Annotated in this window: 54 protein-coding genes (2 of these 54 only partly in view); 24 read left to right on the top strand and 30 right to left on the bottom strand. The window is 59.9% G+C overall.

Annotation, left to right across the window (positions count from 1 at the left end; genetic code table 11):
• The 6 genes from LQ231_RS02100 to trxA all read left to right on the top strand — a co-directional run.
• On the top strand, positions 1–2,220 hold the 3' portion of the coding sequence (locus LQ231_RS02100; RefSeq protein ID WP_230170102.1) for an ATP-binding protein. The gene continues 324 nt to the left of window position 1, outside the view; 2,220 of the gene's 2,544 nt are visible here — the last part of the coding sequence; its start codon lies off the left edge, out of view; it ends in the stop codon at positions 2,218–2,220.
• A complete protein-coding gene (gene tsaE, locus LQ231_RS02095; RefSeq protein WP_230170101.1) occupies positions 2,217–3,746 on the top strand; it encodes a tRNA (adenosine(37)-N6)-threonylcarbamoyltransferase complex ATPase subunit type 1 TsaE in 1,530 nt (509 codons plus the stop codon). Before LQ231_RS02100 ends, tsaE begins: the two co-directional genes overlap by 4 nt.
• A 5-nt stretch (positions 3,747–3,751) precedes the next feature.
• The gene (locus tag LQ231_RS02090; RefSeq protein ID WP_230170100.1) at positions 3,752–4,483 is read left to right on the top strand and encodes a nucleotidyltransferase family protein; all 732 of its coding nucleotides are present in this window, start codon (positions 3,752–3,754) and stop codon (positions 4,481–4,483) included.
• 2 nt (positions 4,484–4,485) lie between these two features.
• Positions 4,486–7,677: a double-strand break repair protein AddB gene (addB, locus tag LQ231_RS02085; protein WP_230170099.1), complete on the top strand. Its 3,192-nt coding sequence runs from the start codon at positions 4,486–4,488 to the stop codon at positions 7,675–7,677.
• Complete coding sequence (gene addA, locus LQ231_RS02080) at positions 7,670–11,245, top strand: double-strand break repair helicase AddA (RefSeq protein WP_230170098.1); 3,576 nt, start codon at positions 7,670–7,672, stop codon at positions 11,243–11,245. The genes addB and addA overlap by 8 nt, the downstream gene beginning before the upstream one ends.
• A gap of 73 nt (positions 11,246–11,318) precedes the next feature.
• On the top strand, positions 11,319–11,639 hold the full coding sequence (trxA, locus tag LQ231_RS02075; protein ID WP_113143756.1) for a thioredoxin: 321 nt from the start codon (positions 11,319–11,321) through the stop codon (positions 11,637–11,639).
• 51 nt (positions 11,640–11,690) lie between these two features.
• On the opposite strand, the gene LQ231_RS02070 is transcribed toward trxA, so the two are convergent.
• From LQ231_RS02070 to LQ231_RS02035, 8 genes are all read right to left on the bottom strand, one after another.
• Positions 11,691–13,031: a folylpolyglutamate synthase/dihydrofolate synthase family protein gene (locus LQ231_RS02070; RefSeq protein WP_230170097.1), complete on the bottom strand. Its 1,341-nt coding sequence runs from the start codon at positions 13,029–13,031 to the stop codon at positions 11,691–11,693.
• 37 nt (positions 13,032–13,068) lie between these two features.
• Positions 13,069–13,974 carry an acetyl-CoA carboxylase, carboxyltransferase subunit beta gene (accD, locus tag LQ231_RS02065; RefSeq protein ID WP_113143754.1) on the bottom strand — a complete coding sequence of 302 codons (906 nt, stop codon included), beginning with the start codon at positions 13,972–13,974 and terminating at the stop codon, positions 13,069–13,071.
• Between the two features lie 38 nt (positions 13,975–14,012).
• Positions 14,013–14,852 carry a tryptophan synthase subunit alpha gene (gene trpA / locus LQ231_RS02060; protein ID WP_113143753.1) on the bottom strand — a complete coding sequence of 280 codons (840 nt, stop codon included), beginning with the start codon at positions 14,850–14,852 and terminating at the stop codon, positions 14,013–14,015.
• A 2-nt stretch (positions 14,853–14,854) separates the two neighbouring features.
• Positions 14,855–16,075 (bottom strand): tryptophan synthase subunit beta, encoded by a 1,221-nt coding sequence (gene trpB, locus LQ231_RS02055; protein ID WP_230170096.1) that lies wholly within the window; start codon positions 16,073–16,075, stop codon positions 14,855–14,857.
• Positions 16,072–16,746 (bottom strand): phosphoribosylanthranilate isomerase, encoded by a 675-nt coding sequence (locus tag LQ231_RS02050; protein WP_230170095.1) that lies wholly within the window; start codon positions 16,744–16,746, stop codon positions 16,072–16,074. The genes trpB and LQ231_RS02050 overlap by 4 nt, the downstream gene beginning before the upstream one ends.
• Before the next feature lie 72 nt (positions 16,747–16,818).
• Positions 16,819–17,577 (bottom strand): SprT family zinc-dependent metalloprotease, encoded by a 759-nt coding sequence (locus LQ231_RS02045; protein WP_230170094.1) that lies wholly within the window; start codon positions 17,575–17,577, stop codon positions 16,819–16,821.
• 92 nt (positions 17,578–17,669) lie between these two features.
• Entirely contained in the window at positions 17,670–18,104 is a 435-nt protein-coding gene (locus LQ231_RS02040) for a DUF2852 domain-containing protein (protein WP_230173220.1), read from the bottom strand.
• 147 nt (positions 18,105–18,251) lie between these two features.
• Positions 18,252–19,532 carry a polyhydroxyalkanoate depolymerase gene (locus LQ231_RS02035; RefSeq protein WP_230170093.1) on the bottom strand — a complete coding sequence of 427 codons (1,281 nt, stop codon included), beginning with the start codon at positions 19,530–19,532 and terminating at the stop codon, positions 18,252–18,254.
• 300 nt (positions 19,533–19,832) lie between these two features.
• On the opposite strand from LQ231_RS02035, the gene LQ231_RS02030 reads away from it, so the two are divergent.
• Positions 19,833–20,423 carry a nitroreductase family protein gene (locus tag LQ231_RS02030; RefSeq protein WP_113143748.1) on the top strand — a complete coding sequence of 197 codons (591 nt, stop codon included), beginning with the start codon at positions 19,833–19,835 and terminating at the stop codon, positions 20,421–20,423.
• A gap of 126 nt (positions 20,424–20,549) precedes the next feature.
• Here the strand turns inward: LQ231_RS02030 and gyrB are convergent, their stop codons facing one another.
• The 5 genes from gyrB to LQ231_RS02005 all read right to left on the bottom strand — a co-directional run bounded on the left by gyrB (position 20,550) and on the right by LQ231_RS02005 (position 25,866).
• On the bottom strand, positions 20,550–22,985 hold the full coding sequence (gyrB, locus tag LQ231_RS02025) for a DNA topoisomerase (ATP-hydrolyzing) subunit B (RefSeq protein WP_113143747.1): 2,436 nt from the start codon (positions 22,983–22,985) through the stop codon (positions 20,550–20,552).
• A 141-nt stretch (positions 22,986–23,126) separates the two neighbouring features.
• Positions 23,127–23,492 (bottom strand): helix-turn-helix transcriptional regulator, encoded by a 366-nt coding sequence (locus LQ231_RS02020; protein ID WP_230170092.1) that lies wholly within the window; start codon positions 23,490–23,492, stop codon positions 23,127–23,129.
• A complete protein-coding gene (locus tag LQ231_RS02015; protein ID WP_113143745.1) occupies positions 23,489–24,055 on the bottom strand; it encodes a Smr/MutS family protein in 567 nt (188 codons plus the stop codon). Before LQ231_RS02015 ends, LQ231_RS02020 begins: the two co-directional genes overlap by 4 nt.
• The gene (locus tag LQ231_RS02010; RefSeq protein WP_230170091.1) at positions 24,056–25,174 is read right to left on the bottom strand and encodes a murein transglycosylase A; all 1,119 of its coding nucleotides are present in this window, start codon (positions 25,172–25,174) and stop codon (positions 24,056–24,058) included.
• Positions 25,171–25,866, bottom strand: a complete 696-nt coding sequence (locus LQ231_RS02005; protein ID WP_230170090.1) for a Tim44/TimA family putative adaptor protein — start codon at positions 25,864–25,866, stop codon at positions 25,171–25,173. Before LQ231_RS02005 ends, LQ231_RS02010 begins: the two co-directional genes overlap by 4 nt.
• Before the next feature lie 140 nt (positions 25,867–26,006).
• Between LQ231_RS02005 and LQ231_RS02000 the strand changes: the two genes are divergently transcribed.
• Positions 26,007–26,498, top strand: coding sequence for an FxsA family protein (locus tag LQ231_RS02000; protein WP_230170089.1), 492 nt, complete (start codon positions 26,007–26,009; stop codon positions 26,496–26,498).
• Between the two features lie 88 nt (positions 26,499–26,586).
• A complete protein-coding gene (secB, locus tag LQ231_RS01995; RefSeq protein ID WP_113143741.1) occupies positions 26,587–27,063 on the top strand; it encodes a protein-export chaperone SecB in 477 nt (158 codons plus the stop codon).
• Positions 27,064–27,113: 50 nt separating this feature from the next.
• On the opposite strand, the gene dnaQ is transcribed toward secB, so the two are convergent.
• The 5 genes from dnaQ to LQ231_RS01970 are packed head-to-tail and all read right to left on the bottom strand — an operon-like array spanning position 27,114 to position 30,716.
• Positions 27,114–27,815 (bottom strand): DNA polymerase III subunit epsilon, encoded by a 702-nt coding sequence (gene dnaQ / locus LQ231_RS01990; protein WP_230170088.1) that lies wholly within the window; start codon positions 27,813–27,815, stop codon positions 27,114–27,116.
• Between the two features lie 2 nt (positions 27,816–27,817).
• A complete protein-coding gene (gene coaE / locus LQ231_RS01985) occupies positions 27,818–28,417 on the bottom strand; it encodes a dephospho-CoA kinase (protein WP_230170087.1) in 600 nt (199 codons plus the stop codon).
• Positions 28,414–29,271, bottom strand: a complete 858-nt coding sequence (locus LQ231_RS01980; RefSeq protein WP_230170086.1) for a shikimate dehydrogenase — start codon at positions 29,269–29,271, stop codon at positions 28,414–28,416. Before LQ231_RS01980 ends, coaE begins: the two co-directional genes overlap by 4 nt.
• Positions 29,264–29,863 (bottom strand): Maf family protein, encoded by a 600-nt coding sequence (locus tag LQ231_RS01975; protein WP_230170085.1) that lies wholly within the window; start codon positions 29,861–29,863, stop codon positions 29,264–29,266. Before LQ231_RS01975 ends, LQ231_RS01980 begins: the two co-directional genes overlap by 8 nt.
• Positions 29,864–29,894: 31 nt before the next feature.
• Entirely contained in the window at positions 29,895–30,716 is an 822-nt protein-coding gene (locus LQ231_RS01970) for a pyruvate, water dikinase regulatory protein (protein ID WP_230170084.1), read from the bottom strand.
• A 404-nt stretch (positions 30,717–31,120) separates the two neighbouring features.
• Here LQ231_RS01970 and hemE point away from each other — a divergent pair, with 404 nt between their 5' ends.
• The 8 genes from hemE (at position 31,121) to LQ231_RS01930 (ending at position 39,799) form a co-directional block, all read left to right on the top strand.
• Positions 31,121–32,152 (top strand): uroporphyrinogen decarboxylase, encoded by a 1,032-nt coding sequence (gene hemE / locus LQ231_RS01965; protein WP_230170083.1) that lies wholly within the window; start codon positions 31,121–31,123, stop codon positions 32,150–32,152.
• 4 nt (positions 32,153–32,156) lie between these two features.
• Entirely contained in the window at positions 32,157–32,693 is a 537-nt protein-coding gene (gene hemJ / locus LQ231_RS01960; protein ID WP_230170082.1) for a protoporphyrinogen oxidase HemJ, read from the top strand.
• Positions 32,694–32,888: 195 nt separating this feature from the next.
• A complete protein-coding gene (gene rho / locus LQ231_RS01955) occupies positions 32,889–34,154 on the top strand; it encodes a transcription termination factor Rho (protein ID WP_007605643.1) in 1,266 nt (421 codons plus the stop codon).
• 54 nt (positions 34,155–34,208) lie between these two features.
• Entirely contained in the window at positions 34,209–35,537 is a 1,329-nt protein-coding gene (gene mnmE / locus LQ231_RS01950) for a tRNA uridine-5-carboxymethylaminomethyl(34) synthesis GTPase MnmE (RefSeq protein WP_230170081.1), read from the top strand.
• A gap of 40 nt (positions 35,538–35,577) precedes the next feature.
• On the top strand, positions 35,578–37,449 hold the full coding sequence (gene mnmG / locus LQ231_RS01945; RefSeq protein WP_230170080.1) for a tRNA uridine-5-carboxymethylaminomethyl(34) synthesis enzyme MnmG: 1,872 nt from the start codon (positions 35,578–35,580) through the stop codon (positions 37,447–37,449).
• Between the two features lie 14 nt (positions 37,450–37,463).
• A complete protein-coding gene (rsmG, locus tag LQ231_RS01940; RefSeq protein WP_230170079.1) occupies positions 37,464–38,084 on the top strand; it encodes a 16S rRNA (guanine(527)-N(7))-methyltransferase RsmG in 621 nt (206 codons plus the stop codon).
• Positions 38,085–38,099: 15 nt separating this feature from the next.
• Positions 38,100–38,894, top strand: a complete 795-nt coding sequence (locus LQ231_RS01935; protein WP_113143731.1) for a ParA family protein — start codon at positions 38,100–38,102, stop codon at positions 38,892–38,894.
• Positions 38,895–38,917: 23 nt separating this feature from the next.
• Positions 38,918–39,799: a ParB/RepB/Spo0J family partition protein gene (locus LQ231_RS01930; protein WP_230170076.1), complete on the top strand. Its 882-nt coding sequence runs from the start codon at positions 38,918–38,920 to the stop codon at positions 39,797–39,799.
• Here the strand turns inward: LQ231_RS01930 and holA are convergent.
• Genes holA through leuS form a run of 3 tightly spaced genes read right to left on the bottom strand, consistent with a single transcriptional unit; the run spans position 39,796 to position 43,980 of the window.
• Positions 39,796–40,842 (bottom strand): DNA polymerase III subunit delta, encoded by a 1,047-nt coding sequence (gene holA / locus LQ231_RS01925; protein WP_230170074.1) that lies wholly within the window; start codon positions 40,840–40,842, stop codon positions 39,796–39,798. The genes LQ231_RS01930 and holA overlap by 4 nt on opposite strands.
• An 8-nt stretch (positions 40,843–40,850) precedes the next feature.
• A complete protein-coding gene (locus LQ231_RS01920) occupies positions 40,851–41,369 on the bottom strand; it encodes a hypothetical protein (protein ID WP_230170072.1) in 519 nt (172 codons plus the stop codon).
• A complete protein-coding gene (leuS, locus tag LQ231_RS01915; RefSeq protein ID WP_230170071.1) occupies positions 41,359–43,980 on the bottom strand; it encodes a leucine--tRNA ligase in 2,622 nt (873 codons plus the stop codon). The genes LQ231_RS01920 and leuS overlap by 11 nt, the downstream gene beginning before the upstream one ends.
• A 191-nt stretch (positions 43,981–44,171) precedes the next feature.
• Between leuS and LQ231_RS01910 the strand changes: the two genes are divergently transcribed.
• Together LQ231_RS01910 and LQ231_RS01905 are read left to right on the top strand one after the other, a co-directional pair.
• Positions 44,172–44,831: a YggS family pyridoxal phosphate-dependent enzyme gene (locus LQ231_RS01910; protein WP_230170070.1), complete on the top strand. Its 660-nt coding sequence runs from the start codon at positions 44,172–44,174 to the stop codon at positions 44,829–44,831.
• Positions 44,832–44,915: 84 nt separating this feature from the next.
• Entirely contained in the window at positions 44,916–45,359 is a 444-nt protein-coding gene (locus tag LQ231_RS01905) for a metallopeptidase family protein (protein WP_113143725.1), read from the top strand.
• 86 nt (positions 45,360–45,445) lie between these two features.
• Here the strand turns inward: LQ231_RS01905 and LQ231_RS01900 are convergent, their stop codons facing one another.
• Entirely contained in the window at positions 45,446–45,652 is a 207-nt protein-coding gene (locus LQ231_RS01900) for a DUF1737 domain-containing protein (RefSeq protein ID WP_113143724.1), read from the bottom strand.
• Positions 45,649–46,572, bottom strand: coding sequence for a CoA ester lyase (locus LQ231_RS01895; RefSeq protein ID WP_230170069.1), 924 nt, complete (start codon positions 46,570–46,572; stop codon positions 45,649–45,651). The genes LQ231_RS01900 and LQ231_RS01895 overlap by 4 nt, the downstream gene beginning before the upstream one ends.
• Before the next feature lie 111 nt (positions 46,573–46,683).
• On the opposite strand from LQ231_RS01895, the gene LQ231_RS01890 reads away from it, so the two are divergent.
• Both LQ231_RS01890 and leuD read left to right on the top strand, forming a co-directional pair.
• The gene (locus tag LQ231_RS01890) at positions 46,684–46,914 is read left to right on the top strand and encodes a hypothetical protein (protein WP_113143722.1); all 231 of its coding nucleotides are present in this window, start codon (positions 46,684–46,686) and stop codon (positions 46,912–46,914) included.
• Between the two features lie 236 nt (positions 46,915–47,150).
• Entirely contained in the window at positions 47,151–47,756 is a 606-nt protein-coding gene (gene leuD / locus LQ231_RS01885) for a 3-isopropylmalate dehydratase small subunit (protein ID WP_230170068.1), read from the top strand.
• A 146-nt stretch (positions 47,757–47,902) separates the two neighbouring features.
• Here the strand turns inward: leuD and LQ231_RS01880 are convergent, their stop codons facing one another.
• Entirely contained in the window at positions 47,903–48,448 is a 546-nt protein-coding gene (locus LQ231_RS01880) for a chloramphenicol phosphotransferase CPT family protein (protein WP_230170067.1), read from the bottom strand.
• 28 nt (positions 48,449–48,476) lie between these two features.
• Positions 48,477–49,409 (bottom strand): pyridoxal-phosphate dependent enzyme, encoded by a 933-nt coding sequence (locus LQ231_RS01875; protein WP_230173218.1) that lies wholly within the window; start codon positions 49,407–49,409, stop codon positions 48,477–48,479.
• Positions 49,410–49,604: 195 nt separating this feature from the next.
• On the opposite strand from LQ231_RS01875, the gene leuB reads away from it, so the two are divergent.
• Together leuB and LQ231_RS01865 are read left to right on the top strand one after the other, a co-directional pair.
• Positions 49,605–50,717, top strand: coding sequence for a 3-isopropylmalate dehydrogenase (leuB, locus tag LQ231_RS01870; protein ID WP_230170066.1), 1,113 nt, complete (start codon positions 49,605–49,607; stop codon positions 50,715–50,717).
• Positions 50,718–51,092: 375 nt separating this feature from the next.
• Positions 51,093–51,965, top strand: a complete 873-nt coding sequence (locus LQ231_RS01865) for an RNA polymerase factor sigma-32 (RefSeq protein WP_230170065.1) — start codon at positions 51,093–51,095, stop codon at positions 51,963–51,965.
• Positions 51,966–52,151: 186 nt separating this feature from the next.
• Here LQ231_RS01865 and LQ231_RS01860 read toward each other — a convergent pair whose 3' ends face one another.
• Both LQ231_RS01860 and LQ231_RS01855 read right to left on the bottom strand, forming a co-directional pair.
• Entirely contained in the window at positions 52,152–52,889 is a 738-nt protein-coding gene (locus LQ231_RS01860) for a CPBP family intramembrane glutamic endopeptidase (protein WP_230170064.1), read from the bottom strand.
• Between the two features lie 92 nt (positions 52,890–52,981).
• Positions 52,982–53,380, bottom strand: coding sequence for a PPC domain-containing protein (locus LQ231_RS01855; RefSeq protein WP_230170063.1), 399 nt, complete (start codon positions 53,378–53,380; stop codon positions 52,982–52,984).
• Between the two features lie 222 nt (positions 53,381–53,602).
• On the opposite strand from LQ231_RS01855, the gene LQ231_RS01850 reads away from it, so the two are divergent.
• A complete protein-coding gene (locus tag LQ231_RS01850; RefSeq protein WP_356634676.1) occupies positions 53,603–54,283 on the top strand; it encodes a permease in 681 nt (226 codons plus the stop codon).
• Positions 54,284–54,482: 199 nt separating this feature from the next.
• On the opposite strand, the gene LQ231_RS01845 is transcribed toward LQ231_RS01850, so the two are convergent.
• The 3 genes from LQ231_RS01845 to thiP form a co-directional block, all read right to left on the bottom strand.
• Positions 54,483–55,931, bottom strand: a complete 1,449-nt coding sequence (locus tag LQ231_RS01845) for a M48 family metalloprotease (RefSeq protein WP_230170062.1) — start codon at positions 55,929–55,931, stop codon at positions 54,483–54,485.
• A 343-nt stretch (positions 55,932–56,274) separates the two neighbouring features.
• The gene (locus tag LQ231_RS01840) at positions 56,275–57,027 is read right to left on the bottom strand and encodes an ATP-binding cassette domain-containing protein (RefSeq protein ID WP_230173214.1); all 753 of its coding nucleotides are present in this window, start codon (positions 57,025–57,027) and stop codon (positions 56,275–56,277) included.
• Positions 57,027–57,671: the 3' portion of a thiamine/thiamine pyrophosphate ABC transporter permease gene (thiP, locus tag LQ231_RS01835; RefSeq protein WP_230170061.1), read on the bottom strand. Its footprint extends 990 nt past the window's final position; only the last 645 of its 1,635 coding nucleotides appear in the window; its start codon lies beyond the right edge, outside the window; it ends in the stop codon at positions 57,027–57,029. Before thiP ends, LQ231_RS01840 begins: the two co-directional genes overlap by 1 nt.

The raw sequence follows: 57,671 nt of genomic DNA, 5'->3' as shown, positions 1-57,671 counted from the left end.
AATCAGCAGAAGATCTCCGGCTATCATGCAGTGATCGCCGACAACAGTCGGCGGATCGTGATGTGGGACGGGCAGAACGGCAAGGCCGAATTTCTCGGCCAGCTACCGGCCGATACCGGTGCTCCACAATCGGACAACGAATTCCTGGCCCTGGGACGCTGGCTGAAGCCAAGTTCGGCGAGCGAACTCGAAAAGGCGATCGAAGAACTGCGCTCAAATGCAAAAACCTTCGACTTGGTAATCGAGACGCTCCGCGGCGAAGTCATCGAGGTTCAGGGCCGCCTGTCTGGTGGCAGGGCCTTTGCGCATTTTGTCGCTCTCAACAATCTGCGCGCAGAGCTGGCAGAACTGAAGATCGAGCGCAATCGGCTGCGCAGCTCCATCGCAACGTTTGAATCCCTGCTCGACTCGATCGAGCAGCCTGTCTGGCAGCGTGACGCCGACGGCCGCCTGACCTGGGTCAACCAAGCCTATTGCGAAGCCGTCGAAGCCAGCTCCCCCGACCAGGCAATCAAGGAAGGACGTGAAGTCCTCAGCAGCCTGACACGCGAGAAGATCAAGGCTAGCGCCACACCGGAATCACCTTATCACGACACCGTCTCGACAGCGGTTCGTGGTGCGCGGACTTTCTTCGACGTGGTGGATATTCGCGGACCCAGCGGTTCTTGCGGCATGGCGATCGATGTTTCCGGTGCCGAAGCGTTGCGCGAGGAACTGGCGCGAACATTGAAAAGCCATGCAGAAACTCTCGACCATCTCGCAACGCCCGTTGCGATCTTCGACGGCGAGCGCCGGCTACAGTTTTACAATCAGGCCTTTGTTGCGCTCTGGGCACTGGAACCGAAATTCCTCGAATCGAAACCCGACAATGCCGAAATTCTAGACCGTTTGCGCTCGGCCAACAAATTGCCGGAGCAGTTGAGCTGGAAGGCGTGGAAGGAAAATACGCTTTCCGTCTATCGATCGCTGGAGACCCAGACCGATCTCTGGCATTTGCCGAATGGTCAGACCCTGCGCGTCATCGTTTCAACGCATCCGCAAGGCGGCGCGACCTGGGTTTTCGAGAACCTGACCGAGCAGGTCGACCTCGAGACACGCTACAACACCCTGCTCCAGGTCCAGGGCGAAACCATCGATCACCTCTCTGAAGGTGTTGCCGTGTTCGGTCCGGATGGCCGGATCCAGCTGTCCAACCCCGCGTTCCGTGCGCTCTGGGGCGTGTCCGACGCCGAGACCGCTGTCGGCACACATATCCGCGCGATCGAGGCGACTTGCGCGCCCTCCTATGATCGGCCCGACGGCTGGAAAGCCTTTGGCAAGATCATCACCAGCTTCGAAGACGAACGCCCCTCCAGTCAGGGTACATTGGAGCTCTATTCCGGACTTGTGCTCGACTATGCGGTCACGCCACTTCCGAATGCCCAGACCATGCTGACCTTCGTCAACATGACCGACAGTGTTCGCGCCGAGCGGGCTCTGAAGGAGAAGAACGAAGCGCTACGCAAGGCAGACGAACTGAAGAACGATTTCGTTCAGCACGTCTCCTACGAGCTGCGTTCGCCCCTGACCAATATCATCGGCTTTACCGATCTGCTCAAGACACCGACGATCGGGCCGCTCAACGAGCGACAGGCCGAGTATGTCGACCATATCTCGACCTCGTCCTCCGTCCTTTTGACCATCGTCAACGACATTCTCGACCTGGCGACGGTCGATGCCGGCATCATGCAGCTCGACTATTCCGAGATCGATCTGAACGATCTTCTCGACGATGTCTCGATGCAGATGACCGATCGACTACAGGAAGGCGGCGTGACTTTGGAGATTGCTGCGGCCAGCCAGCTTGGCTACGTGATCGCGGACCGGCAGCGTCTCAAGCAGATCCTGATCAAGCTGCTGACAAACGCCGTGAATTTTGCCCCCGAGGGCTCGGTTGTCGCGATGAAATGCTGGCGCGAAGACACTGATTTCGTCTTCTCGGTGACCGACAAGGGCTGCGGCATGAGCGAAGAGATGCTGTCGACGGTGTTCGATCGTTTCTCGACCCATGGCAAGGGTGGAAAGCGCAGCGGACCGGGTCTCGGCCTGTCCATCGTGCAGAGCTTTGTCAATCTGCACAGCGGCAAGGTTTCGATCGACAGCGCTCCCGGCCTTGGCACGACCGTGCATTGCCGCATCCCATCCGCCAGCGTGCCGCAAGCCATCGCCGCCGCAGAATGAGCGAACGCCTGCCCCCGATCATCCTGGACCTGCCGGACGAAGCGGCAACGAAGCGGCTGGGCGAGGATCTGGCGCTGGTGGTGCAGGCGGGCGACTGCCTGGCCCTGCACGGGGATCTGGGCGCCGGAAAATCGACACTCAGTCGGGCGCTGCTTCGGGCCATGGCCGATGATCCCGAAATGGAAGTGCCAAGTCCGACCTTTACGCTGGTGCAGAGCTACGATCTTCGGCTACCGGTCGCGCATTTCGATCTCTACCGGCTGTCAGATCCGAGCGAACTCGACGAACTTGGCTTCGACGAAGCGATTGCGACCGGGATCTGCCTGGTGGAATGGCCGGGCAAGGCCGGCGGGGCCTTGCCGAAATCGACCGTCGATATCCACTTTGGCTTCACGGCCGAAGGCGGCCGTCACCTGACGATATCCGGACCGGAGGCGAAGCTTGCCAGGATCCGGCGGGTCTTGCAGATCCGCCATTTTCTCGACGAAAACGGCTACGGGAATGCCGGGCGCCGACATCTAATGGGCGACGCGTCGACACGGTCCTATGAATACATCTATCCGGTTGGTGAACACGCACGGCTCGTGCTGATGGACGCGCCAAAGCGCCCCAACGGGCCTGTCATTCGCGACGGCAAGCGTTATTCGCAGATCGCCCATATCGCGGAGGATGTCTATCCATTCGTCGCGATCGATCAGGCGCTGCGCGAGCGCGGCTTTTCGGCACCGGCCATTCTGGCCAGCGACTGCGAAGCCGGCTTATTGTTGCTCGAGGACCTCGGCAGCGAGGGTATTCTGGACGAGGCCGGCCGACCGATCGCGGACCGTTACCGCGCCAGCGTCGTCTGCCTTGCTGCCATCCATGGCACGTCTTTCGAACGGGACATCGCACTTGCCGATGGCCTGACCCATCAGATCCCGGATTTTGACCGCACCGCGATGAAGATGGAAGTCGAATTGCTGATCGACTGGCATCTGCCGTGGAAACGCAATGGTCTCGCCGTCAGCGACGACGAGCGTCGGCGTTATCTCGGCATCTGGGATGACCTGATCGATCAGCTTGCAGACAGCGAAACCTCGCTGGTGCTGCGCGATTTCCATTCACCGAACATCATCTGGCGAGGCAACAAGACCGGTCATGACCGGATCGGCATCATCGACTTCCAGGATGCGATGATCGGGCCATCGGCCTATGATCTCGCGTCGATCGTCCAGGATGCACGGGTGACGGTCGACCGGCCGCTGGCTAACCAGTTGATGGCGGACTATCTCGTGCTGCGACGGCTGTCGCTCTCTTTCGATGAAGCGCTTTTCCAGAAAAGCTGGGCGATCATGGCAGCCCAACGTGCCTGCAAGCTGTGTGGGTTGTGGGTTCGGTTGAAAGAGCGCGACGGAAAAGACGGCTATATGAAGCACATGCCACGCACGCTGCGGCATCTGGCGGTCGCTTTCGAACATCCAGCACTCGCCCCCTTGCGCGACTGGTGTATTGAAGCTGGAATCGAACTTCCCGAATCAGCGGCGTAGGCAAAATGAAAATCACCCAAGCGATGGTGCTCGCGGCCGGCCTCGGCACGCGGATGCGGCCGATCACCGACGCCACGCCGAAGCCGCTGGTCAAGATCAGCGGAAAGCCGATGATCGACTATGTTCTTGAAGCCCTTGTCGAGGCCGGTGCCGAGACCGTGGTTGTCAACGTGCATCATCATGCCGACCAGATGGAAGCCCATCTTGCGGCCTACGCGGGTGTAGAGATCAAGATTTCGGACGAGCGCGACCGCCTGATGGATTCGGGCGGTGGCCTGGCCAAGGGATTGAAACAGCTTGGCCCCTCGCCCGCTTTCGTGATGAACGCTGATCTGTTCTGGATCGGCGAGCCGAAGGACCAGGCCTCCAATCTGCGACTGTTGGCGGAAATGTTCGATCCGGAAACCATGGATATCGCCATGCTGTGCGCCGACCCCGAACGGACCACAGGTCATAATGGCAAGATTGACTTTTCGTTGGCTGCAGACGGAAGATTGGCCCGATACAAAGTCGGCGATGCAAATCCTGTCATCTACGCCGGCGCGCTGATCCTGATGCCCGATTTCCTCGCCGACGCGCCTTCCGAACCATTCAATCTCAATATCTATTTCGATCGGGCTATTGCGGCCGGACGTCTGCATGGCCTGAAGCTCGACGGCGAATGGTTGACCGTCGGCACGCCGGAGGCGATAGGCGAGGCGGAAGCGACCATCCAGCGCATCAGCAGAAGCACATAGCCATGGCGAGCGGCCGCACACCACGCGTCTTCACCATTCCGGCAGGCCTGCCTTTTCTGCGGATGCTGACACGCGCATTGATCGCAGGCGATCTTGTCGAAGAATATCGCTACGATCCGACCGACCCGCTGTCTCTCTCGAGGGTGACCATCCTTGTGCCGACCCGGCGCGCGGCGCGCGTCCTGCGTTCGGAATTCGTCGATCTGCTCGGTGGCCGCTCGGCGATCCTGCCGCAAATCAGGACCTTGGGTGAAACCGAGGACGACAGCGGTTTCTTCGACACCGACGCGCCCTCGGCACTCGATCTCGCGCCTCCGGTCAGCGGAACGGTAATGCTGCTCGAACTCGCCAGGCTGATCCTCGCCTGGCGAAACCAGTTGCCGGAGATCGTACGGTCTATCCACGCCGATACGCCGCTGGTCGCACCAGCAAGTCCGGCCGATGCCGTCTGGCTGGCGCGCGCGCTGACGGAACTGATCGAAGCGGCAGAGACCGAAGGCAGCGACTGGAAAGGCCTGTCCAACCTGAAGGCCGAAAACTTTGCCTCCTGGTGGCAGTTAACGCTGGAATTCATGAAGATCGCTACGGCATTCTGGCCGGCGCGGCTCGAGGAGCTGATGCGCTCTTCACCTGCCCGCCACCGCGATGCCGTCCTGCGCGCTGAGGCCGACCGAATGCGTCGCCAGGGATCGGAGGGACCGATCATCGTTGCCGGCTCGACGGGCTCCATACCGGCCGCGGCCGAACTGATCGCAGCGATTGCCGCGCTCGATCATGGCGTCGTCGTTCTGCCCGGGCTCGACACCAGCATGCCGGACGCGGACTGGGCCAAACTCGACGATCGTTCGGTTCTCGATGCACCGTCCAATCCGGCCGTGCGCGGCCATCCGCAATACGGTCTCGCCCATCTGATAAAACACATCGGTGTCGGCCGCGACGAGGTCCAAGTCCTGGCAGCACCCGATCCCGACTTGCGCGATCGGGCCGAAATCCTGTCGCGCGCCATGGCGCCGGCCGAGGCAACCGATGGCTGGAAGGCGTGGCGCGACGGTTTTGCCACGGATCGCCTCGTCGCTGCATTTCGCGATGTCGCGCTGATCGAAGCGGCCAATGAGCGCGAGGAGGCGACTGCCATCGCGATCGCGCTTCGACTGGGTCTGGAACAGCCCGGGTCCGACAGCGAAAGTCGCGTCGCCCTGATCACGCCGGATCGCGCATTGGCGCGACGCGTAATGGCAGAACTCGCCCGCTTCGGCATACAGGCTGACGATTCGGCCGGTACACCACTGACCGGTACGCAACAGGCCATGCTGACCCAGGTGCTGGTCGAGGCCTGCCTGAGGCCTGGCGACCCGGTGGCGATCGTCTCGCTGCTCAAACACCCGCTTGCGCGCTTCGGCTTCGATGCCGAGACCGCGCGTATGGCTGCGGATGCGCTCGAAACGGTCGCGCTGCGCGGTGGCATCAGGTCGCTGGACCTGGCTGAAATGGAGCCGCTGTTCGAGCAGGGATTGGCCGCCCATCTCAACGATCGACACGCGCCGCAATGGCGTCAATCGCTGTCCGATGAGGCCATCGACCTCGCGCGGGAGCTGGCGCGGCGCGTGACGGCTGCGGTGGAGCCTCTGGTTGGCGTGCTGGTCCGCACGCCGGATGGGCGCGTGCTGTCGAACAGGCTGGTACTTGGCGATTGGGCGGAACGCACCGGCCGGGTGATCGAGGCCGTCTGTGTCGATGAGCGCGGTGACCTTGCCGGCATCTGGGGCGAAGAAGCAGGCGATACGCTGGCCGAGCTTCTCACTCAGGTCATCGCGACCGAAGGGCGCATCGAGGCCGACGGCCCGCAATGGATCGATATCCTTGCGGCATTGATGGCCGGACAGGCCGTCAAGCCAAAGGCAATGCGCCATCCGCGGGTGTTCATCTTCGGCACACTGGAAGCGCGGCTGCAGACTGTCGACATGATGGTGATCGGCGGAATGAACGAGGGCAGCTGGCCAGGACAGACCACCAACAATCCCTTCCTGTCGCGTGTGATGAAAACCGAAGTGGGCCTTGAGCCCCCGGAGCGCCAGATCGGCCAGGTCGCGCATGATTTCGAAATGGCCTGTGGCACGCGGCAGCTGGTCTTTTCCCGATCACTGCGCCAGGGTTCCGCACCCACGGTCGCTTCACGCTGGCTGCAGCGCCTGCTGGCGCTGGGTGGATCCGATTTCGAGAAAGACCTGAAGCGCCGAGGCGAGCTCTATCGTCGTTATGTCGATCTGCTCGATCATGGCGACAACCAGGCGCCGGCGCAGAGACCGGCACCCAGACCGCGGGCAGACCTACAGCCACGTTCCTTCACCTTCAGCGAGGTCGGCCGCTTCCGGCGTGACCCCTATGCGATCTACGCGAAACGCATTCTCCGGCTCGATGCCGTCGATCCGTTCAACGAGGATCCGGGTGCAGCCGAGCGCGGCACGCTCTATCACGGGATCGTCGACCGCTTCATCAGGGAGGGACACGATCCGGCACGCAAGGATGCTCTTGATATTCTCTATCGGATCACCGACGAGGAATTCCTCAAGGAAGGCCTGCCCCTGCATATCGACATCGTCTGGCGGCAGCGGTTCTATGGCGTGGCGCAATCGTTTCTCAAATGGGAAAGAGAACGCCGACCGGAAATCCGCAAAACCCTGACAGAGGTGCGCGGCAATGTCGTGTTGAAACCGATCGACATCACCATCCGCGGGATCGCCGACCGCATCGACATCAAGGGCGGCGGCCATGCCGATATCATCGACTACAAGACCGGCCTCAATCCAAGCACTGCCCAGGCCCGCAGCCTGCTGGATCCGCAGCTGGCGCTGGAAGCCGCCGCACTGATGGAAGGCGCTTTCGGTCCAGCCGGACAGCTGAAGCCGGAGAACCTGATCTATGTGCGCCTGAGGCCTGGAGAGCGCTTCGGCGCGGACCAGGTCAACAACGAGTTGTCCGGCCGCGGCGACAATCGCAAATCGGCAGCCGAACTGGCCGTTCAGGCGGTCGAGGAACTCGGCAAATTCGTCCAGTCGCTGCAATCTGGTGATCGCGGATTTGTCTCGCGTCTGATCCCGGCGGAACAGACAAAATACGGCGGCGAATACGATCATCTGGCACGCGTCGCCGAATGGTCGACGGCCGACAGCGAAGAGGCGAGTTCCGATGACTGACGCCCCTCTCCCAACGGCAAGCCACGCCTCCAATCTGCCGACCAGCGATGATCCGGGCGCCTGGATCGACTGGACGACCGTGGAGCAATCGCGCGCCTCGCATCCCGGCCAGTCCGCCTGGGTTTCGGCCAATGCGGGCTCGGGCAAGACACATGTACTCACTCAGCGCGTCATTCGGCTGCTGCTGGCCGGTGCCCGCCCCTCCTCCATCCTGTGTCTCACCTATACAAAGGCCGCCGCCTCCGAAATGTCGAACCGTGTCTTCGATCGGCTTGCCGAATGGGCAACGCTCGATGATGCGGAGCTTTCCAAACGTGTGACTGCCATCGAGCAACGCGTTCCGGATCGCACGACGCTTGCAACCGCACGCCAGCTCTTTGCCAAGGCACTTGAGACGCCGGGCGGCCTGAAAATCCAGACAATCCATGCCTTTTGCGAGGCGTTGCTGCATCAGTTTCCGCTCGAAGCCAACGTTGCGGGTCATTTCAGCGTTCTTGATGATCGGGCAGCCGTCACCGTGCTTGCCGAAGCGCGGCGCTCGCTCCTGACCGCAACATCGACAGAAAACGACGCGGATCTGGCCGAGGCCTTCTCCCAGGTGCTGAGCATCGCGGATGAAAGTGGATTGGAATTGTTGATCGGCGATATCGTCGCCAATCGCCATGCCATCCGCCAGTTCCGCCGACAGGCTGCCCGCAAGGGCGGTCTCGACGCGGCATTGCGGCTTCGCTTCGGGATTGAGACCGATGAGACCGAGGCATCGCGCGCAGAGGCCTATTGGCCGCTTGCCGGCCTTGCTGGCTCGGTTTTTGCCCAATACATTCAGCTGGCGCTCGAAAAGGGTGGCGAAAAAGTTCGCGCCGTTGCCGAAGCACTTGAACATGCGCTTCGCGAGGATGATCCCCTGGAGCGGGCAAAGCTGCTCGACGGCGCCTTTCTGACGCAGGCGGAAGCGCCCAAGGCAGACAGCTCGCTGATTGCCGCTGCCATGAGCAAACTGGCGCCGGAGTTGCGCGACGCGGTGATCGCTGCCCGCGAACATGTGGTATCCGCCCGCGACCGGCTGCGGATCTTTCGCATGTACGAGGCGACGAAGGCAGCCCTGACACTCGCGGTCCGGTTGGACGAAGACTACGAAGAGCTGAAAAAGCGCCGGTCGCAGCTCGACTTCGAGGATCTGATCGCCCGTAGCGCGGAATTGCTGATGCGTGCCGATGTCGGCGCCTGGGTACATTACAAGCTCGACCAGGGCATCGACCATATCCTGGTGGACGAGGCCCAGGATACGAGCCCGGTTCAATGGTCGGTTATCCGGTCGCTTCGCGAGGACTTCTTTTCGGGTGCGAGCGCCCGACCCGGCGTGCGTACCTTCTTTGCCGTGGGCGACGAAAAACAGTCGATCTATTCGTTCCAGGGCGCCCGTCCGGAACAGTTTTCCGTCGAGGCAAAACAGACCCAACAGGCTGTCGACAATGGCGGACAAACCTTCAACACCATCCGCCTGCCGCTGTCCTTCCGCTCGACTTCCGCCGTCTTGTCGGCGGTCGACCAGGTGTTTTCGATCGACGCCAATCTGCGTGGCCTGAGTGCTGCCGGCGATGCCGTCGTGCATATGTCGAGCCGCAGCGGCCATCCGGGCGAGGTCGATCTCTGGGAGATGATTGCCGCAGAAAAACAGGAGAAGAACGAGGATTGGACCGCCCCCTTCGACTCCACGCCGGAAAGCGCGCCGTCGGCCATTCTTGCGCGACGCATTGCGCATGCGATCAGCGAATTGGTGGGCAAACAGACAATCATCGAAAAGGGTGCGGAGCGGTTGATCCAACCCGGCGATATCCTGGTCCTGGTGCGCAAGCGTGACAGTTTCGTCAATGCACTGACCCGATCGCTGAAGCGCCCCTACAGCATTCCGGTGGCCGGTGCCGACCGCCTGAAGCTGACCAGCCATATTGCCGTGCAGGACATGCTGGCACTCGGCCGGTTTCTGTTGCTGCCGGCTGACGATCTATCGCTTGCCGCCATCCTGAAAAGCCCGCTGTTCAATCATAGCGAAGAGCAGCTTCTCGACCTTGCGGCGGAGCGTCTGGAGAAGCAGAGCCTTTGGGCCCGACTGACGGATCTGGCGGCGCTGGACGGATCGCCATGGGCGGAAAGCACGCGGAAACTGGACCGTTTTCTCGAGCTTTCGCGCATACACTCGGTGCACGACTTCTATGCCAGGGTCTTGGGCCTCTATGGCGGGCGACGGGTCTATCTCGGACGACTCGGCACCGAGGTCAGCGACATTCTCGATGAATTCCTGACCTTCGCTTTGTCCTTCGAAACCGCCGGGCTGCCCGGTCTGCAGTCCTTCATTTCGACGCTGGAGATGGAAGCGCCGGTGGTGAAGCGCGAGCAGGACAAGGAGCGCAACGAAGTCCGGATCATGACCGTTCATGCCTCGAAAGGTCTCGAGGCGCCGGTGGTCTTTCTGGTCGATGGAGGATCGAAGGCTTTCAATTCGAACCATCTTGCCAAGCTCCGGCTGCTGGAGGCAAACGAGGATCAGCCTCCAGTGCCGATCTGGTTTCCGACGAAGGGGCTCGGCAACTCGCTGACGGATGCTGACACTCAGGTGCGCAAGAGCCAGACCGAGGAGGAATATCGCCGGCTTCTCTATGTTGCGATGACGCGGGCCGCCGACCGCCTGATTATCTGCGGTTATCGGGGTGTCCAGGATCCCGGCGATATCTGGCACAAGATGATTGCCGATGCGCTTGCCATTGACGAAAGCCGCTGCAGCAGCGCGCAATTTCGTGGTCCCGACGGCGATTGGTCCGGGCTGCAATGGCGCCTGCCGCTGTCACAGAAGATTTTTCCGCTCTCTGCGGAAACAGCGGCAGCCGAGACGGAAATGGATCTGCCGGTGGCGCTTTCGCGACCACTGCCGCCGCCCGTGCATCTGCCGCGTCCGCTGAGCCCATCGGGTGCAGGCAGTATCGTGATCGATGACACGGATGACATGCTCACCGCCTCAGCACTGTTTTCCGATGAAAAGAAGGCCGATCTCTCGCTGCAGCGCGGCCGATTGGTCCATCGCATGCTTCAGACGCTTCCCGCCATCCCGCCTTCGGAACGGTTGCAGGCGGCGCAGAGCTATGCCGATCGCGCGGCTCGCTTTTGGCCTCGGCACGACCGGGAGAGCTTGGTCGAGACTGTCATGTCCGTGCTCGACATGCCGAGCCTCGGGCCCCTGTTTTCAAGCGATAGCCAACCTGAAGTGTCCGTCATGGGTACTCTCGTGCTGAAAGGCGAACAGCGCGCCGTCTCCGGCCGCATCGACCGCATGACCGTGCTCGACGAGCGGGTTCTGCTGGTCGACTACAAGACCAATCGCAACCCGCCGCGCCATGTGATGGATGTGCCGCTCTCGCATCGCGCGCAGCTGGCGATCTACCGGGAGATCCTCAAGCCGCTTTACCCGACGAAGCCGATCGAATGCCTGTTGATCTACACCGAAACGGGGACAGTGCTGGACCTTCCGGAAGACGTGATGCGCGCCTCTCTTGCCGACCTCGAAACATCATGAGATACCGCATATTGAAATTACCGCGTCGCGGCATCACATATCTAGTCAATTCGATATCTATAAGGAGAGCCCGATGGCTACTGTAAAAGTCGATAAGTCCAATTTCCAGGCCGAGGTTCTCGATGCATCCGAGCCGGTTGTCGTTGATTTCTGGGCTGAATGGTGCGGCCCGTGCAAGATGATTGCGCCGAGCCTGGAGGAAATCTCCAACGAACTCGCCGGCAAGGTGAAGATCGTCAAGCTGAACATCGATGAAAACCCGGAACTGGCTGCCCAGTTCGGCGTTCGCTCGATCCCGACCCTTGCCGTCTTCAAGGGTGGCGAAGTTGCCGACATCAAGGTAGGTGCTGCACCGAAGACGGCCCTGTCGAGCTGGATCTCCAGCGCCGCGTGAGGCGAGGACCGATCTTGGACAACTCAAAAGCCCGGAATTTCCGGGCTTTTTTCATGTCGGAATGGTGCCGTTCTGGGCCAGAACATTGCCGGCAAGATAGAGCGATCCGCCAATCATGATGCGTGGCGGTGGTCCGCCCGCGGTTTTTTCGGCAATGGCATTGAGTGCCTCTTCCAGCGATCCTGCCGGCACAGCGGTCAACCCTGCATCCGCTGCCGATTGCGCCAATGCCACGGGGTCGAGACCGACGTCCGAACCCTCGATCGGCACCGTGTATACCGCATGGGCGATACCGGTGAATGCGCGGAAATAGCCGATCGGATCCTTGGTGTTGATCATGCCGACAACCAGATGCAGCGGACGCGCCTTGCGCTCTTCCATCGCAGCCATGGCTTCGGCGATCACTTCGCCGGCACCCGGATTGTGGCCACCGTCGAGCCAGATCTCGGCACCCGCCGGTGCACGATCGACCAGGTGCCCTTCGGTCAGTCGCTGTAGACGCCCGGGCCATTCGACAGACAGCATGGCCTTCTCGGCAATCACCTCGGTGACGGCAAAACCCGCCGCCTTCACCGCGCGAATGGCTGTGGCAGCATTGCCAAGCTGGTGGCGACCAGGAAGCCGCGGCAGCGGCAGGTCCATCAGGCCAAACTCATCCTGGTAGACCATACGGCCGAATTCCTCATAGGCGAGAAAATCCTGGCTGAAGACGGAAAGCGGACAGCCCAGTCGTTCGGCTGTGCCGATCAGCACGTCACGAGCACCATCGAATTCCTGGTGGCCAATGACCACCGGAATACCACGCTTCATGATCCCGGCCTTTTCGGCGGCAATCAGCTCGACCCGATCGCCGAGATAGGCCTGGTGATCGAGAGAAATCGGCTGGACGATCGAGGCTGCTGGCTTTTCGACGACATTGGTGGCATCGAAGCGGCCACCGAGACCGACTTCGATGACGGCAACGTCGGCGGGTTGCTCGGAAAACAGGATGAAGGTCACCGCGGTCAGGATTTCGAAGACGGTGATCGACTGGCCGCCATTGGCGTCGGCAACCCGCCGCAGTGCATCGGCAAACAGCGCGTCATCGACGATCTGTCCACGACCGCCCTTCACACCGATGCGATAGCGTTCGTGCCAGCGGACGAGGTGCGGCGATGTGTGGACATGGACCGACAGGCCCTGGGCTTCGAGCAATGCCCGGCAAAAGGCCGTCGCCGAGCCTTTACCGTTGGTGCCGGCCACATGAATGACCGGCGGCAAACGCCTTTCGGGATTGCCTAGAAGATCGAGCAGGCGGCGAATGCGGTCGAGGGAGAGATCGTAACCCTTGGGGTGCAGCCCCATGAGCTTTTCAATCTCGGCATCGGCCAGGCTCAAGGTAGGCACTGTCATCACGGTCGTTCCATTGCCATCGGCCAAATACGAAGTGTCAGGCCGATGCCTTTGTCGGGATTGCGATAGCGCCGTTCGAAACCTGATCATTGGCAGGACGCTTGGTCATGATCTTCAGTACGCGGGCCAGAAGGTCCGGAATTTCGTGGCGCTTGACGACCATGTCGACCATGCCGTGCTCCAACAGGTATTCAGAGGTCTGGAAACCTTCCGGCAGCTTTTCGCGGATGGTCTGCTCGATGACGCGCTTGCCGGCAAAGCAGATTTCGGCGCCCGGCTCGGCAATGTGCAGATCGCCGAGCATGGCGTAGGATGCGGTCACGCCGCCCGTGGTCGGATTGGTCAGGACGACGATGTAGGGCAGACCGGCTTCCTTCAGCATGTCCACGGCGACCGTCGTGCGCGGCAGCTGCATCAGCGACAGGATGCCTTCCTGCATGCGCGCGCCCCCGGAAGCGGGGAACATGACCAGCGGGCACTTTTCCTTGATGGCGCGTTCGAAGGCCTTGACGATCGCCTCGCCGGCCGCAATGCCGAGCGAACCGCCCATGAAATTGAACTCATGAACCACGGCGACAAGTTTCAGGCCGCGAACGGTGCCGACACCGGCCAGGATCGTATCCTCCTGCTCGGTCTTGAGGCGGCTGTCCTTCAGGCGGTCGGTATATTTCTTCGAATCGCGGAATTTCAGCGGGTCCTGCGCCACCTTTGGCTGCTGCAGGGCTTCATACTGGCCGTTGTCGAAAAGATCGATCAGGCGCGCCTTGGCCGGCATCTTCATGTGGTAGCCGGAGGCGGGAATTACCCATTTGTTCTCTTCGAGGTCCTTGTGGAAGACCATCTCGCCCGTCTCGGGGCACTTGATCCAGAGATTTTCCGGGACTTCCCGGCGGCCGAGCATGGAATTGATGCGCGGGCGCACGTAGTTGGTGATCCAGTTCACGCGGTATACTCCTGACTTTTACAGCCTTTATCGGAAAATTATTCGGCAGCAGCAAGGCGTGCACTGCGCACACCGCTGGCAAGGCCGCGAACCAGGGTGACAACGGCCTGAACCGTATCCGCCGTGGCTTTCCCGTCAGCTGTCAGATTGTTGGCGACCTGATTGACGATGGCAGTGCCGACGACAACGCCGTCTGCGCTGGTCCCGATCAGGCGGGCATGTTCTGCGGTCTTGACGCCGAAGCCGACGCAAATCGGTAGATCCGTGTGTGACTTGATGCGCTGAACGGCGCTGGCGACACGGGAAGGATCAAGCATCGAGGATCCTGTGATACCGTTCATCGACACGTAGTAGACAAAGCCGGACGTGTTCTGCAGCACGGTCGGCAAACGCTTGTCATCCGTTGTCGGCGTGGCCAGACGAATGAAATTGATGTCTCGGCGACGGGCGGGAATGCACAATTCGTCGTCCATTTCCGGCGGCAGATCGACAACGATCAGGCCGTCGATACCAACGTCGATCGCAACATCGAGAAAATGCTCGACGCCGAAGACATAGATCGGATTGTAGTAGCCCATCAACACGATCGGCGTTGTCTGGTCGGTCTTGCGGAACTCGCGTGCCAGTTCCAGCGTCTTCAGAAGCGTCTGACCTGACTTCAGCGCGCGCTGTCCGGCCATCTGGATCGCCGGGCCGTCGGCCATCGGATCGGAGAACGGCATGCCAAGCTCGATCACGTCGGCACCGGCTTCCGGCAGCGCCTTCATGATCGCGAGCGATGTATCATAGTCCGGATCGCCGGCCATGAAATAGGTCACCAGGGCGGGACGGCCTTCGGCCTTCAGGTCGGCGAAGCGTTTGTCCATACGTGCAGTCATGTTCAGAGCCCCATCCCGAGAATCTTGCCGACAGTGAAGATGTCCTTGTCGCCGCGACCGCAGAGATTCATGACAATGATCTGGTCCTTGTCCATCGTCGGCGCGCGTTTGATGACTTCGGCGAGCGCGTGGCTCGGCTCGAGCGCCGGAATGATGCCTTCGGTGCGCGTCAGCATCTGGAATGCGGCGAGCGCCTCGTCGTCCTTGATCGGAACATATTCGACGCGGCCCATGTCCTTCAGCCAGGAATGCTCGGGCCCAATGCCGGGATAGTCGAGGCCAGCCGAGATCGAGTGACCTTCCTTGATCTGGCCATCGCCATCCTGCAGCAGGTAGGTGCGGTTGCCATGCAGGACGCCCGGCGAACCAGCCGTCAGTGAGGCGCAATGCTCTTCGCCCTCGAGCCCCTTGCCACCGGCTTCGACGCCGACAATGCGGACACTTTCGTCGTCCAGGAACGGATGGAACAGGCCGATCGCGTTCGAACCACCACCGACGGCCGCGATCAGCATGTCGGGAAGACGGCCTTCGGCCGCCATCATCTGTTCGCGGGTCTCGCGGCCGATGACCGACTGGAAGTCGCGGACCATTTCCGGATAGGGATGCGGGCCGGCGGCCGTACCGATCATGTAGTATGTGTCATCGACATTGGTGACCCAGTCACGCAGCGCCTCGTTCATCGCATCTTTCAGCGTGCCGTGCCCGGCCGTCACCGGCTTTACTTCGGCACCGAGCAGCTTCATGCGGAAAACGTTCGGCGCCTGACGCTCGACATCGGTCGCGCCCATGTAAACGACGCAAGGAATGCCGAAACGGGCAGCAACCGTCGCCGACGCCACGCCGTGCTGGCCGGCGCCCGTCTCGGCAATGATGCGCGTCTTGCCCATGCGCTTAGCGAGCAGGATCTGGCCGAGGCAGTTGTTGATCTTGTGCGAGCCGGTATGGTTGAGCTCGTCGCGCTTGAAGTAGATCTTCGCGCCGCCAAGCTCTTCCGTCAGGCGTTCGGCAAAATACAGCGGGCTCGGCCGGCCGGTGTAGTGGGTGTTCAGATGCGCCAGTTCCGCCTGGAATTCGGGATCGGTCTTTGCCTTTTCCCACTCGGCCTGAAGGTCGAGGATCAGTGGCATCAGGGTTTCCGCCACAAAGCGGCCGCCGAAGATGCCGAAACGGCCGTCTTCGTCAGGGCCTTCCCGGAAGGAATTGGGTTTGGGTGTTTCGCTCACTTGACACTCCCTGATACCGGTGCGCGGCGCGAAGCCTCAGCGACCGCCGTAAAAAAATCGTCCATCATCTGCAGATCCTTGATCCCTGGAGCGCTTTCGACACCAGAGGAGATATCAATCCCCCGGGCGCCGGTTTCGCTGAGGGCGTCTGCTATGTTGTCTTTGTTGAGCCCACCGGAAAGCATGTAATTCACGCTTTCGTCAAGCGAGCGCAGCAAGCTCCAATCGAATGTCACGCCATTTCCACCTGGGAGATCCGAGCCGATGGGCGGTTTCGCATCGAACAGGAAACGGTCCGCTATGCCTATATAGGGCTCAATGCGCCTCAGATCATCGGGCTCACGGATCGAAAATGCCTTCATGATCGGCAAACCGGTCATCGCCTTGACCGTCAAAAGCCGCTCCGGGCTTTCATGTCCATGAAATTGCAGGATATCCGGACGCAGCAGCGCGATGATCTCATCCAGATCGTCGGCATCGGCATCCACCGTTACCGCTACGATCTTGGTACGGCCGCGAACGCGATCCGCCAGCATGCCGGCGATGTCGGGTTCGATGTTGCGGGGGCTCTTTGCGAAGAAAATGAAGCCGATATGGGTCGCCCCGCGCTCAACAGCGCGATCGACAGCCTCCGGCGTCTTCAATCCGCAGATCTTGATATCGGGTCTCATGGCAGCGAAGTCGCACGAAATCACAAAAGAGTCGAGCCAAATTGCGACCTATGCTGAACGGTGGAAGCCTGATCAGCCGAAGTCGATCGCATGAAGCGCGGAGCCATGGCGCTTCAACCACGCCTTGGATTCATCCATATGCGGGCAAAGCTGCTTGCAGAGCGACCAGAAGGCCGGACCGTGGTTCATTTCGCGCAGGTGAGCCACCTCATGGGCGGCGAGATAATCGATCACCGGCGGTGGCGCCATGACGATCCGCCAGGAAAAACTCAGTTTGCCATCCCAGGAGCACGATCCCCACCGACTGCGGGTATCCTTCAGGCTGAGGCTTCTGAAAGGCTTGCCGACAGACCGAGCGTGCTGCTCGGCCAACCGCTCGAGATCTCGCCGCGCTTCCTTCTTGAGGAAATCGGCAACCCGCCGCGGCAAATGATCTTCCAGCCCGCTGACACTGAGTATGTGTCCGATTTCGCTGTCGATCGATTGCGTCAATCCGCGCACCTGGCCGGTATGGACGATACGGTGTTTGATGCCGCGCAGCGTAATCTCGCCGCCATCTTCGATCGCGCTTCCACCGGTCTGGCGCGCCAGCCTTGTGCTGATCCAGCCCTGATGCCGATCGAGAAAATCCTGGATGTCGTGCTCCTTGAGACTATGGGGAATGGTCATCTTCAAGGCGCGGCCACCCGGTTCGATGCGCAGCGTGATCCGCGTTGCACGGGTGTTTTTGCGAATGGTCAACGGCAGCTCTCGACCATTGACGGCCAGGATCCTGTCCAGCGCCGGGCTGGGCTTGTGTATTGCAGCGGGCTTTTTGAACAGGGAGAACATCGTTGTCTTTTAGCCGATTCGGGCGGGAAAATGACGCATAAAAAGGCCGGCATCAAGGACGCCGGCCTCGTTTTGGTCGCGTATGCACGCCGTCAGTTGCCGGAATTGCCCATTGGTGCAATCCCCTGATCGGCAGATTTCACCTGTTGGCGATCACGCATGAAGCGATCGAATTCTTCCTGGTCCTTGGCGCGACGCAGTTCACGCCCATAAGCGTCGAACTCTGCGCGCATTTCGTCGAGCCTGCGACGCTCTTCATCAAGCCGATCGAGCTCCGCCTTGCGCCAATCGTCGAAGGCGACATTGCCGGTGGCCGAAGTCGAACCCTGATAGCGGCTCGAACGGCACCAGGCAAACGCGTCGTCCGCCTTGCGGTTGGCTTCACGCTTGAAAGTCTGGAACTTGTCGCCAAACATAATGTAGGCAAGCATGGCAAGGCCGAGCGGCCAGAACACCATGAATCCAAGGACCATCAGGACGACGGTCGCCGGAGTCCAATCCGGTCGAAGCAATGCTGACTGGTTCATCATCGATTACCCTCGTTTCATCGGGGGCAGGATGCCATCCGATGATTTCGATGTGGGAAACGCGCGGCATGCGTTCAAGTGAAAAACGGATCCAGATGGAGAACCATCTGAATCCGCTTATATAAATTCAACATTGTCGCTTTCGACTTAGCCGGCTTTTCCACCCTTGATGACACGCTTGACGGGCGTCGCCTTCACGCCCTTGGTGTGTTTCGTGGCAAACGCAATGATGCGCGGCGCGATTTCCTTGCGGAAGCGCGAACCGTTGAACACGCCGTAGTGACCGACATCCGGCTGCATGTAGTGCATACGCATCGCGTCCGGAATGCTGCTGCAGATCGTCTGCGCCGCCTGGGTCTGGCCGACGCCGGAGATATCGTCGTTCTCGCCCTCGACGGTCAGAAGCGCCACATTGCGGATCGCCTTGGTGTCGACCGGCTTGCCACGATGCAGCATTTCACCCTTGGGGAGCGAATGCTTGATGAAGACGGTGTCGACAGTCTGGAGATAGAACTCCGCGGTGAGATCCATCACAGCCAGATATTCGTCGTAGAAATCGCGATGCTTCTCGGCAGAGTCGCCGTCGTTCTTGACCAGATGGCCGTAGAACTCCTTGTGCGCGATCATATGGCGATCGAGGTTCATCGACATGAAACCCGAGAGCTGCAGGAAGCCGGGATAGACAGACCGCATGACACCGGGCTGCGGCCACGGAACCTGCATGATGACGTTGTCGCGGAACCATTCGATGGGCTTGTTCTGAGCAAGCTGGTTGACGGCCGTCGGATTGATGCGCGTGTCAATCGGTCCACCCATCAGCGTCATCGAAGCCGGTGCGCAAGTGTCGCCATTGGCTTCCATCACCGCCACAGCGGCCAGAACTGGCACCGAGGGCTGACAGACCGCGACCACATTGGTGTCTGGACCAAGGTGGTGGAGAATCTCGATCACGTAGTCGATGTAGTCATCGAGGTCGAAATCACCATCGGTCACCGGCACCATACGGGCATCGATCCAATCGGTGATATAGACATCGGCGCTCGGCAGCAGTGCCTCGACCGTACCGCGCAGCAACGTGGCATAGTGACCGGACATCGGCGCAACGATTAGAATGCGAGGACCCTTTTCGGTCCCGGCCGGAAGATGGCGCTTGAAATGGATGAGATCGCAGAATGGCTTGCGCCACGTCACTTCCTCTTCGACCGTGACGGCTTCTCCATTGACCGGTGTCGTCGGCAGCCCGAAGGCCGGTTTGCCGTATCGGCGCGTGACGCGCTCAAACACCTCGAAGCCGGCGGAAAAGCTTCGCCCGACGACGGTGTGAGACCATGGGTTAAGAGGATTTTTCCAGGCCAGGTTCATCGCATCCGCCGTCGCGCGAAATGGCGCCATGACAGCATGGTTGAGTTCATACAGCTGATAGAACATCGCTTGGCTCACCTTCCGGTCGTTTGGGCCATATAAGCCCAGGTCGATATGCTACACTAACAGAGTTTTTGCAGTGCAAAAGCCTTTTGATGCACAGCATCCAGCGTGATGCACGGGTGCATTACTCCCCCGTCAAACAGAAGATGGCTGAAAAGACTTAAAGTTCCAGGCGCATCCGCTGGTTAACCGTTTTCCTGGTCCACCGACGGGATTTGTGCAACAGCGAAGGAAGCACTGGCTCCGGTTCGGCAATTGCGCCATTCTTTGTCAGCAAGCCTCCCCATACCGCAAAGGATCCCCATGACCACCAGCAATAGCCGTCAGTCCGAGCACAACGTTGATTCGGTGTTTCTCGACCGTTGGTCTCCGCGCGCTTTCGACGGCAGTGTAATGCCGAAGGCCGACCTTCTGACCATTCTCGATGCCGCCCACTGGGCACCCTCTGCTTTCAACTATCAGCCATGGCGTTTCGTTTACGGCCTCAAGGGCACGCCGGAATTCGACAAGCTTCTCGGTATTCTCAACGAGTTCAACCAGGGCTGGGCGAAGACCGCGTCGGCACTGATCATCATATTTTCCGACACGCTGAGCCGCCCTGCGGATGGCTCGGCGCCGAAACCCTTCCGTAGCCACAGCTTCGATGCCGGCGCCTCCTGGGGACTCCTGTCGCTGCAGGCCGTCAAGTCCGGCTATTTCGCCCATGGCATGACAGGTCTCGATTTTGACAGGGCCCAGGCCGAGCTTGGCGCGCCGGAAGGCTTCCATGTCGAGGCCGCCGTTGCCATCGGAAAGCCCGGCGACAAATCGGTTTTGCCGGAAGGCCTGCGCGCCCGCGAAATGCCAAACGACCGCAAGCCTTTGAATGACGTCGTGTTCGAAGGCGGCTTTTAAGACAATCTGAACGCCCGGAGTTTCACGTGAATCACGTTAACTATGATTCACGTGAAATCTCTGGACAAAAAAATGGCCGCATTCGAGCGAATGCGGCCATCTTGATGTGTCTGATACCAACTCGGATCAGATGTCGAGATTGGCAACGTTCAGAGCGTTTTCCTGGATGAAGTCGCGCCGAGGCTCAACTTCGTCGCCCATCAGCCGCGCGAACAGGCTATCGGCATCGGTCGCATCGTTGACGCGGACCTGAAGCAGCGAGCGGACGTTCGGATCGAGCGTCGTTTCCCACAACTGCTCGGCGTTCATTTCACCGAGACCCTTGTAGCGCTGCATCGAAAGTCCCTTACGGCCGGCCGCGAAAATATGGTCGAGCAAGGCACGCGGTCCGGACATGTCGGTCTTTCCATCCTTGCGTGCCAGAACCGGCGGCTCGGAATAGATGTCATGCAGACGGGGCGTGAGCTGGTCGATATGGCGGGCATCGGCGGACCCGATCAGGGCGACATCGACAGCTGCCAATTCCTTCACGCCACGCACCATGCGCTCAAACCGCAGACCGCCCTCGTCGGTGACAAAGCCCTGCCAGCCGCGCTCGGTTTCTTCGGCGATCATGTCGAGACGGCGCGCGACTTCGGCAGCCGTCGCCTCGGCGCGGGCGCGGTTGTCCGTCAGTTCTGGATTGAGCGCACCGGCAATGGCCGCCTGCTCGATGACGTTGCGGTTGTAGCGCGAGTGCAGGCTATCGACCAGCGAACGTAGACGCAGCGCATCCTGGATGACGTCGCGCAGATCCTGACCGGCGCGAACCTCGCCATTGGCCAGTGTCAGCGTCGCTTCCTCGATGCCCATGGTGATCAGATACTCTTCGAGCGCCTTCTCATCCTTGAGATACTGGACGGACTTGCCGCGCGAGACTTTATAAAGCGGCGGCTGAGCAATGTAGAGGTGGCCGCGCTCGATCAATTCCGGCATCTGGCGGAAGAAGAAGGTGAGCAGCAGTGTTCTGATATGCGCACCGTCGACATCAGCATCGGTCATGATGATGATCTTGTGGTAGCGCAACTTGTCCGGGTTGAACTCGTCCTTGCCGATCGATGTGCCGAGTGCGGTGATCAGCGTGCCGATTTCCTGACTTCCCAGCATCTTGTCGAAACGGGCGCGCTCGACGTTGAGGATCTTGCCGCGCAGCGGCAGGATCGCCTGGTTTTCACGCGAACGGCCCTGCTTGGCCGAGCCACCCGCCGAGTCACCCTCGACGAGGAAAAGTTCGGACTTGGACGGATCACGTTCCGAGCAGTCGGCAAGCTTGCCGGGCAGAGAGGCAATATCGAGGGCGCCTTTGCGGCGAGTCAATTCACGCGCCTTGCGGGCGGCTTCGCGGGCGGCCGCAGCCTCGACGACCTTGCCGACGAGGATCTTGGCTTCGCTCGGATGTTCTTCGAACCAGGTGCTGAGCGCTTCATTGACCAGGCTTTCGACAACCGGTCGAACTTCCGACGACACGAGCTTGTCCTTGGTCTGCGAGGAGAACTTCGGATCCGGCACCTTGACCGAGAGAACGGCGGTCAGGCCTTCGCGGCAGTCTTCGCCCTGAAGGGTGACCTTCTCCCGCTTGGTGATCCCCGAGCTTTCACCGTAGGACGTGACCTGGCGGGTGAGCGCCGCACGGAAACCCGCCATGTGGGTGCCACCGTCGCGCTGCGGGATGTTGTTGGTGAAGCAGAGCACGTTCTCGTGGTAGCTGTCGTTCCACCACATGGCCACTTCGACCGTGATGCCGTCCTTTTCGCCACGGATGGCCACCGGCTTTTGAACCAGCGGCTTCTTCGCACGGTCGAGATAGACAACGAAGGCTTCAAGGCCGCCGTCATAGACCATTTCTTCCTGGCGGATATCTGAGCGACGCTTGTCGGTCAGCAGAATGCGCACACCGGAATTGAGGAACGCGAGTTCGCGCAGGCGATGCTCCAGCGTGCTGTAGTCGAATTCGATGTTGGTGAACGTGTCCGGGCTCGGCAGGAAGGTGACTTCCGTGCCGGAGCGGCCTTCGTAATCGCCGATGACACGCAGCGGCGCATCCGCCACGCCATGGGTAAAGCTGATCTCGTGGACCTTGCCGACGCGGCGGATCTTGAGGTTCAGCTTGACCGACAAGGCGTTGACGACCGAAACGCCGACGCCGTGCAGACCACCCGATACCTTGTAGGAATTCTGGTCGAACTTACCGCCGGCATGCAGCTGGGTCATGATGACCTCGGCAGCAGACACACCCTCGCCGGTGTGGATGTCGGTCGGAATGCCGCGACCATTGTCGGTGACCGTGACCGAACCATCGGCATTCAACGTGACCGTGACGATGTCGGCATGTCCCGCGAGCGCTTCGTCGATCGCGTTGTCGACCACTTCGTAGACCATGTGGTGAAGACCTGAACCATCGTCCGTATCACCGATATACATGCCTGGGCGCTTGCGAACTGCATCAAGCCCCTTAAGCACCTTGATCGAGTCGGCACCATATTCGGCCGGTCCATCATTTTCCGTGATCGGCAAGTCGGTCATTCAGCAATCTTTCCAGTCAATTCTCAAAGGGTCTGCCTGATTCGAATCAGCAGCTTCAAGCGGTTCGACTATAGGGGTTTTGGCAGCAGTTCCAAAGGCGGACGGCGTGTTTCCCGTGGATATCCGAGGGATTTACGCCTTTCACATCCGATTTTTGGCAGCATCAAGGACGGCCTGCAATTCCTGTAGCACATCCGGCGGCAACTGGCGAATCAGGCGTGCGAGTTCATTGGCAAAGGCTGTGTATTCAGGTTTCAAGCCGACCGTATCGAGAACCACACGCGGGTCGGACTGGCGGGCCGTGGCAAACAGCTCATCAGCCTCATCCCAGATAATGTTGAAGTAACCGGCAACACGCTGCAGGAAATCGAAATTCGGCAGCCCGCGTTTTCCATGTTCCAGCGCCGACAGATAGGCCGGCGAGACGCCGATCGCCGCTGCCATCTGCTTTTGCGACACGCCCTTGCGCTCGCGCAATTCGCGCAGTGCCGTGCCGAACGGGGTCATCGACGCTCCACTCCATGACGCGACAGGCGAACATACAGCGCGCCCTCCCCGCCATGCTGCCTCGCCGCGGGCTCATAGGACGAAATCAGAAAGCGGAATTCCGGCATGGAAAACCAGAGCGGCACAGCCCGCTTCAAGGCACCCTCGCTGCCGAGCGAGCTGCCTTTGCCGGTGATGACCAGAACATGACGCAATCCGCGTTCATGGGCTCGGTGGAGGAAATCGAACAGCATGCCATGCGCTTCGCTCTGGATCAGGCCGTGCAGATCGATGCGGGCCTCCAAAGCGAGATGGCCACGCGACAGCTTGCGCTTGACCGGGCGCTCCAGTGGGTGGTGGGTACCGGAAGGTTTGCGCGGACCCGCCGACTGGGTGTTTTCGACGCTTGCGGGCAGAGCAAGAGCGGCCTTGGCCGGCGCCTTGTCTTCCGCGTCTGCTTCGGCCTCGAATTGTCTCTCGAATTCCAGCAGGTCTTGCAGCCGTCCAGGCATCGCACGCGTGGAGCGGGCGACCTTGCCCCACAGAATACGATCCTCCGGATTGAGTTTTGACCCACCTGACACTCAGACAAACCTCTCTGCTGCCTGCTTCGGGATCAATATATAGAAGTCGGCCGCATTGCGCACGGCGCCGGCCAAATCGCCGGCCGCATCGCCCGACCCCGTAAATATGTCGCCGCGCGCAGCACCGACGATGGCCGATCCGGTATCCAGCGCCAGCATCAGACGCGCAAACGGCGCGCCACCGTCGAGATGGGTCAGGTTTTCCGCATGGATGAAAAACGGAAAGCCGAATGTATGGATCTGCCGATCCACCGCCAGCGAGCGACCGGCCACCAAGGGTACCTTGGCCGCAGCAATCGGACCCTTGCCGAGATCGTCAACCTCTGCTTCGCGGAAGAAAATATAGGAGCGGTTGTGCCAGAGGATCTCGTCAACGCGCTCGGGATTTTTCGCCAGCCAGCCACGGATCGACTGCATGGAGATCTGCGCCTCCGGAATTTCTCCAAGATCGATCAACAGCCTGCCGATGCCTGAAAATGCGTGCCCCGCCTTGCCGGCATAGGTGATGCGCTGGATCCGACCGTCCGGATAGCGCAGGCGGGCAGCGCCTTGGACATGAGCAAAGAAGACATCGACCTTGGACTTGGCCCAGGCGATCTCGAGGCCCTGCCCGTCGAGATATCCCTCGTCGATCTCCCGACGCTCGGGATAAAGCGAAATTGCGCCGCCGTTGCCGCGCGCGAAAGCATAGGACGCATCGATGAATGCCGGACGATTGGTCTCATCCAGATCGATCAGGTCCGCCGGGCGGTGGTAAAACGGAAACCGATAGTCCCCGTCGGGCCGGCTCGAGACTGCCACTTCGGGCTCATAGAATGCGGTCACCAGACCTGAGGATCCGTCAAGCGGTTCTATGTGGAATGGCTGGCAGCGTTCCTCGAAGAAGGTCCTCATCGAGGCCGGGTCTCGCGGGTTGAACTGTCTCGCATCATCGAGCAACGGCAAAAGGTCGCTGGCCTTCAAGCCAAGCGACCCCGTGCGATATGGTTTGACTTCGGTGATATGCGCCAGGCATGCCATCATCGCCGGCAGGACCGCCGAGGGATCGTCGGTTTCCCACCCCGGCAGATCCGCGAAGCGCACCGGCTTCAGTCGAAAGTCGACACGCCCTCCGGTCATTGCTCTGCTTCGGTCGCGATCAGCTTCCAGTTCGGATCACGCGAACGAATGTCGCGTGCGAATGTCCAGACATCGTTGACTTCGGACACAGTGTCCGCGTCGCCGTCGATCAGGGCGCCGGCCTTGTCATAGGTGGCCGTGATCAACTGGCTGGCGATGCGAACCGTCACCTGTTCCTCGCTTTCGCGCACCGAGGCCTGGGTGATTTCCGCCTTTTCAATACCGACGAAAGTGGACTTGATCACCTCGCCGCGGCTTTCGCGGTCGGCGATCGCGCTTTCGAATCCGTCCAGCACGTCGCGCGACAGCAGTGTCTTCAAAGTTTTCCGGTCGCCATCGGCATAGGCCATGACCACCATCTCATAGGCCATCTTGGCGCCGTTGAGGAATTCCTTCGGATCGAAGCTGGAATCGTGCCGGGTCAGTTCGCGCAACTGATCGTTCAACGGCGTGCCCGGCTTTGCGAAGGCATCAATTGCCGCAAAACGATCCTCGCCATTGCCCTCGTCGCGACGCGGCAGCGTTACGACCTTGCTGTCATCGGCCGGATCCTTCACCTGATCGCGCTGTGCGAGCGGATCGCGCGGTGGCTTTTCATGACCGGTCCGGCGTCCAAGAACGCTTCGCAGCTGGAAGAAAATCAGCACCGCCGCCACGAGAAAGAACAATGTTACAAAATCATTTGATCCCATGGATACCGCCGGCCTTGATTGAATTTACGTATTCGATCTCCCATATAGTCGTCAGCGCCGTATCATTCAAATGGCAATCTTTGCAAAGAGTTTGCGCCGGCTCTTGCGATCGCATCGACAATTGGCGTTCGGAGACCGTTATGCGCATTTCCCTGGCGCTCATCTTGCTTGCGCCACTCGTTGAGATCGCCAGCCTCATTCTTGTCGGTCAGGCCCTAGGAGTTATGGCAACCCTCGGTCTTGTTCTGCTTGCAGGCATCGCTGGTCTGTTTCTTCTTAGGATCCAGGGAGCGGGCATCTTGCGGCGTTTGCAGACGGAAGCCAGCAAGGGCGCTGATCCCGGCCGCGAGTTGGTTCATGCCGGCCTGCTCGTCATTGCCGCATTTCTGCTGCTCGTGCCCGGCTTTGTCGGCGACGTGATCGGTCTTCTGCTGTTCCTGCCCTTCGTGCGTGATTTCGCCTGGCGCCTGGCCAAGCCACGCATCATCGTCAAGCGCAGCGGCTTCACCGCATCGGACTTCACCTATCAGCCTGTGAAAGATACATCCGTCGTCGATCTCGACGAGGACGAATATCGCCGCGAGCCGAAAGCCGATTCTCCCTGGCGCGGGCCCCGGATCGGCGACCGCTAGAGAGGCTGTGACCCCTGTGCCAAGGGTTGTAAGCGCCAAGCCTTGATGTTAGATGGCCTTAACAAAACACGCTTCGAGGATAAGCCCTATGGCCGACGACACTCAGGGAACAAGCAGCCCTTCCCTCAACATTCTTGCCCAGTACATCAAGGATTTGTCCTTTGAGAACCCTGGCGCACCGCGTTCGCTTCAGGCGCGCGACAAGGCTCCGGCGATCAACATCAATGTCAACGTCAATGCCAATCCGCTGACGGAAACGGATTTTGACGTCGTGCTGGCGCTGACCGCTGAAGCCAAGGAAGGCGACAAGGTCGTCTTCGCGACCGAACTGGTTTATGGCGGCGTGTTCCGCATTACCGGCTTCCCGCAGGAGCATATGCTGCCGGTTCTCTTCATCGAGTGCCCACGCCTGCTGTTCCCGTTTGCCCGTCAGATCATTGCCGACGCGACCCGCAACGGTGGCTTCCCGCCGCTGATGATCGACCCGATCGATTTCGCGCAGATGTTTGCCCAGCGCGTGGCCGAAGAACAGTCGCGCGCCAAGGTTCAAGGCGCACCGAACTGATCCACGCATTTGATGGCAGTATTGGAAAAGGGCCTTTCGGGGCCCTTTTTTCATGCGCTGAATTTGGCCCAGATGGCGTCTGCCCCGAGACGCGCCACAAGTTTGGAATGTGCCTCGATTTCATTGGCCACCAGCCGCGCGGCCATCGGCCTCGGGCGCTCATAGGAAATCTCCACCACATCCTGGAGATCCGCGTTGCGGTTCTGCCGGTTTTCAACCGAGGTCAGTCCAAGAGCGGTCTGACGGCCACCCAGCATTTCAATATAGACTTCGGCGAGCAGTTCGGAGTCGAGCAGCGCTCCGTGCTTGCTGCGGTGCGAATTGTCAATTCCATAGCGACGGCAAAGCGCGTCTAGGGAATTCGGCCCCATCGGATTCTTGCGACGCGCCAGCGCCAGGGTATCGATGACCACATCCGTCTGGACAGCGGGCAAGCCAAGTCGCTCGAACTCCGCATTGATGAAGCCGATGTCGAAGTTTGCATTGTGAGCGACCCATTTAGCGCCGTCGAAGAATTCGCGCATCTCAGACACGATGTCGGCAAAGGGTGGCTTGTCCTTCAAGAAGTCATCCGTGATGCCATGCACGGCCAATGCGTCCGGATGCACCTTGCGGTCGCCCGGATTGATGTAGACATGGAAGCTTCGTCCGGTCGGGAAATGATTGAACAGCTCGATGCCGCCGATTTCGATAACTCGGTCCACTTTTGTTTCAAGACCAGTGGTTTCAGTATCGAATACGATCTCACGCATGATCAATGAATCTCCGGTCGGCGCTGGCTGAGCTGTTGCAGGATGGTTTTGACCTCCCTGCGCGCGCTGTCAATGCCATGCGAGGTATCGATGATAAAATCAGCCCGGTGCCGCTTTTCTGCGTCCGGCATCTGCCGCGCCAGTATGAGCGCGAACTTCTCCTCCGTCATGCCAGGGCGGGCCATGACCCGTTGCCGCTGGATCGCCGCATCACAGGTCACGACGACGATCACGTCGACACGGTCTTGTGCCCCAACTTCGAATAGCAATGGGATGTCCAGCAGGACAATCGCAGTGTGCTTCGCACGATGCATTTCGACGAACTGGCGCTCCCGGTCTCTGACAAGCGGATGAATTATCGCTTCAAGGATTCTAAAGTTAGCCGGATTCTTCGCCAGAGCCCGAGCCAGTATCTGCCTGTCTACAACGCCTGCGACAACAGCTTCGGGAAATTCCGCGGCCACGCCCGCCACAGCCGCGCCAGCATAAAGGTCGTGAACCACCTGATCCGCATCATTGACCGGGATTCCCTCGTCGGCAAAAAGCTTTGCCGTCGTCGATTTGCCCATGCCAATTGATCCCGTGAGGCCGATCACGATCATACGTGCGCTCCGATATCTGCAAGAATGAGTTCGCGCAGTTCCCGCGTGACAGTTGGCCGGCGACCAAACCACTTCTCGAAGCCTGGAACGGCCTGGTGCAACAGCATGCCAAGGCCGTCCACCGTCGCCAGTCCGACGTCTTCCGCCTGCAGCATGAACGGCGTCTTCAGCGGGACATAGACAATATCGGTGACCAGGGCGCCGGTTCGCATGCCGGCAAACGGAAGATGCGGAGCCGGATTCCCATCCATCCCCAGTGAACTTGTATTCACGAACAGGCCCGCCCCTTGCATCAGTTCTGGCAAGGCATCCAGGCCATGCGCCCGTAGCGGCCTGCCAAAACGATCCGCCAGTTCCTCGGCGCGATGAAGCGAACGATTGACGATATGGATTTCCGCAAGACCACGGTCCCGCAAGGCCTGAACGATCGCACGACTGGCCCCTCCTGCCCCGAGCACGACACAGACATCCACCTTGTCCCATCCCGGATGGCTGGCATCAAGGTTTGCGGTGAAGCCGAAACCATCGGTATTGGTCGCGTGCAGCGCGCCATCTTCCATCCACAGCGTATTGACCGCCCCCAGTTCCTCGCTCAGTTGATCCGGCCGATCGGCCAGATGAAACGCTGCTTCCTTGTGGGGGATGGTTATGTTGCCACCCCGATAATCGCCGCCCGCCTTTACCGACCGGATGAAATCGGCGAAGTCCTCCGGCGATACAGCAACCCTCTCGTAGTCACCCGGCAGGCCGAAGTGTTTCAGCCAGTGACGATGGATCAGCGGTGAGCGCGAATGTTTGATTGGATAGCCGGCGACAAACGCCCGCGGCGAAAATGTTTCACGTGAATCATGCATGGTTAACGCCCAGTGTACGCAGCGCCGTCAGCAGAGGTAGAATCGGCAATCCGAGAATGGTGAAATAGTCACCGTCAAACGCATCAAATAGCTGGATTCCCTCTCCCTCCAATTGATAGCAGCCGACACTGCCGAGGATGCACACAAGGTTTCGGTCGAGATATTCCTCGCGGAAATCATCGGTAAAATCACGCATTGTCATTCGCGCAATGCCGACATGAGACCAGAGGACCTCGCCATCCCGGACAAGGCATACACCACTGTTGAGATGATGGGTCTGTCCCCGGAGCGCATCCAACGTCGCGCGGGCGCCGGCGCGATCCGCAGCCTTGTGAAGTAGGCGGTCCCCCAGCGACATGGTTTGATCACAGCCGATGACCATGGCTCCCGGGTGCCGGGTGGAGACATCCCTCGCTTTGGCAATGGCAAGCTGTTCGGCAATGCCTTCCGGCGTTCTTTTGTCTGCCGGCAAGTCATTTTCTATCGCGCGTTCATCAACCCCCGCCGGTTCGGCGGTAAAGGCTAATCCCGCATTGTGAAGCAATTCCCGCCGGGCTTGGCTACCAGAGGCAAGTATCAGGTGTACGGTCATGGCGACTTCCAGAGCAATTGGCTAGATTCGCTTAACGCAGCTTCGGCCGGAGGGCAACGATGGCAGCGGCCGTTTCCTCGATCGACCGGCGGGTGACATCAATGATCGGCCAGTTGTTGCGCGCGCAGAGCGACCTGGCATATTTCAATTCTTCGGTGATCGAGGCGCGGTCGACATAATCACTGCGATCATATCCGGCGGTGGTTCCGAGAATCCGGTTTTCGCGCACCTGGGAAATACGATCGGATGTCGCGATCAGTCCGACAATCAGCGGACGTGTCGCCGAAAGCAGACTATCCGGCAGTGACACACCCGGGACAATCGGGATATTCGCCGTCTTGATGCCGCGGTTTGCGAGATAGATGCTGGTGGGCGTCTTCGAGGTCCGGCTGATGCCGATGATCACCACGTCCGCCTCGTCATAATCCTCCGGCGCCTGGCCGTCATCGTGGTCCATGGTGAAGTTGAGCGCCTCGATGCGGGCAAAATATTCGGCATTCAAGACATGCTGCGCGCCCACACGTCCACGCGAAGGCGCCCCGAGATAGGTCTGGAACGTCTCGATGATCGGGGCCAGGACGTTGACGCAGGGCAAGCCAAGTTCGCGACAACTCGTCTCTATCCAAGCGGCCAAATCCGAATCGACGATGGTGTAAAGAACGATGCCTGGTTCGCGGTCGATTGCCTCGATCAGCGCATTGATCTGTTTCTTGCTGCGGATCAGCGGATAAACGTGCTCGATCGCGTTGGAGCCGCGAAACTGTGCCGCCGCCGCGCGGCCTGCCGATATCAGCGTTTCGCCGGTGGAGTCAGAAATCAGGTGGAGATGGAAGAAGTTTTTCCGGTTCTCCACGATGTTCTCCGCCGCCTGTTGATAATCCGGGATAAACACAGCTAGCGGTCGAGGCAGCCGATAGGCAAGGGGAAAAGTGCCGATTTATCCACAGTTGGCTGCACCGATGCCTGCACAATTGGGGGGCTGTGGATTGTGTTAAGAAGTCGCACCTGCCAAGCGCATGCCGGACTTTATCCACAGAACGGGCAATTCCGCATCGTCCCCCATCCATCTGAATCCGTGGGTTAATTTGATGTTATCCCCAGAGACTGGCTGTTTCACCCTGGCGATAGCGCGAAGGTCGTGGAAGTTGGCAACGAAGCGGCACAACCGGTGGAGCGGCTTTAATCCTTGATCCCCACAGACTCTTAGAAATAGAAGAAGACTCTATATATCTTTTCTTTTTTGAAAGGGCCTTGGCCTTGAGCGCTCCGAACCGTAAAGTCCTTGAAGTCCTGAACGGAAAGACGGTCTCGCCCCCGCCAATCTGGCTCATGAGGCAGGCAGGACGATATCTTCCCGAATATCGTCAAACGCGGCAGAAGGCCGGCAGTTTCCTCGATCTCTGTTATTCGCCTGAATTTGCCACCGAGGTTACCCTTCAGCCGATCCGTCGTTATGCGTTTGATGCGGCCATCCTGTTTTCCGACATTCTCGTCATTCCCGATGCATTGAAGCGCAATGTCCGCTTCACCGAAGGGCATGGACCACAGATGGATCCCATCGATGTCGACGGCATCAATGGTTTGCGAGAGGACGGCATTCTCGATCACCTGAAGCCGGTCATGGAGACCGTCACACGACTGCGCCATGAACTGCCTGAGGAGACGACGCTGCTGGGTTTCTGTGGAGCGCCGTGGACGGTGGCGACCTACATGATCGCGGGACACGGAACCCCGGACCAGGCCCCCGCCCGGCTGTTCGCTTACCGCCATCCGGAGGCTTTCCTCCGGCTTCTCGATTTCCTGGCGGATGTTTCGGCCGACTATCTTGTCGCGCAGATAGATGCCGGGGCCGATGCCGTGCAGATCTTCGATTCCTGGGCCGGTGTGCTGGGCGAGGCTGAGTTCGAGAAATTCTGCATCGCACCGGTTGCGCGGATCATTCGTTCGGTGAAGTCGCGCCGTCCATCGGCCAAGATCATCGCTTTCGCCAAGGGTGCCGGCGTTCTCCTGAAGACCTATCGGCAGAAGATCGATGCGGATGCGATCGGTCTGGACTGGTCCGTACCTTTGAGCTTTGCCGTCGAGCTGCAGAAGGAAGGCCCGGTGCAGGGCAATCTCGACCCGATGCGGGTCGTCGCCGGCGGTGACGCTTTACGCGAAGGTATCGATGCCATTCTGCAGGCGCTGGGCAATGGACCGCTGATCTTCAATCTCGGGCACGGAATCACACCGCAGGCCAATCCGGATCATGTGAGCGACCTGGTCAATCAGGTGCGACGAAACGGGTGAGACGATGGAAAAGCAGACAGATCGCAATCCAGGTCGCCGAGCGGCTGGCAGAGCGGCCGGCGCATTGGTTTTCTTCGCGCTGATCGCTTCGTCCGTGATGATTTTCGGTGCCGACGAAGCCTATCTCTGGATTAAGGCTCTGCATGTCATCGCGGTGATCTCATGGATGGCGGGCCTGCTCTATCTGCCGCGCCTCTTCATCTACCACGGTGACTGTGAGCCGGATTCGGACCAGGCGCGGACATTTGCCGTGATGGAAAGCCGGCTGATGGGCGTGATCATGAACCCGGCGATGATCGTCAGCTGGGTTCTCGGCCTCTATCTTGCGTGGTCGGTCTATGGATTTCAGGGCGGTTGGCTGCATGCAAAGCTTGCGGCCGTGGTCCTGCTCTCAGGCGCGCATGGATATTTTGCCAAAGCTGTCCGCTCGTTCGGTCGGGGAAATTACGTTGGCAATGCCCGCCATTGGCGTCTGATGAACGAAGTTCCAACGCTCCTGATGATCGCCATCGTTGTGTTTGTCGTGGTCAAGCCATTCTGACCCAGACGGTGTTTCGCGGTTTATTTTTACAACTGTCTGGTTTTCGCTTGCGGTGAAATCGCTGACCCGCTATTTTCGCGGCACCTCATCTTTTGGCTTGCGTAACATTCAGTCATTTGCGGCACATCGCGATCGTACCGAATTCCATCAGCTCGCCGTTCCCCATAAAATAAAAACCTGACGTGGTCCCTCTTCATGGCTGAAATGAAGCTACAAGAACTCAAAAGCAAATCGCCTACCGATCTGCTGACTTTTGCCGAATCGCTCGAAGTCGAAAACGCAAGCACCATGCGCAAGCAGGAGCTGATGTTCGCGATCCTGAAAATGCTGGCGAGCCAGGACGTGGAAATCATCGGCGAAGGCGTCGTTGAAGTTCTCCAGGATGGTTTCGGCTTCCTACGCTCGGCAAACGCCAACTATCTGCCAGGCCCGGACGACATCTATATTTCACCGTCGCAGATCCGCCGATTCTCGCTGAAAACCGGCGATACCGTCGAAGGTCCGATCCGTGGACCCAAGGAGGGCGAACGTTATTTCGCACTGCTCAAGGTCAATACGATCAATTTCGAAGATCCTGAAAAGATCCGCCACAAGGTCCACTTTGACAACCTGACGCCGCTCTATCCCAATGAGCGCTTCAAGATGGAACTCGATATTCCGACGACGAAGGATCTTTCGGCACGTGTCATCGATCTCGTGGCGCCACTCGGCAAGGGCCAGCGCGGCCTGATCGTCGCACCGCCTCGTACGGGTAAGACCGTTCTCCTGCAGAACATCGCCCATTCGATTACCGCCAATCATCCGGAATGTTATCTGATCGTTCTGCTGATCGACGAGCGGCCGGAAGAAGTGACCGACATGCAACGTTCGGTGAAGGGCGAAGTCGTGTCTTCGACCTTCGACGAACCGGCCGTACGCCACGTACAGGTCGCCGAAATGGTCATCGAGAAGGCGAAGCGCCTGGTCGAGCATGGCCGTGACGTCGTCATTCTGCTCGATTCGATCACCCGTCTCGGACGCGCCTATAACACCGTTGTCCCGTCTTCCGGTAAGGTTCTGACCGGTGGTGTGGATGCCAACGCCCTGCAGCGTCCGAAGCGTTTCTTCGGTGCGGCGCGTAATATCGAAGAAGGCGGGTCACTGACGATCATCGCGACCGCCCTGATCGATACCGGCAGCCGCATGGACGAAGTGATCTTTGAAGAGTTCAAGGGCACGGGTAACTCGGAAATCGTGCTGGATCGCAAGGTTGCCGACAAGCGCATCTTCCCGTCGATGGACATTCTCAAGTCCGGTACGCGTAAGGAAGACCTGCTCGTACCGCGCCAGGATCTGCAGAAGATCTTTGTCCTGCGCCGTATCCTGGCACCGATGGGAACAACCGATGCGATCGAGTTCCTGATCGACAAACTCAAGCAGACGAAGAACAACGGCGATTTCTTCGACTCGATGAACACTTGATCAAAGACCGGCCTTCGGGCCGGTTTTTCGTTCAGCCCCAGGCAGATCATCTGCATGACACCACCTCGCGACACGATATTTGCCTTAGCCTCCGGTAGTCTACCTGCTGGGGTTGCCGTGATTAGACTGAGCGGACCTGAGGCACTGTCTGTGGTCACCCGGATGGTCGGAGACCTGCCGCAACCCCGTACCGCCGCCTTGCGCACGATCCGGGGCATTGACGGGACGGTGCTGGATCGCGGGCTAGTCATCGCGTTTCCAGGACCGAATTCCTTTACCGGCGAGGACTGTGTCGAATTGCACCTGCATGGCGGCAAAGCGTTGGTGGCGGCCACACTCAGCTCATTAGCCGGATTCAATTCCTGTCGCCTCGCGGAAGCGGGAGAGTTTTCGCGGCGCGCTTTCGAGAATGGCAAGATGGATCTGGTCGAAGTCGAGGGTCTAGCCGACCTGTTGGCAGCCGACACAGAGATGCAACGGCGCCTCGCAATTGAACAAAGCAGCGGCCATCTGTCTGCGCTCTACGAAGGCTGGCGCGAACGCCTGATCTTCTGCCGCTCGATGATCGAGGCCGAACTCGATTTCAGCGATGAAGGTGATATACCCGGGGCAGTGTCCGATCGGGTCTGGCGGGAGGTCGAGGTGCTGATCGCCGAACTGAACCAGGCGCTGGCGCAGTTGAAGTCGGGTGAAATCATCCGTGACGGGTTCAAGGTTGTTATCGCCGGTCAACCGAATGCAGGCAAGTCCAGTCTGCTCAATGCGCTCGTCAACAGGGACGTTGCGATCGTCACCCACTTCGCCGGCACGACGCGTGACATACTGCATTGTGAGATCGACTTGTCTGGTTACAAGGTCCATCTTTACGATACAGCGGGATTGCGTGACACTGACGAGCCTGTAGAACGCGAGGGTATTCGCAGGGCCTTGCTATCCATCGAAGATGCCGATCTCGTGCTGCATCTTGTTGATTTGGCGACGGCCGCGGAACCGCCGGCCGTGATAAAAAACGCTCATGTTCTGACCGTTGGCACGAAGGCTGACCTTGCCGACATCGATTCGGCAACGATACAAACTCTGGATCTCGTCATTTCCACGTCAGACGGATCAGGTCTGAGCGAACTCCGGTCACGGATACTTACGGAACTTGATGCCCGGGTTGATGTCAACAGTCTTGCAATTCCCAGTCGATTGCGGCATGCACAGCTTCTGACAAGCGCATGCGGGCATCTCTTGGATGCGATGCACGGTATTGGTCTTCCCCTGGAGATCAGAGCAGAGTCGCTGAGGCTGGGGTCGGAAGATCTCGCACGCGTCACAGGTCGAATCGATACCGAAACACTTCTTGGCAAGATCTTCTCGGAATTTTGCGTCGGCAAGTGATTCACGTGAAACAAATACCAGTTTACGCGGACTTGATGCCATGGAAAACCAGAGGTTTGATGTAATTGTCGTCGGTGGAGGTCATGCCGGCACCGAAGCGGCTGCGGCGGCGGCCCGCATGGGCGCGCGCACGGCCTTGGTGACACACCGGCGGGATACCATTGGGGCGATGTCCTGCAATCCGGCTATCGGTGGCCTGGGTAAAGGCCATCTGGTTCGCGAAATAGATGCGCTGGACGGCATCATGGGACGCGCTGCCGACATCGGCGGCATCCAGTTTCGCATGCTCAATCGCAAGAAGGGACCCGCGGTTTGGGGTCCTCGAACGCAGGCGGACCGACGTTTATATCGGGAAGCTGTGCAGAGCTTGCTCAGCGCTACGCCCAATCTGACAATTATCGAAGGCGGCGTTGCACGCTTCGTTCGTAACGAATCCGAAATAAATGGCGTCGTTCTCGAAGACGGGCGCGAGATCATTGCCGCTGCCGTTGTGCTGACCAGCGGTACATTCCTTCGCGGCTTGATCCATATCGGCGATCAAAAGATACCGGCAGGGCGTGTCGGAGAGGCGCCGGCACTTGGATTGAGCGAGGATCTGCAAGATATCGGTCTCCGCCTCGGCCGCTTGAAGACGGGCACGCCAGCGCGTCTGGACGGCAGGACGATCAATTGGTCAGACTTGGAGATGCAGGAGGCGGATTCTGATCCCATCCCTTTCTCCTTTATGACGGATACGATCACCACGCCGCAAATTCGGTGTGGAATCACCCGAACGGTGGATGCCACGCATAAGATCATTCGCGACAACATCCATCGGTCTGCGATGTATTCGGGTCAGATCGCTGGTGTGGGCCCCCGCTACTGCCCGTCGATTGAGGACAAGATCAATCGTTTCGGCGACCGGGACGGCCACCAAATCTTCCTGGAACCGGAAGGCCTGGACGATCACACCATCTATCCCAATGGCATATCAACGTCATTGCCAGAAGATGTGCAGGAAGCCTTTATCCGCTCCATTCCCGGACTGGAATCCGTTTCGATTTTGCAGCCTGGCTATGCAATAGAATATGATTTCGTCGATCCGCAGCAATTGGAGCTCACCCTAGCGGTTAAAAGAGCCAGTGGTCTGTATCTCGCCGGCCAGATCAATGGCACAACGGGTTACGAAGAGGCTGGAGCACAAGGCCTTGTCGCCGGCATCAATGCTGCGCGGTATGCTGCTGGCCTGGAAGGTCAAAGCTTCAGCCGGACGGATTCCTATATCGGCGTCATGATTGACGACCTGACATCACGGGGCGTGGCAGAGCCGTATCGCATGTTTACCTCGCGGGCGGAATATCGATTGAGTCTTAGGGCCGATAATGCAGATATGCGCCTGACACCGCTAGGCCTGCAGCTTGGATGTGTTGGTTCCGCGCGCGCCGAGAAATTTTCACGCTACGAAAAGGCACGTCTCGACCTCAATCTTCTGCTGGCTGATTTAACCGCTTCTCCCAATGAGATGGCGGCCGCCGGAGTGCAGATTAACCAGGACGGACGTCGCAGAAGCGCCAGAGAAATTCTATCTTATCCAGATACACACTGGGCAGATATTTGCAGAGTTTGGCCAGAACTTGCTACAACTGACGAAAAGTTTGCAGAACTGGTCAGCATCGATGCGCTCTACAGCACTTATATCGCCCGTCAGGCGAACGATGTCGCGTCAGTCAGGGCGGAAGAGGAACGACGTATTCCGGACGGTTTCGATTACGACGAGCTCCCCGGCCTTTCGAATGAACTCAAGCAAAAACTTGCCCGGCATCGTCCCCAGAACATCGCTCAGGCCGCCCGGCTTGAAGGCATGACACCAGCGGCTGTTGCCCTGCTGATCGCGCATCTGCGGCGCGCGGACGATCTGAAACGCGCATCCTGATCGAAAGAGACTTTATGAAAATTCAAACGAAGCTTGATGTTTCACGTGAAACGCAGGAGCGCCTGCAGCGCTTCGCAGAGCTGTTTATGAAGTGGTCCGCCAAGATCAATCTCGTGGCTCCGTCCACCATCGATGCGCTGTGGACGCGCCACATCGCCGATTCATTACAGCTTCGAAACATTATAGCGGAACCCAAACATTGGATCGATCTAGGCAGTGGCGGTGGATTTCCGGGAATCGTCACCGCCGTGCTTCTTGCGGAACATGGACGCGGCTGGGTCGATCTGGTGGAGAGTAACAACAAGAAGTCCAGCTTTCTGCGGATGGCATTGTTGGAAACCGGTGGGCGCGGTGCAGTTCATCCGCTTCGGATCGAAGAAGCCGCAAATACGTTGCACCAGGCCGACGTCATTTCCGCGCGCGCGCTGGCCGATCTCGACCAGTTGCTGGTCTATGCCGAGCCCTGGGCAGACAGAAACCCCGACTTGCGCATGATTTTTCACAAAGGGCGGGATTACCAGGCGGAGATTGATAAAGCGCGTGGTCGCTTTGCATTTGATCTGGTAATACATCAGAGCGCTGTCGAGGCGGACTCCGTCATTTTGGAAATCGCCTCACTGAAGCGCAGGGGCTAACACTTCGGGTGCTGCATGGGTCTCGAGAAGAACCGTATCATTACTATCGCGAACCAGAAGGGTGGCGTTGGCAAGACGACGACAGCCATCAATCTGGCAACGGCGCTTGCCGCCATCGGTGAGCGTGTGCTGATTGTCGACCTCGATCCGCAGGGCAATGCCAGCACGGGCCTCGGTATCGACAGGCGCAATCGCCGCCTATCGTCCTATGACGTGCTGATCGGCACGGAGACCGTGTCCCAGGCCGCGCTTGAGACCGCCGTTCCCAATCTGTCAATCGTGCCGTCGACTATGGACCTTCTCGGTTTCGAGATGGAGATTTCCCAGCAGGCCGACCGGGTCTTCCGCCTGAAAAAGGCACTGAACAGTGACGATGCGCGCGCCTACAGTTACATCCTGCTCGATTGCCCGCCCTCCTTCAACTTGCTGACCATGAACGCGATGGCGGCGGCACATTCGGTTCTGGTGCCACTGCAGTGCGAATTCTTCGCGTTGGAAGGCTTGAGCCAGCTGCTGGACACGATCAATCAGGTGCGTCAGACGGTCAACCCCACCCTCGATATTCAGGGCATCGTTCTGACGATGTTCGATTCGCGCAACAATCTGGCGCAGCAGGTCGTCAACGACGTTCGTGAGCACCTGGGTGACAAGGTCTATACAACGCTGATTCCGCGCAATGTTCGCGTCTCCGAGGCGCCTTCCTACGGCAAGCCGGCCATCCTTTATGATCTGAAATGCGCCGGCAGCCAGGCCTATCTGCAGCTCGCGTCCGAGGTCATCCAGCGCGAACGGCATCGTAAAGCGGCCTAACTTTTCTATAAGGGTCTGAGTATATGAGTGAAGACGTTTCGAAACGGCGCCTGGGTCGCGGACTTGCAGCCCTGATCGGGGAAATGGACCAGCCACTGCCTGCCGGCGATGCTCGGACGAGCATCAATCCTGATCGCATGGTACCGATCGAATTCGTTTCGCGCAGTCCGAAAAACCCGAGGCGCTATTTCGACGAATCCGAGCTTCAGGATCTGGCCGGCTCCATCCGTCAGCATGGCATCGTCCAGCCCGTCGTGGTTCGCACCACAAGCAGCGATCGCTTTGAAATCATCGCCGGCGAACGCCGTTGGCGTGCGGCGCAGCTTGCTGGTCTTGTCGAGATCCCGGTCATTGTCCGCGACGTCGATGACCGCACTGCGCTTGAGCTCGCGATCGTCGAAAACGTTCAGCGGGCGGATCTGAATGCGCTCGAAGAAGCGCTCGGCTACGACCAGCTGATTGTCGAACACGGTTATACGCAGAATGATCTCGGCGAAATCATCGGCAAGAGCCGCAGCCATGTGGCAAATAGCTTGCGTCTGCTGAAACTGCCGGAAGCGGTGCGCGACATGCTGGCCGAGGGAAGCCTGTCAGCCGGCCATGCACGTGCGCTGGTCTCGACGCCGGATCCCTTTGCGCTTGCCAAGGTGATTGCATCGAAGGGCATGTCGGTTCGTGACGCCGAAAAGCTCGCCCAGAACCATATCAAGGCGCAGAATGCCCCTCCCCCGGTCGAAAACCGCGATACTAAGGATTCCGACACGATTGCACTTGAGCGTAGCCTGACAGACCGGCTCGGCCTCGCCGTGTCGATTAATCACAAGGGCGGTTCCGGACAGTTGAAGATCAGCTACAAGACACTTGATCAGCTGGAAGAGATTTGCCGGTTGCTGGAAGCCCGTTAAGCCTTGCGATTGCGTCGCGCTGATTGCAGCGTCGTCGCAAGCAGAGTTTGAATGGCGAGATTGTCCTCCAGCGCCGCTCTCTGTCGACTCTGGAAAATCGCTGCATTCAAACGACTTGCTTCGCGACCCAGGTCCTGACTGTTCCAGTTCCGTAACGTTTTCTCGATCACCGGCTTGCGTTTGAAATGAATGCCGCGCCCGAGTGTCTGCATGACCTGGGAGGGTTGCTGCTGGCGTTCCTCCATCTCGATACGCATAGCTTCAAGCTGTTGAAACTGCTTCATGCAGGATTGGAGTACGAGGAAGACAGCGGTCTTGGAGGCCACGACCTTCTGGATGGCGTGCAGAAAGCCATCCGGATCCCCGCTCAAGACGGCGTCAACCACCTCATCGGTCGATATGGCGCTGGCGTCGCCAACGATATCGAAGACGTGCTGCTCGTCAACGACGGGTTCGTTCAGGCAATAGAGCATCAGCTTGCGCACTTCGTTGCGTGAGGCGATGCGATCGCCGCCGATCGATTCGAGCAGAAGTTCACGCGCCGCCGGGGTGATCCTGAGATTGGCCGAGGATAACTCGCTGTCGATCAGTGCATTCAACGCCCTTGCATCGTCCTGGTAACAGGCAATGCAGGCGATCGAGCGCTCGCCCTCTGCCACCTTGCGCAGGCCAGAGCCCTTTTTCAGGTCGCCGGCTTCGATGATGACGTAGCTGCCTTCCGGCGGATGCGACCCGAGATATTGCAGCCCGTCCACCAATGATTTTTCGTTGGCGGCACCGCGGATCCAGATCAGCTTTTCGCCGCCGAACAGGCCGAATGCGTTGACCTCGTCGAGAAGTCTGCCGGGGTCCGATTGCAGATCCCCGACGTCAAGTCGTATCAAGGCAAAGCCATCCTGCAGGTCGACACCGGTCGTCTTGGCGATCTGGCTGGCGCGTTCGTTCACAAGCCCCCGGTCTGGCCCATAGATGACAAAGACCCGGTAGTGTCGGACGGATTTCTGCAGGAACCCGTCAAACTCGTGCGACTTGATCTCTGCCATGGCGCGGCTCAGCGGCCCAGCGCGATTGCAAGATCCGCATAGACCAGTTCGGCAAGTTCGCGGGCTGCGCGATCCTCGGCGTCGCGAACGGCGCGGATCTTGGCGAATTCCTGCTTCGGATAATCGAACAGCGCGACGCTTTCGCGGCGGCCGGCCTTCAACACCGTGTCGTCGGAGATTCGACGGATATTGTAGGTCGCGCTGACGACTGCCCGACCGGCATTCGGCGTGTCCGCCGCTTCGTCGAGCAGGATGCCCGCGACCGAACTCTGAACGTCAAGCTGGACCCTGTATTGCGGGGTCGCGCTCTCGCCGGATCCACCGCTTGTCAGAAAAATCAGCCGGTTGCGGGTTTCGAGCCCGACACGCCCGTTGGCGGGCGAATAGGCGATAGCGGCCAGCGCCTCGCGGGTCTGGCCATCATCATTGTTGTAAAGCGGCCGCGCCTGGCAACCTGCGAGAAGCAGCGCTGCGCCGATCAAGAGCGAACGACGAAGCACCGTGGAAGCTTGCTGATTAGAGAACAATATTCACAATCCTTAGGGGAACGACGATGATCTTCTTCGGAGCCTGACCGTTCAGGGCAGCCTGCACGGTCTCCAGGGCAAGCACCGCTTCGCTGACGGCATCTTGATCCGCGTCACGGCTGATTGTCAATTCGGCGCGCTTCTTGCCATTGATCTGGACAGGCATGGTCACGTCGTTCTCTGCGACCAGTGCTTCGTCGTATTGAGGCCATGCGGTCTCGGCGACAAGACCGCTGCGGCCGAGCACAGTCCAGCATTCTTCGGCCAGATGCGGCGTCATCGGCGCGATAAGCTGCACCAGGATTTCCGATGCGTTGCGCATCGCAGCGGTCAGACCGGCATCAGCGGTTCCGGTCGCTACCGTTGCCAATGGGGCCGCCAATGTGTTGACCAGTTCGTAGATGCGCGCGATCGCCTTATTGAAGGCCAGCTTGTCGAGATCGGATTGAACCGCCTTCAACGTCTTGTGCGCGGCTTGAGACACGGCCAGACCAGCGCCATCCTTAGCCGGATTCGCCGGCACGGATTTCAGATGGTCGGCGGCTTCGCCGATCAGGCGCCAGACGCGCTGGACGAAACGATGCGCGCCTTCAACGCCGGATTCCGACCAGATGACATCCCGATCCGGTGGCGAGTCCGACAGGACGAAGAAGCGGGCGGTGTCGGCACCATAGGACCCGATAATATCGTCCGGATCGACAACATTCTTTTTCGACTTCGACATTTTCTCGATCGAGCCGATCTTGGCCTCGACGCCATTGCTGAGCAGGAAGGCGCGGCGCAGCCCGTCGGTTTCTTCGATGCGCAGATCAACCGGCGCCACCCATTCGCGGGTCAGGCCTTCGCCGATACTGTAGGTTTCATGCACAACCATGCCCTGGGTAAACAGGCCCTTGAAGGGCTCCTTCACATCGACATGGCCGGTTTCGCGCATCGCGCGGGTGAAGAAACGCGAATACAGCAGATGCAGGATCGCATGTTCGATACCGCCAATATACTGGTCGACGGGCAGCCATTTGTTGGCAGCCTGCGGATCCGTCGGATTGTCCTCCCAAGGCGCCGTGAAGCGGGCGAAATACCAGCTCGAATCGACGAACGTATCCATGGTGTCGGTTTCACGACGCGCGTCCTTGCCGCAATGCGGGCAGGCCACGTGGCGCCAGGTTGGATGGCGATCGAGCGGATTGCCCGGCTTGTCGAAAGTCACGTCATCGGGCAGCTTAACCGGAAGGTCCTTCTTCGGCACCGGCACGACGCCGCAGTCATCACAGTGAATGACCGGGATCGGGCAACCCCAATAACGCTGGCGCGAGATACCCCAGTCGCGCAGGCGGAAATTGACCTTGCGCTCGCCCTGGGCGGCATTGCCGAGGGTCTGTTCGCTCAGGCGCCTGGCGACTTCTTCGAAAGCTTCTTGCGTGCCGAGCCCATCGAGGAAACGGGAGTTGATCATCACGCCATCATCGACATAGGCGGTGTCGCCGATCTCGAAGCCGGCGGCATCGCCATCGCGCGGCATGACCACCGGCACCACCGGCAGATCATATTTGCGGGCGAAATCCAGGTCACGCTGGTCGCCGGACGGGCAGCCGAAAATGGCGCCCGTGCCGTAGTCCATCAGGACGAAGTTGGCGACATAGACCGGCAGTTCCCAGCTCGGATCGAGCGGGTGCTTCACCCTGATGCCGGTGTCGATGCCCTTCTTTTCTGCCGTCTCAAGCGCTGCCAACGAGGTTCCCGCATGGCGGCATTCCTGGCAGAACGCTTCGACTTCAGGACTTCTTTCGCCGGCTTCCTTTGCCAGCGGGTGGTCGGCTGCGATCGCGAGGAAGGAAGCGCCGAACAGGGTGTCCGGACGTGTGGTATAGACAGTCACGTCCGATTGCGTGCTGCCGGACGCCACTTCCCAGCGCACCAGCATGCCTTCGGAGCGGCCAATCCAGTTCTTTTGCATCAGCCGGACCTTTTCCGGCCAATGATCGAGCGTGTCGAGCGCGTCGAGCAGATCCTGGCTGAAGTCGGTGATCTTGAAGAACCACTGGGTCAGTTCGCGCTGTTCGACCAACGCGCCGGAGCGCCAACCGCGTCCGTCGATGACCTGCTCGTTGGCGAGCACGGTCATATCTTCGGGATCCCAGTTGACCTTGGAATTCTTGCGATAGACGAGGCCCTTTTCCATGAAGTCGAGGAAGAGGTGCTGCTGGCGCTGATAGTATTCCACGTCGCAGGTGGCGAATTCACGCGACCAGTCGATCGACAAGCCCATGGATTTCAGCTGGCCACGCATCGTGGCGATGTTTTCGTAGGTCCAGGCCTTGGGGTGGACCTTGTTTTTCATCGCGGCATTTTCCGCCGGCATGCCGAACGCATCCCAGCCCATCGGATGAAGCACATTGTAGCCGCGGGCGCGCTTGTAGCGGGCCACGACGTCGCCCATGGCGTAGTTGCGCACATGGCCCATATGGATGCGTCCCGACGGATAGGGGAACATCTCAAGCACGTAATACTTCTCGCGCTCATCATTGTTGTCGGTCGTGAAGACATTGTCTTCTGACCATTTCGCCTGCCAGCGGGGCTCGGCGTCGCGCGGATTGTATCGTTCGGTGGCCATGGATCGCATTTCCGGGATATCAATAAAAAGGAGGGCTGACCTTCACCACGAAACCGTCCAAGCGTCAAGTTTTCGGGGCAGTTTGCGTGACGGTGGAGAAGCGACTTGCCATGCGAATTCAGGCGCTTTAACGACTTTGACTTGAGAAGCTCCTGATCCGTCTGTCGGGAACGAGACTGCAAGGAGTTGTCATGTCGGTTGAACACAGATTGAGCGAAGTCCGCAGCCGCATGGCCAAGGCCGCCGCCGAATGCAATCGTGAGCCGGAGTCCATTTCACTTGTTGCCGTGTCGAAAACATTCGCGGCGGAGGATATCCGTCCGGTCATCGCCGCCGGCCAGCGCATCTTCGGCGAAAACCGAGTGCAGGAGGCGCAAGGCAAATGGCCCGTGCTCCAGGCGGAAACCACGGGGCTGGAGCTGCATCTGATCGGCCCGCTGCAGTCCAACAAGGCGGCCGAAGCCGTTGCGCTGTTTGATGTGATCGAAACGGTCGATCGCGAAAAGATCGCGCGCGCCCTGGCCGAGGAAAGCAAGCGACAAAAGCGGCCTCTGCGCTACTATATTCAGGTCAATACCGGTCTCGAACCGCAGAAGGCCGGCATTGCACCGGACGATGTGAGCGCTTTTGTGCGGCTATGTCGTGACGACCTGGCTTTGACGGTGGAGGGACTGATGTGCATTCCGCCAGTCGATGAAAATCCCGGACCGCATTTTGCCCTGTTGGCCAAGCTGGCGGCTGAAAACGGTGTCGAACGGTTGTCGATGGGCATGTCGGGCGATTTCGAGACCGCGATCGGCTTCGGCGCGACAAGCGTCCGGGTCGGCTCTGCCATATTTGGCAGCCGATAAACATAGCGGTTTATTCCGCGACCGGATTTGCTCTCGAAATGCGGCGGCGAAATACCTATATGTCTGCGGCAGTTAGGAGATCCAATGGCCCGCATTGACCAGACCGAAGATTGGCGCGAGCGCCATGCCCCGACGATCAGCACCTTCGAGTCGCTGGCAATCGAGGCTTATGGCCATCTGCCACAGGAGTTTCGCGCACTGACCGGCGAACTGATCATCGAGATCAGCGACTTCCCCACGGATGAGATCTTCGAGGACATGGCGCTCGAGACGCCTTTTGATCTGCTCGGCCTGTTCGAGGGGCGCGGCATTTCCGAACGGTTTTCCATGGAAACCGGAGAAATGCCGAACCGGATCACGCTCTATCGTCGGCCGATCCTCGATTATTGGGCGGAAAATGACGAAACGCTTGGCGATATCATCACGCATGTCCTGATCCACGAGATCGGCCATCATTTCGGCCTGTCCGACGATGACATGGAACGCATCGAGGAAAGCGCCGAGGAAGCGGCCGCCGAACAACGCTGAAGTCTTGTCCCTCCTGCGAAGGCGGGCAGTCCATGCAGATGGTGCCCATTGCCCTGTTCGGCCGGTCCTGTCGGGTCGGCTGGCGTTTACTGTTCGCCGAGCTTCATCGTAGGATCATAATCCTTGCCGTGCACGGTCTTCACCACCGCCTGGCCGCAATGCATCTGGTTGGTCGTGGCATTGAAGGACAGGCTCGGCGCGCCGTGCAGCTCCCAGCCCTTGTTCAGCGCATCGGTCACCCGATGACAGAAGTTTGCGTCGTCGGGACCGGTGAGGAAACGATAGACTTTCACGTTGGATTTACCTTTCTGTCTTGAATAACTTTAAGCTTGGCGAGCAGGCATTCCGCTTCGTCCAGGTGCAGCCGTTCGACCATGCGGCCATCCAAATTGATCACATTGAGCCCCGCATTGTCCGGCCGGGCAAAGGCCGAAACCACCAGCCGGGCCTCATCAATCTCTGTCATACTCGGACCGAATGCCGCATTGGCCGCGTCGATCTGGGCCGGATGGATCAGCATCTTGCCGTCGAAACCCATGGCCCTGCCCTGATGGCATTCCGAGGTGAAGGCCTCGCGATCGTTGAAATCGTTCGAGACACTGTCGATCACGTCGAGACCATAGGCGCGTGCCGCCAGTACCGCCTGCATCAGCCATGGCACCAGATAGGTCCGTCCCGGTGTTGCCGGCACGCCGGTCGCCTTGCGCAGATCGTTCAGCCCGACGACGAAGGCATCAAGCCTGGAGCCCGCCGTGCGACCGGACGCGGCAATCGCTGCAGCATTGAGGATGCCGCGCGGCGTCTCGATCATCGCCCAGATCCTGAGACCTTCCGCCGCACCGCGCTCGCCGATCAGGTCGGCCACGCTCTGCACCGCGTCCGGATCCTCGACCTTGGGCAGCAGCACGGCCTCGGGCATGCAGGCAAAGACGGCGTCCATGTCATCCTGGAAAAATGCGCTGTCGGTGGGGTTGACCCGGATGATGCATTCACGATGGTCCAGATCGGTATTCGCCAGGAAATCCAGCAGATTGGTGCGCGCCTCGGTCTTCTTTTCCGGCGCGACGGAATCCTCCAGATCGAAGATCACGGCGTCACAATCCAGCGCTGCCACCTTGTCGAGTGCACGCCGATTGATCGCCGGCACGGTCAGCACCGAGCGGCGAAGCTTGAAGGGATGCCTGGAAGTCTGGTTCTCACGAAAGGATGTCATGCTGCTGACTTCTGGCAAGCTTTGCCCTCTCGCGCAAGATGACAAATCGGTGAAAAGCCCTTGCATTCATGGCGAAGAAGGACCACCTTTGTTGAGTGAAAGGAACTTAACATGCAGAATATCCGTTCCGCCGTCCTCGCAATCGCAGGTCTCGCCCTCATCGGGCTCGCCGCAGCCTTCGCTGTGTCGCTCACGCTCGTCATCGGCGCCTTCCTGACCGTGACCCTCGCTGCCCGCATGCTGATGCTGCGCACGAAGCAGGCCCCGGTTTATGCCAAGGCCCGGCGTCAGGAAGACATGCGCGTCTGGAACGATGGCAAAGGCACGATCATCGACCTCTGACCGGGTGATGTAGCTCTTCGGGAGCCATTGCGCGCGCAAACTGCGACGGTGAGATTTTGCGCGCCAAAAGCTGTGATCCCGAACTTCGGCTGCAGACTAAGATTCTCCTTCAAATTCGCCCGGTTTTGTTTTATTGCCGAGGCATCATCGCCGCTCTGCGGTGCCGCGCGCCGGATCCGGCGTGACGAAGGCGCCAAGGACCGTTGGATCACACGCCCAGATCGAAGGCAGAATTGATGGAAAAGTTCGTAAAGCTCACCGGCGTTGCCGCGCCGCTTCCGGTCGTCAACATCGACACGGACATGATCATCCCAAAGGATTATCTGAAGACCATCAAGCGCACCGGTCTCGGCGCCGGCCTGTTCGCCGAGGCGCGCTTCCACGAAGACGGTTCGGAAAACCCGGATTTCATCCTCAACAAGCCGGCCTATCGCAATGCCCAGATCCTGGTCGCCGGTGACAATTTCGGCTGCGGTTCGTCGCGCGAACATGCGCCCTGGGCCCTGCTCGATTTCGGCATCCGCTGCGTCATCTCGACCTCGTTCGCCGACATCTTCTACAACAACTGTTTCAAGAATGGCATCCTGCCGATCGTCGTCAGCCCGGAAAACCTGGAAAAGCTGCTCGACGACGCCGGCCGCGGCTCCAATGCCGTTTTGACCGTCGATCTCGAAAGCCAGGAAATCACCGGCCCGGACGGTGGCAAGATCACCTTCGAACTTGATGCCTTCAAGCGCCATTGCATGCTGAACGGCCTCGACGACATCGGCCTGACGCTGGAAAAGGCGTCGAGCATCAACGTCTTCGAAAAGTCATTGGCCGACTCGCGCCCCTGGGCCTGATCACGCGTCAGACTTGAGAAACTCGGCGGATCGACTTCGACCTCGACTTGGAATATTGACCGCCTGCAGCACACGCTGCGGGCGGTTTTTCTTTGTTCAGTGTCTGGCATCGTGGGTCGGAGAGCGCCGGAAACAGGTACTCCTCCCTAAGCGGACTTCAGTTTGACGAAACTCGAGGAGCGCCCGCCATTTCTCCATGCGGCGAGTAGCTTTTCGACGTTTGCTTCAGCCCCATCCTCAGACCGCAGTTCGACGTCGTATGTTTTTCCGACGTGTATTGTCTCGAAATCCCGTTTGGCACTGCCCACTGGCCTGTCACCTCGCGCGGTTTCGCGCTCAGTCAAAAGTTCGAGTGGGCAGTGTATTGCGGCGAAGAAAACATCGTGCATCGCCAAGAGATTGCCGATTGTTTCCAGCCATCCCTCGGTATCAAGAATGTGCTCAAGAATGAGATCGTTGCCGGCATCCGCGTAGGCCTTCAGTGATCCGTGAAACCCATCGAAGAAGGCTGCCCTGGCATCAGTCCAGCGAAAATCGCCGTTCTTGAAGCGCTCCGTTGGAAGTACGCCACCGTCACGAAGGTGGTCAATCGATATATGCCAGAACGGTTTTTCAATGCGTTTCTGTAGCGTTTTCGCGATCGTTGATTTGCCGCTGCTCGACGCTCCGTGAAGAAAAATGATTTGTGCCATTCAATAGCCTTCCGATTTGAGACCGCGCCTAAAGCAATTCCTCCTGCCAGGCCTTCAGCTTGGCAAGCGATGCGCCGATCCCGCCGCAGACCTCGATCAGTGGGTTCTGAAACCGCGCTAAAAGCCCGGCATGCACATCGGCAACGGCAAGCGCCGCCCCGCAGGCCGGCTCGACCAGGATGCGATAGGCATCGGCGAATTTCAGGCAGGCCGCCACGGCTTGCGCATCGCTGACCGTAACGCTCTCGATCGCATGGCTGTTCGGTAGCTCGAAGACGTGGCTCGCCACCTGGCGCGCGCCGAGCGAATTGGCGATCGAGGTGATTGCCGGCAGCGTCAGCCGTTCACCGGCTCTCACGCTTTCATGAAACGAGGCCGCACCCTCGGTTTCGACGGCGATCACCGGAACATGCGACAGCCCGTTGCGCTGCAAGCCCGCCACGATGCCCGCCATCAGCCCGCCGCCGCCGACACTGGCGATGACGCAATCGAATTCCGCCCCCTTCGCCACCACTTCGTCGATCAGCGTGCCATGGCCTTCCCAGAGCAGCGGATGGTCGAACGGGTGCACATAGGCCGCCTTGCGTGTCTCAGCCAGCGCGATCGCATGCGCATTGGCCTCGTCGAACACCGCGCCATGCACCAGCACCGATGCCCCCGTTGCCTCGATCAGAAGCTGTACCTCGACCGAGGTCGTTTCCGGCACCACGATCGTCACCGGCACGCCGAGCGCACGCCCGGCATAGGCCGCGGCAATGCCGGCATTGCCCCCCGAAGCGCAGAAGATCTCCCGCGCGCCGTTCTCCACCTCGTGCTGGCAAAGCCGGCCGACGCCGCGCAGCTTGAAACTGCCGGACGGCTGCAGCGCATCGAGCTTCAGCCAGAGCGGCAGGCCGCTTTCGCTGTAAGCTTTCGTCGTGCGAAAAAGCGGCGTGTCGAGATGCAAAGGAAGCGCGGACATGGGCGGCATGGAGGACATGGGGTCACCGGGATTGGACAGAGATGCGCTCTTGTGACCGGCAAACGCATGCCCGTCAACCAGGCAGGATGCGCAGAGCCCAGCCCGGCAAACCGTACCGTTTCGGCCCCTTGCTCGCTTGAAATGGCAAGGGTCGAGGTCTAAGAAACCGCAACTTGTTTTTCAGCGGAGGCTATCATGACTGAGCGCAATCTTCTTCTTCTGCCCGGCGACGGCATCGGTCCGGAGGCCATGGCCGAGGTCCGCAAGATCGTCGCCTATATGAATGCGGAAAAGGCTGCCGGCTTCGTCATCGAGGAAGGCCTGGTCGGCGGATCCGCCTATGATGCCTATGGCGCGGCAATCTCGGAGGAAGACATGGCCAAGGCGCTTGCCGCCGATGCCGTGCTGTTCGGCGCGGTCGGCGGCCCGAAATGGGATGACGTGCCATACGAGGTGCGCCCCGAAGCCGGCCTGCTGCGCCTGCGCAAGGATCTCGAACTCTTCGCCAATCTGCGCCCGGCGATCTGCTATCCGGCGCTCGCCAACGCCTCGTCGCTGAAGCCCGAGCTGGTCGAGGGTCTCGACATCCTGATCGTCCGCGAACTGACCGGCGGCGTCTATTTCGGTGAGCCGAAGACCATCACCGACCTGGGCAACGGCCAGAAGCGCGCCATCGACACCCAGGTCTACGACACCTACGAGATCGAGCGTATCTCCGCCGTCGCCTTCGAACTGGCTCGCACCCGCGGCAACCGCGTCTGCTCGATGGAAAAGCGCAATGTGATGAAGTCGGGCGTCTTGTGGAACCAGGTGGTCACCGCGACCCACAAGGAGAAGTTCGCCGACGTCAAGCTCGAGCACATGCTCGCCGATGCCGGCGGCATGCAGCTCGTGCGTGCGCCCAAGCAGTTCGACGTCATCGTCACCGACAACCTGTTCGGCGACATGCTGTCGGATGTCGCCGCCATGCTGACCGGCTCGCTCGGCATGCTGCCGTCGGCCTCGCTCGGCGCGCCCGATGCCAAGACCGGCAAGCGCAAGGCGCTCTATGAGCCGGTGCATGGTTCGGCCCCCGACATTGCCGGCCAGGGCATCGCCAACCCGATCGCCATGATCGCCTCGTTTGCCATGTGCCTGCGCTACTCGTTCAACATGGTCACGGAAGCCGATACGCTCGAAAAAGCCATCGCCAACGTTCTCGACAAGGGCATCCGCACCGGCGACATCATGGCCGAAGGTGCAACCAAGGTCGGCACCGTCGAAATGGGCGATGCGATCCTTGCCGAGTTCCAGGCTCTCTCGGCCTGATATTCCCTTTTCGCATCAGCGACCAACGGCGCGGAGCAATCCGCGCCGTTTTGCATTCGTGACATCGGGCGTTCCGCTTGTGGCCGGCCTTGGCCGCCGCATGCCGTTCTCCGCGAGCGCCCGGCAATAGTCACAACTGCGTGAGCCTGCGTCATGCCAGGGACGGGCACAAATCCGGACACATCTCTCCAACGTATATCAAGACAGACAAAGCCGAGAGGGTGGTGGTCGCAAACGACCGCGCCCGGAACCGCCTTGAAGGAAGCCGCGGCCCGACATGGCATGGAACAACGGCGTCATTTGTCCGTTGATGCTGAAATGCGCAAATGAGGCTCTTGCCAGCAAACGGTCCGCACCGACCATGGAGAGATTTCGATGAAAGCCATGTCCGCTGACAGACACATCATCAAATACGCGATGTCGCAGCCCTATCTCGAACGGCAGGAAGAGCTGGACCTGGCAATCCGCTGGAAGGACAACAATGATCAGGATGCGCGCAACCGCATCGCTCAGGCGCATATGCGCCTCGTCATTGCCATGGCCTCGAAATTCCGTGGCTTCGGCCTGCCGCTCAACGACATGATCCAGGAAGGCTATATCGGCCTTCTCGAAGCCGCAGCCCGCTTCGATCCCGGTCGCGAAGTGCGTTTCTCGACCTATGCCGGCTGGTGGATCCGCGCCTCGATGCAGGATTATATCCTGCGCAACTGGTCGATCGTGCGTGGCGGCACGAGCTCGTCGCAAAAGGCGCTGTTCTTCAACCTGCGCCGCCTGCGCGCCAAGCTCGCCCAGGGCGACAACCGGTTGAGCGACCAGGCCATCCACCAGGAAATCGCCTCCGCGCTCGGCGTAAGCCTAGCCGATGTCCAGTCGATGGATGCCCGCCTGACCGGCAATGACGCATCCCTCCAGACCCCCGTCGCCGGCCGCCACGGCGAAGGCGCGGAACAGCTCGAAATGCTGAAAAGCAACGAGACGCTGCCGGACGAGCAGGCCACCAGCATCATCGACGGCGAGCGCTGGATCGCTTGGCTGAAAAGCGCGCTGACCCAGCTCAACGAACGCGAAAGCCGGATCATCAAGGCCCGCCGCCTGACCGAAGACGGCGCAACGCTGGAAGAGCTCGGCGTCGAACTCGGCATTTCCAAGGAACGCGTCCGCCAGATCGAGACCCGCGCGCTGGAAAAGCTGAAATCGGCGCTCACCACCCGCGTCCCGGCAGCCAGCCGCTACGAGATGGCGTATTGAGGCTTATCAGGGCCGAATTCAACAGGGCCGGCGGAAACGCCGGCTTTGTTGCGAAAACACGTGATTAGGCCTTTCGCGGCGCGATTTGACATGCGCTGATGGTATCGCCGAACGACTGTCATCCCGAATGTCATCCGCAAAATACGCCGGGAAGGGTTGTTTGGCTCGGTCCGAATTCAGGTACGCTCAACCACCGGGATCGATCGGGACATGGGTTGCAGCGAAGAGAAAAAGGAATCCGGCCCAGTCGTTCAGAATATGGGCGCCTGCCGACACCCAAAGGTTCTTCGTGACGACATAGGCCAGGGTGAGAAGCACCCGAGTGAAGCCAATTCCGAGCAAAGATTGCGCCCAATGCCAGTCATAGGTCGGCAGATGCACGGCCCCGAAAATCAGACCGGAGACCAGCAATCCGACGCCAATGCCCCAGGATCGTGTAAGGCGTAAGTGCTTGACGCAGAACCAGAGCACGGCGAGGAAAGGCAGGATGCCCAGCAATTCTTCGCCGATCAGTTGGATGACGGTTGGAAGGAGCAGCGCGGCAACATCAAGCGTCGACATCGAGGCAAAGCTGGCGGAAACGGGATTGGCATGGAGCTCGAAAAATTGCTGGAGAAGCAGTCCCATGCCCAGTGATCCAGCCAGGCTGAGCATGGCAAAGAGGATCATCAATCCGGCGGAGCTTAATCTGATCGGACGGAACAAAGCCGTCCAGTATCGCCCGGTGACGAGGCGCAGCGCCAAGAGCGGTATACCCGCGAACAGCAGCGTCGGCACGAGGTAGACGGGAAAGCTGCGGAGCGGGATTGAGACCAGAGCCAGGAAGGCGAGTGCAACTGATGCCAAAAGAAACAGCCAGCCCAGGCCGCTGACTTCAACCGGGTGACCGTCATAGAACGGGAAATCCTGTTTCCTGGCGATCATGGTGCCAAGGCCTGACATCCGAGATAGAAATCTGATCGATCGGCGTATCCGCGCTCTGTCATCCTCATCCCCCTTTTCCCGTCATCGGGAGATCACTCGACATAAAGCGTCAGTGCATAATTTGCAGCCTCGCCCCGGCGGGCGGCATTGCGCATCAGGTAGACCTGGATCGCGTAGTTTCCGCTGGAGGGGATTGTGATGGTCGTTCCGTTGCCATCTATGGAACTGTTATACAGGGCCGCGTCTGCGCCGGGCGCCACCACATTGAAATAGAGGCTGGAATTGCTTGAATCGAGCTGCACGGTCAGTTTCTGGCCAGCCGTCACGCCGAGCGTGTATTCCACGCTCTGATACCCTTTGAGCTGCGCATTGATGGTCGAGCCTGAGGTACCGGCCGAGAAATGCACGGTCTCGCGCCGAACATCGTCAGCAATGGCAGGGCCCGCTGCCAACATGGCAAGGATGAGCATCAGATGGCGGATCGTTCTCATGGGCGACCTTTCCGAGTTGATAGTGGCGGATGAATTAAAGACTGAATTCGCCGTATTCGCAACGCCGACGGGATCCGCCTTTCCAGATTGGCCAAACTGACGATCGACCCCTGACATTGGTTTTCCTCCCTTGAGACGTCCATGACGATCATGGCGTGACGCTCTCTGGATGCCCTGTTATGTGTCTAAAACCACAGACAATAGCGGCAACAGGAGGTCGCCTTGGACTTTATGAAACTGCTCAAATCGCTGGAAGAACTGCTCTACGAGCTGGTGTCCTGGCTGTTGTTTTATCCGCTCACGATGTGGCGTTCCGTCGTCAACCCGCTGCGCATGATGCGCTACGCCGACAGCGAACTGGCCGACAGACCCGAGGACCAGTACGAAGATACGCTGAGCCCTCCCCTGTTTCTCCTGATCACACTTCTTTTGTCCCAAGGGCTTTCGGCCGCCTTTCCGACGTCATACGATCCAACGATCGTTGCAAAAGAACTGGGATCGGGGTCAAACTTGCTGATCGCCCGCGGCGTGGTGTTCGGGATCTACCCGCTGTGCATGGCCGTCGCCATGCTGCGCCAACAGTCCGTCAGGATCACCCGCAACTCTCTGCGCCCGCCCTTCTTCAGCCAGTGTTATGTCGCGGCACCTTTTGCATTCGTTGTCGGCCTGGCATTTGATTTCCTGTTCATGCCACACGCGCAGGGCATCACGATCGGTCTCGCTACGCTGGCATTCGCCACGCTGTGGTATGCGCAAGCGCAGGTGAGGTGGTTTATTCAGGATCGGCACATGGGAGCAGCAAAAGCGATCGGCGCCTTCTCGGTGGCATTCGTCTGCGCGACCGTCGTCGCGTTCGTTATAGCCATTTTCATCGGCCTCGAGGCCAAGAACCTGGCAAGCTGAGTTTAAGTCAGGCGGAAGAGGGCTCCTGGGTGGGGAGCGCCGTCGGCCAGATCTGCCGATTCGGCAACGCCTATCAGGCGATCATTCGGTAATCTCGAAGGCATTGGGCAAAACCCTCACTTACGGGCTCTGCCTGCGCCGCCCGCGCAATTGCGTTGGAACCTGTCGGGCGTCCTGAGTGCCGAAAGGGTCCATGCCCTTACTCGGAGATGATCTTCACCCGCATGCCCGGCGCCACTGTCGATGTCGGTCCAAGCGCGTTGATCAGCCGGAACAGTTCGAGCTTGCGGTCGGTGCCCATCATCCGGGCCGACAGCGTGCCGATATCGTCCTTTGCCCCGACGGTGACGACGCGAACCCTGAGCGGCTTCAGCGAGGCAGCCTCCTCCGGCGAAATCCGCCGGAAACTCGTGCGCAGCTGCTGCGCCGTCGGCTCCAGCGCCGCACTGCCCTTCGGTACGGCGGTCAGGAAGCGGAAGATCTGCGTGCCGATGCGGATCACGGTGATATCGAAATCCCAGCGATCGGCCGAGGCCCGCGCGGTCGCAGCTTCCAGCCCGTTGACCGTGGTCATCTGGATGGTTTCCGGCAAAAGCCCGGTGACCCAGCCGCTCGAAATATAGTTCGACAGCGTCATCTTCTGGCTGTCGGCGACGCCATCGAAACGGATCGCCACATCGCCCGGCCCGGTCGCCAGAACGGCTTCCACCTTGTTGTCGATCTGGAAGCCGGCCGGCACGTCGAAGCGGATGCCGAGTGTGCCATGCAGGAAGGTCTGGCCGCGCACATAGCCTTCCTGCGGGCTGTCGCCGTAGAGCAGGCCATTGATGCCGTTCAGATAATAGTCGCGGCCCGTCTCGCCATGCGTGCCTTCCGGACCAAACGCCCGGGCATGGCGCTTGGCGAGGTCCACGCGTTGCGGCGCGTTCGGATGGCTTGACAGGAAGTCGAGGCTCTGGTCGGCATCGGGATCGACCGAGGTAAACTGGCTGTAGCGCGCCATCGAATCCAGGAAGCGCGCCGCCGCATAGGGGTCGTATCCGGCCTCGCCCAGCGTGCGTACGCCGATCACGTCCGCCTGCAGTTCCTGCTGGCGCGAGAAGGCGGCGAGGCGCAGCTTGCCACGCGCCAAGGCCTGCTTGCCGGCAAGATCGCTCGACAGGACTTCGGCGACCACCCGGCTGGCGATCACTTCCGCCTCTTCGCGGCGCTGCCGCTCGATGCCGTGATTGGCTGTCACATGCGCCATTTCGTGGCTGAGCACGGCCGCCACTTCCGAGGCGTCATTGGCCAGTGCCAGCAACCCGCGCGTCACGTAGAGGTAACCGCCGGGCAGCGCGAACGCGTTGATCGCCGGCGAATTGAGGATGGTGATGCGGTAGGACTGGTTCGGATTTTCCGACACCGCCGTCAGCGCACCGGCAATGCGCGCGACAAGCCGTTCGGTCTTGGCGTCGGAATATTCGCCGCCATAACTTGCCACGATGCGCGGATGTTCGCGCGCGCCCATCTGCGCCCGCGGATCGTCCTTCTGCACTTCGTCGACGATCTGCGGATTGGTCGACGGTGCTACGCTCGGCACATAGGCCTGCTCGAACAGCGACTGGCAGGAAGACAGCAGGAGGCTGAGGCTGACTAGAGCAGCCATCGACGAGACAAACCTCGCGGACCCGCGCCGCCGAACGTTTTCGGCGGCCAACGCGCTGTTCCCGGTCAATAACTGCATCCTGCCCCTTTGCCTAAACCTTCGTGAACGCCTGTCGAGCCCGAGATCCCGGCCCATGGCCACGCAATCACGCAGCCAACCAAGGCGAGAATCGGTCTATCCCATCAAGCATCTGCCGCCATTTCACACAATGCGAAAAAACCGCATGCTGTATAAGATAGGCGCGACACATGAGATGACCAAGGCTTGTTGACGCCAAGCACCCATTCCCTTGGCGCATGACACCGGCGAACGACGAAATTAAGGCGAAGGTCGCTCGGCGTCATCAGGCCCCGGCATCGCGTCCGGGAGTAGGTGGGGCATCACGTCCGGCAAAGCGCCGCACGGCGTCGAGATCCTGGCGGGCGAAAAAATCCGCCGTCGCTGCCGCAACCAGCACGCGACCGTCCTCGAGGAAGACCACGTCGCGGGCCAATCGCTCGACATCGCGCGGATCATGGGTGACCAGCACGATCGTTGCCCCGGTTTCGCCGTGCAGATCGGCAAGCAGCTCGACCATCACCGCCCGCAGCCCCGGATCAAGTGCCGCAAACGGCTCGTCGAGCAGCATCACCGGTTTGCGCCTTACCAGCGCCCGGGCAAAGGCCGCCCGCTGCCGCTCGCCGCCCGACAGCGAACCCGGCAGCCGCTGCTCGAAGCCACCGAGCCCGACCCGCTCCAGCGCATGCGACACCGCCTGGCGGTCCGCTGCCGTCAGGCGCAGCGCCGGATGAATGCCGAGCCCGATATTGGTGTAGAGATCGAGATGGGCAAACAGATTGTTGTCCTGGAACACCAGCGACACCGGCCGCTCGGCGGGTGCAAGCTCGGTGACGTCGCGGTCGCCGATCAGCACGCGGCCGCTGTCCGGCCGCTCGAAACCGGAAATCAGGTTGAGCAGGGTCGACTTGCCCGAGCCCGAGGGCCCGACAACCGCCGTGATTGCCCCCGCCTCGAAGCGGCAGTCGAAGTGAAATGACGGCGCGCCGAGCGTCAGCCGCACCTGTTCCAGGCGGATCGCCGCCGCTTTTTCCGCCATCATCGGCGCATGTCCTTTCCTTGCGGCGCGCCGATCAGCGCCAGCACCAGGCAGATCGCCCCGAGAATGAGCGCAAGGCCATCGGCATCATGGCTGCGATAGCTGCCCATGCGCGCATAGATCAGCGACGGCAGCGTCGAGATATTTTCCGACCCGAACAGCGCCACCGCCCCGAGATCGCCGAGCGACAGCGCCATGGCAAAGGCGAGCGCCATGGTAAGCGGCCGCTTCAGCACCGGCCAGTCGACCAGGCGCAAGCGCGACAGCCCGGAAAGCCCGAGCGAGGCCGCAAGCCGGCTGGTGCGGGCCTGATGCTCGACAAAGGCCGGCTCCAGCACCCGCATGACAAACGGCAGCGCCATCAGCGCATTGATGCCGATGACGATCACCGGCGCAAATGTCGCGATATCGCCATGCGCGCGCAAGGCCAGGAACCAGCCGGTCGCCAGAACGCTGGTCGGCACCAGCAGCACCAGCGACGAACTTGCCGCGAGGGATGCCGAAAACAGCCGCGACCCGACGGCGAAGGGCCGCGCTGACGAAAGCGCGGCCCGTGCCGAAACCACGCCATAGGCGCAGGCGAGCGACAGCAGGCCGGCTGACGATGCGACGATCAGGCTGGTGCCCGCCGCCTGCAGGAACGC

It is taken from the genome of Rhizobium sp. CECT 9324, assembly GCF_918741265.1.
Lineage (GTDB): Bacteria > Pseudomonadota > Alphaproteobacteria > Rhizobiales > Rhizobiaceae > Allorhizobium.
The sequence above is the reverse complement of the archived record's forward strand: the minus strand, read 5'-3'. Positions and strand labels throughout refer to the sequence as shown.

Bases quoted from the DNA above. Each gene is read 5' to 3' on its own strand.
- LQ231_RS02030 (WP_113143748.1), top strand. From the start codon at position 19,833: ATGACCACCAGCAATAGCCGTCAGTCCGAGCACAACGTTGATTCGGTG.
- LQ231_RS02035 (WP_230170093.1), bottom strand. From the start codon at position 19,532: ATGTTCTATCAGCTGTATGAACTCAACCATGCTGTCATGGCGCCATTT.
- mnmE (WP_230170081.1), top strand. From the start codon at position 34,209: ATGACACCACCTCGCGACACGATATTTGCCTTAGCCTCCGGTAGTCTA.
- LQ231_RS01895 (WP_230170069.1), bottom strand. From the start codon at position 46,572: ATGACATCCTTTCGTGAGAACCAGACTTCCAGGCATCCCTTCAAGCTT.
- LQ231_RS01875 (WP_230173218.1), bottom strand. From the start codon at position 49,409: ATGTCCGCGCTTCCTTTGCATCTCGACACGCCGCTTTTTCGCACGACG.
- mnmG (WP_230170080.1), top strand. From the start codon at position 35,578: ATGGAAAACCAGAGGTTTGATGTAATTGTCGTCGGTGGAGGTCATGCC.
- trxA (WP_113143756.1), top strand. From the start codon at position 11,319: ATGGCTACTGTAAAAGTCGATAAGTCCAATTTCCAGGCCGAGGTTCTC.
- LQ231_RS01975 (WP_230170085.1), bottom strand. From the start codon at position 29,863: ATGACCGTACACCTGATACTTGCCTCTGGTAGCCAAGCCCGGCGGGAA.
- LQ231_RS02070 (WP_230170097.1), bottom strand. From the start codon at position 13,031: ATGACAGTGCCTACCTTGAGCCTGGCCGATGCCGAGATTGAAAAGCTC.
- leuS (WP_230170071.1), bottom strand. From the start codon at position 43,980: ATGGCCACCGAACGATACAATCCGCGCGACGCCGAGCCCCGCTGGCAG.
- LQ231_RS02090 (WP_230170100.1), top strand. From the start codon at position 3,752: ATGAAAATCACCCAAGCGATGGTGCTCGCGGCCGGCCTCGGCACGCGG.
- trpA (WP_113143753.1), bottom strand. From the start codon at position 14,852: ATGACTGCACGTATGGACAAACGCTTCGCCGACCTGAAGGCCGAAGGC.
- LQ231_RS01845 (WP_230170062.1), bottom strand. From the start codon at position 55,931: ATGGCTGCTCTAGTCAGCCTCAGCCTCCTGCTGTCTTCCTGCCAGTCG.
- LQ231_RS01890 (WP_113143722.1), top strand. From the start codon at position 46,684: ATGCAGAATATCCGTTCCGCCGTCCTCGCAATCGCAGGTCTCGCCCTC.
- rsmG (WP_230170079.1), top strand. From the start codon at position 37,464: ATGAAAATTCAAACGAAGCTTGATGTTTCACGTGAAACGCAGGAGCGC.
- LQ231_RS02005 (WP_230170090.1), bottom strand. From the start codon at position 25,866: ATGGGATCAAATGATTTTGTAACATTGTTCTTTCTCGTGGCGGCGGTG.
- LQ231_RS01980 (WP_230170086.1), bottom strand. From the start codon at position 29,271: ATGCATGATTCACGTGAAACATTTTCGCCGCGGGCGTTTGTCGCCGGC.
- tsaE (WP_230170101.1), top strand. From the start codon at position 2,217: ATGAGCGAACGCCTGCCCCCGATCATCCTGGACCTGCCGGACGAAGCG.
- leuB (WP_230170066.1), top strand. From the start codon at position 49,605: ATGACTGAGCGCAATCTTCTTCTTCTGCCCGGCGACGGCATCGGTCCG.
- holA (WP_230170074.1), bottom strand. From the start codon at position 40,842: ATGGCAGAGATCAAGTCGCACGAGTTTGACGGGTTCCTGCAGAAATCC.
- coaE (WP_230170087.1), bottom strand. From the start codon at position 28,417: ATGATCGTGATCGGCCTCACGGGATCAATTGGCATGGGCAAATCGACG.
- LQ231_RS01855 (WP_230170063.1), bottom strand. From the start codon at position 53,380: ATGAGAACGATCCGCCATCTGATGCTCATCCTTGCCATGTTGGCAGCG.
- LQ231_RS01910 (WP_230170070.1), top strand. From the start codon at position 44,172: ATGTCGGTTGAACACAGATTGAGCGAAGTCCGCAGCCGCATGGCCAAG.
- leuD (WP_230170068.1), top strand. From the start codon at position 47,151: ATGGAAAAGTTCGTAAAGCTCACCGGCGTTGCCGCGCCGCTTCCGGTC.
- LQ231_RS02010 (WP_230170091.1), bottom strand. From the start codon at position 25,174: ATGACCGGAGGGCGTGTCGACTTTCGACTGAAGCCGGTGCGCTTCGCG.
- LQ231_RS01905 (WP_113143725.1), top strand. From the start codon at position 44,916: ATGGCCCGCATTGACCAGACCGAAGATTGGCGCGAGCGCCATGCCCCG.
- addB (WP_230170099.1), top strand. From the start codon at position 4,486: ATGGCGAGCGGCCGCACACCACGCGTCTTCACCATTCCGGCAGGCCTG.
- dnaQ (WP_230170088.1), bottom strand. From the start codon at position 27,815: ATGCGTGAGATCGTATTCGATACTGAAACCACTGGTCTTGAAACAAAA.
- LQ231_RS02045 (WP_230170094.1), bottom strand. From the start codon at position 17,577: ATGTTCTCCCTGTTCAAAAAGCCCGCTGCAATACACAAGCCCAGCCCG.
- LQ231_RS01880 (WP_230170067.1), bottom strand. From the start codon at position 48,448: ATGGCACAAATCATTTTTCTTCACGGAGCGTCGAGCAGCGGCAAATCA.
- LQ231_RS01930 (WP_230170076.1), top strand. From the start codon at position 38,918: ATGAGTGAAGACGTTTCGAAACGGCGCCTGGGTCGCGGACTTGCAGCC.
- addA (WP_230170098.1), top strand. From the start codon at position 7,670: ATGACTGACGCCCCTCTCCCAACGGCAAGCCACGCCTCCAATCTGCCG.
- gyrB (WP_113143747.1), bottom strand. From the start codon at position 22,985: ATGACCGACTTGCCGATCACGGAAAATGATGGACCGGCCGAATATGGT.
- LQ231_RS02050 (WP_230170095.1), bottom strand. From the start codon at position 16,746: ATGAGACCCGATATCAAGATCTGCGGATTGAAGACGCCGGAGGCTGTC.
- secB (WP_113143741.1), top strand. From the start codon at position 26,587: ATGGCCGACGACACTCAGGGAACAAGCAGCCCTTCCCTCAACATTCTT.
- LQ231_RS01935 (WP_113143731.1), top strand. From the start codon at position 38,100: ATGGGTCTCGAGAAGAACCGTATCATTACTATCGCGAACCAGAAGGGT.
- LQ231_RS02040 (WP_230173220.1), bottom strand. From the start codon at position 18,104: ATGAACCAGTCAGCATTGCTTCGACCGGATTGGACTCCGGCGACCGTC.
- LQ231_RS01860 (WP_230170064.1), bottom strand. From the start codon at position 52,889: ATGATCGCCAGGAAACAGGATTTCCCGTTCTATGACGGTCACCCGGTT.
- LQ231_RS01865 (WP_230170065.1), top strand. From the start codon at position 51,093: ATGAAAGCCATGTCCGCTGACAGACACATCATCAAATACGCGATGTCG.
- LQ231_RS01840 (WP_230173214.1), bottom strand. From the start codon at position 57,027: ATGGCGGAAAAAGCGGCGGCGATCCGCCTGGAACAGGTGCGGCTGACG.
- LQ231_RS02020 (WP_230170092.1), bottom strand. From the start codon at position 23,492: ATGACCCCGTTCGGCACGGCACTGCGCGAATTGCGCGAGCGCAAGGGC.
- rho (WP_007605643.1), top strand. From the start codon at position 32,889: ATGGCTGAAATGAAGCTACAAGAACTCAAAAGCAAATCGCCTACCGAT.
- LQ231_RS02000 (WP_230170089.1), top strand. From the start codon at position 26,007: ATGCGCATTTCCCTGGCGCTCATCTTGCTTGCGCCACTCGTTGAGATC.
- hemJ (WP_230170082.1), top strand. From the start codon at position 32,157: ATGGAAAAGCAGACAGATCGCAATCCAGGTCGCCGAGCGGCTGGCAGA.